This is a genomic window from Croceivirga sp. JEA036 (assembly GCF_011882165.1).
GTDB lineage: Bacteria > Bacteroidota > Bacteroidia > Flavobacteriales > Flavobacteriaceae > Croceivirga.
Window position 1 is genome coordinate 303819 of record NZ_JAATON010000002.1, and the last position, 57671, is coordinate 361489.

Sequence of the window (57671 nt, forward strand, 5' to 3'; positions counted from 1 at the left end):
CATAGCTACGAATAAAGAGACAGAACTAGAATTTCCAGTATTAACTTACCCTGAGAAAGTAAAAAGTCTTAATCTCATAAAAACTCCTACTTACACTGGCAAATTAAAAGGTATTAAAGGGCAGTATCTAATTTTTGAAGACCAAACTGTTTTTAACATAAGAAGTAACGAAGGCCTTTATGTAGGCATAGATATAAATTAGAAATACGATGACAGACCATACCTTAACTTGGGAAGAATTTTCTAAAGTCGATATGCGTGTTGGCACCATTGTTCAGGCCGAAATTTTTAAAGAGGCAAGAAATCCTGCCTACAAAATGATTATAGATTTTGGGGAAGAAATAGGCACACGCAAAACTTCTGCACAAATAACCGATTTGTACCAACCTGAAAATTTAATTGGACAACAAGTAATTGCCGTAATCAATTTTCCTCCAAAACAAATTGCAACTATTATGAGTGAATGTTTAGTAATGGGGGCCGTAGGCAATAACAAAGAAGTTACCTTATTAGCTCCACAGCAACATGTAGCTAATGGAACTAAAATAGGATAGCACTAATTGGTGCTATCCTTTTTCTTTTTACCTAATAAGCCGCCAAGAATACTCTTAGCAGCATCCTTAACTATATCTTCTTTAACTACAGTATCTTTTTTAACAGTTGTAGTATCCGTCTTCTTTTTGTTATTTAAAAGACCACCGAGGGCATCTTTAACGGCATTACCTGTACTTGCTTTAGTAGTATCTACTTGGGCAGAGTCTGCTGTCTGATTTTTATTTAACAAGTCTCCAAGCAAATTCTTTGCTTTGTCTTTACCTTGGTTTAGAAGTTTTTGTTTTTGTATCTCTACTAGTTGCGCTGTAAGTTGTTTTACTCCAGAAGTTAAATCTGTGTTCACAGATGGGCTAGTATAGTTACCACCAATAGTAGCTTTTACAGGTATAGTTAAGCCCTCTAAGCTTTTATCGTCTATTTTGGCAATTAAATTATTTACATCGGACCCTAAATATTTGGCAGGCACATTTAATGTAGCATTGTATGCCAATTGCTTATCAAAAGAATGACTACCAGCAACGTTCACAGCTATTTCATCATTTATCTTAATATCAAAAGGCGTCACATTAACGGTACCATTTTCAAAAGACAATTTTGTTTTAAGCCCTTTTAAATCTAGTTTATCTAAATTAATAAAGCTCAACCTGTTACTAAGTGCTGTTAGCAATGGAGCACGCTCTACATTAATATCTGTAGACAATAACTGCGCCAACATATCGCCAGACAAGGTAGCTAAATTAAGAGTCATATCATCTTTTAAATTACCACTTAATTTAATGTCTGTATTCAACGTTCCCTGTAAAGCATTCGCAACTGGAGCCAACACCTTAAACATATCTAACATTTTAAAGGACTCCCCTATCTGTATCTGGTTCATATCTAGAGCCATTTCAAACGTAGAGATAGCACCTTTTGTAGACACATTTCCGTTTAGCCCCACCTTACCATCAAACAAAGACGACGTTAAGTTTTGCAGCGTAGCAGTTTCGTCTTTAATAAGCAATCTGCCAGACACATCTTTCAATTTAATATCATCATACAACACATTTGCAGCAGTAGCATCTATTGTACAGTCTAAAAACGATGGGATTTTTACACGTTCCGTAGTTTCAGTAGGTATATCCTTAGCGGAATCATCTGTAGTCACCGCTTCCTCTACCATAAAATCATTTACCGCAAAATTGTTAGAACTTAGTTTAAAATTACCCTCTATATTTTCATCATTAAAAAGATAACCTAACAAATTATTTATAGCACCTGTAGCATTAAAATCTGTACTCCCTGTTTTTCCCTTAAACGAATTTAGAGTGACCGTTGTGGGATTAAATGTCATTTCTGCACGCTCTATATTTACCGGATTCTTTAACTCAGGAGAAGCATAATTAAATCCCGTTAGGCTTGCTGTACCATTAGTTTTAGTATTGGCGTATTTTTTTTGCTCTAAAGAAGCCATGTCAAATGCTGTGGTAACGTCCGCATTTAACATACCAGATAATCCGTAATCTACTGGCAACGGATACGCCTTAGAAAGGTTGGCCAAATTCATTTTACCATCCATATGCGCATTTACTCTGGTATTGCCTAGCAAATCTCTAATCTTAGCATTTACATTAAATACATCTTGATCTATTTTAAAACTAAGCCTATCTAAATTAACATAGGTGTCTTCTGTAATACCTGTTTCATTATTAATCTTAGTATCTATAAATACATTAGTTACCGCTTTTGGCAAATCTGGATATTTAAAAGAGGCGTTATCCGACTTTAGGTCGATATTAAATTTTGGAATATGGGTATCATCTACAATACCGTAAAACCTACCAGAAACCTCAAAATTTCCCGTAGTTTTTACATTTTCTATATTCTTAGAATAGGCTTCGGGTATCACTGCTAAAAAATTCTTGAAGTCTGATGATGGCGTTTTAAACGAAATATCTATTTCTTGGTTAGCTTCATTTACTTGCACAAAACCATCAAAAACCAATGGCAATTGGTTTACCAAGGCTTTGTTATCTAAAAAGGTATATCTACTATTTTCCAAGTCCATTGCTAACAAGGCATCTAGAGCCACCTTGTTTTTATTTAAATACTTGGTACTATCCATTTCAAAAGAAACCAAAGCATCTGTATGGGTATCTAACTCGGATTTAGCCAAAGAAAAATCACCCGTTCCTTTATGATTCATTTCATTAATAACCATATGCATTCCAGTCGCAAAATCGTCATAAATTATATCGGAATTAGAAATAGCATATTCTTGCAAGTCAAAGCTGAACTCATTATTAGCACCGGATTCCTCCTCCGCAGTCCCAGGCTCTTCTGGTAGCGCAACATCATAATTTGCATTCCCTTCTTTATCAACTTTAATATGAAGCCTTGCTCCGTCTATCAAGATACTTTTTATGCCTATTGGTTCTCCAGCTCCTTTAAACAATTCTTTTATAGACATGTTTAACGCTAAGCTTTCTGAGGCAAAAAGGGTGTCCCCCTCAAATGGCGCTTTATTAACAAGAGAAATACCTTTAAGGTTAACGTGTGCATTTGGAAAGCTCTTGATTAGGCTTAGATTAGCCTCTTCAAAATCTAAGGTTGCATTCATGTTTTGGTTCACCTTATTCTTGATGATGGTTGCTATTTTCCCCTCAAGAAAAAAAGGCAATGCTATGGCCAAGCCAATAATCACCAATAAAAAAATCCCTACTATTTTAAGCAGTTTTTTCTTCATAATACAAGTTTTTATCAAAATAAGCGCTTAGGCTTTATCCAAAATAATTTCCTCTCCTATTTTTAAGTTAAATCTTTTTCTAAAGAGATAAACAAAGAAATATAACAGAGGTGTATCTAAAACTGCAATGCAAACTTTAAAGAGAAAACCACTAATTACCAGTCCATAAAACTTGGACCAGGGCAAAACTTCAAAAATACAAAGCAATGCCACAACGGTAAAGGTGTCTATAAATTGTGAAGCAAAAGTGGAAAAGTTATTCCGTACCCATAAGTATTTTCCTTTGGTAATTTTTTTCCAAAAGTGGTAAATAGAAATATCTATATACTGCGCAAATAGATAAGCCAGCATAGAGGCTAATACGCCTAAAGGAGAAAGACCAAAAACACTAGTAAATGTAGCATCCCCAATTGGACTAGTTGGGATTGCAGGTACGTAATTGGCCACCAATATAATTAGCATGGAAAATAAAGAAGCAAAAATACCTGCCGTTACAATTTGGTTTGCTTTCTTTTGTCCAAAAATTTCTGAAATTAAATCTGTTATCAAAAAGGTAATAGGATAAGGCAATATACCAACAGAAATCTCAAACAAAGGCGCACCAAAAATGGTAACATCTCCAAAAGGCCTCCAATAAAAAAACTTTTGAAAAATTAGATTACTTACCACCAAAGAGGTGATAAATAACGCCCCTAAATACAAGTATATTTTAAATGCGAGTTTATGGTCTTTTACCGTCAAGTGCTGTTATTTTATATTTAAATCGTAAGGCAACCTAGCTTGTATACCTCTTTTTTCTGTAAAAGCTTTAATTTCTTTTAAACGCATATAATTATCAGCTCCTAATTCTTCTTTAATAATTTGCTCCCCAAGTTTAACCTTTGCGCCGCTTAATCCCTCCATCATTTGTTCAAATTCCGATTTAAACTTTGGGTATTTTTTAATGCCAAATTCTTTTAATTCTGCTAATTCTGCTGCAGCTGCAATAGCATCTTCCAAATTCCCTAATTCGTCTACCAACCCAATTTTTTGAGCATCTATTCCGCTCCAAACTCTACCCTGCGCAATGTCATTTACTTCATCTTTACTCATGCCACGCCCTGTTGCCACACGGTCCAAAAACGTATCATAGGTTTCTTCTATACTTTCTAAAACCTGATTCCTAAATTGCTCCGTCATCGGTTCAAAAACCGAGTAGTCCACAGAATTTGCATTCGTCCCCACTTGTTCAGCGTTTATCCCAATTTCATTGGCGAACTCATGAATATTAGGTATGGTTCCAAACACCCCTATTGAACCCGTTATTGTTGTAGGTTCTGCAAAAATTTTATTAGCACCGGCAGCAATGTAATATCCGCCAGAGGCCGCTACATTGCCAAAAGAAACTACTACTGGTTTTTTAGCTTTAGTTAGTTCTACTTCTCTCCAAATCATATCAGAAACCAGAGAACTACCGCCAGGGGAGTTAACGCGCATTACTACTGCCTTAATAGCGTCATCTTCTCTTACCTTTTTAAGTGCTTCTTGCATATTGCCTTGCCCAATAATGTCCTTAGAGCCATCACCGTACATTATTTCGCCTTGGGCATAGATCACCGCAATTTTATTGCTGCCTTTAGGTTTATTCTTGTTATTAGCACTCTTAATATAATCTCCCAGTTCCACGTAATTAACCTTCTTATCTTTTGCAATACCAAGGGTTTCTTTTATAGTATTTTCATATTCATCCAAATAAAGCACACCATCTAACAAGCCATTAGCTACAGCCATTTTTGCTGTTCTACCACCTAACGTATCTGCAATAGTATTTAATTCTGATACAGACAATTTTCTAGAGTCTGCTATATCTACCAACATAGCATCCCAAACAGAAGTTAATAGTTCTTTGAGTTGCGTTCTATTCTCTGCTGACATTTCATCTGCTAAAAACGGTTCTACAGCACTTTTATATTTGCCATGGCGAATAACTTCCATTTTCAGGCCCGTTTTTTCTTGTAGTTTTTTGTAATACAATACTTCTGATGCTAAACCTTTAAAGTCCATTAAACCCTGGGGATTTACAAACACTTTATCAGCTACACTTGCCAAATAATAATCTTGCTGTCCGTAGTAATCCGCATATGCATATACAAATTTACCTTCAGTTTTAAAGTCTTGCAGGGCATTTCGTATTTCTTGCGTTTGTGCCAAACCAGACATTAAAAAACCTTGGGTAAGGCTTATCCCTTTTATCTTATCATCATTCTTAGCAACAGATATTGCGTGTAGTATTTTATCCAAACCTTGTCCCTGTTCAAATAAAGCAGCAAATGGATCATCTGCATTACCGCCTTGGTAGTCATAAATAGGCTCTGTAAAGCTTATTTGTAATACGGAATTTTCTTTTACCACAACTTCATCACCTGCACTACCTAACAGTGCAGTTAAAAGAAAAAACATAAAGAACAATATACCAAAGGCTATTAGACAACCAATTATAGCCGCCAAAAGGTTTCTTAAAAATTTCATTTAAATTTATTTATGCTCCAAAGATAACCATTGTGCACATCTTTTATTTACTTTGTTCCTTTCTAAGTATGAGCAACGAAAAAACCGCATATATTTCTTTAGGAAGCAATGTTGGCAACCGCTATCTAAATCTGCAAAGAGCAGTATTTGAGCTAGGTAGACGTATTGGCAATGTGCTAAAAACTTCTTCTATTTATGAAAACGAGGCTGTAGGTTTTGATGGCGCTCCATTCTACAATGCTTGTATTTCTGTTAACACAAAATTTAGTGCCAAACAGGTACTAGCCCAGTTATTACAATTAGAGAAAGAGTTAGGTAGAGAAAGAAAACTAAATGAAGGCTATACTGATAGACCTATAGATCTTGATCTTATTTATTATGAAGAAGCTATTATTGTAGAGGACGATTTAGAGGTTCCACATCCCCGTATGCAAGACCGTAGCTTTGTATTGAAACCTTTGGCAGATGTAGCGCCTCAATTTTATCACCCTATACTTAAAAAAGATACGCGCAACCTTTTTATGGAGCTACGCGATAAAAAACCCCTAGATAAAAAGCATTTAAAATTGTTTAGAGATAGAACCCACCTGTTTTCTCAGGTACAATTTATATCTATAGAAGGAAATATTGGTGCAGGAAAAACCACCTTAACCCATATGATTGCAGATGAGTTTAATGCTAAACTTGTTTTAGAACGTTTTGCAGACAACCCTTTTTTGCCCAAATTTTACAAAGACCAAAGAAGGTATGCTTTTGCTTTAGAAATGTCTTTTTTGGCAGACCGCTACCAGCAATTTATGGACGACACAAGTCAGTTTGATTTATTTAAACAATTTATGGTGAGTGATTACGACATTTTTAAATCGCTCATTTTTGCAAAAGTCACCTTACAAAAAGATGAGTTCGAGTTGTACCGCAGGGTCTTTAACGTTATGTATAAAGAAGTACGCAAACCAGATGTTTACGTGTATCTGTACCAAAATACAGAGCGCTTATTGCAGCAAATTAAAAAACGAGGGCGTGCATATGAACAGGATATTAAGCCAGATTATCTAGAAACCATTAACAAAAGTTATATGGATTTTCTAAAAAGTTATCCGGAACAAAATGCATTAATTATAGATATGCAAGATCTTGATTTTGTGGCAAACAGACATGATTATGAATATATTTTAGATGCCATTGAAGCCAAACTACTAGAAAAACAGCTTACGATTATTTAAGAAAACATTTGGATTTAAGAAATGGTTTTACTTTATTAGCGACCTGCTTTGTCAGAAACTAACTAACTCAAACTATATGTTATGCCTCGGTTTCACCGAGGTTTTTTTGTTCTAGCCCATTAGTTTATTCCAAAAATCCCAAACAACAACCCCTGTACTTACCGCAATATTTAAAGAGTGTTTAGTGCCAAATTGAGGTATTTCTAGAACCGTATCACTAGCAGTAACCACCTGTTGAGACACCCCTTTAACTTCATTACCAAACACCAAAGCATATTCTTGGTCAATCACTGGAGTGAATGTGTGGAGCATTGTAGCATTTTCTGCTTGCTCAAGCGCCGCCACATGCACCTTTTCTTTTTGTAAACGCTGTACCAACTCTGACGTATCTTCTACGTATTCCCAAGCCACGCTATCTGTAGCGCCCAAAGCTGTTTTTTGTATGTCTTTATGCGGAGGTTTAGCAGTAATACCGCACAGGTAAATTTTTTTAATTAAGAAAGCATCGGCAGTGCGGAATACAGATCCAATATTATTTAAACTTCTTATGTTGTCCAATATTAGAGAAACGGGTAATTTCTCTGCAGCCTTGAATTCCGCTACATTTTTCCTATCTAATTCGTCGTTGGCTAACTTTCGCATTTAATTATTCACTTTTGAGCTGTAAATATCAACAAAATTGAAAGAAACCTTGGCATCTTTATATTTTCGAAAAAAGAAATAAAGAAGCGCAATTTTGGCAGGAAAGAAGACAAAGAAGGTAACTCCGTTGATGCAGCAGTACAATGCTATTAAAACAAAGCATCCAGATGCTATGTTACTTTTTAGGGTTGGGGATTTTTATGAAACGTTTGGGGAAGATGCCGTTAAAGCTGCGCAAATTCTAGGTATTGTTTTAACCCATAGAAACAATGGTGGGGACCAAACAGAACTTGCAGGCTTTCCTCATCACTCTTTAAACACCTATTTACCCAAATTGGTTAAAGCAGGGGAACGGGTTGCTATTTGTGATCAATTAGAAGACCCTAAGCAAACCAAAACCATTGTTAAACGCGGTGTAACCGAGTTAGTTACTCCTGGTGTAGCTTTAAATGATGATATTTTAAACGCCAAAAGCAACAATTTTTTAGCTGCCGTACATTTTGGGAGAAACAAATTAGGAGTTTCTTTTTTAGATATTTCTACTGGTGAATTTTTAGTTGCCGAAGGAAACAATAGCCAGATTGATAAGCTGTTACAGAATTTTGCGCCGAATGAAGTTCTAATTTCCAAAAAACAAAAGTTAGAGTTTCCGCAGCATTTTGGCCACCAACACCATAGTTTCTTACTAGAAGATTGGGTTTTTCAAGAAGATTTTACGCAAGAAAAGCTTAATAGTCATTTTAAAACCAATTCTCTACAAGGTTTTGGTGTAGCACACTTAAGCTGTGGCACCATTGCTGCCGGAGCTATTTTACATTATCTATCAGAAACACAACACAGACAGCTACAACATATAACTAAATTACAGCGTATTGCGGACGAGGAATTTGTTTGGATGGATCGTTTTACCATTCGTAATTTAGAATTATATGGTAGCCATAATCCCAATGCTACCACGCTACTTTCTGTTATAGATAAAACTATATCTCCTATGGGAGGGCGTCTGCTAAAAAGATGGCTTGCACTACCCTTAAAAGACAAGGACAAGATAGAAGATCGTTTATCCGTTGTAGAATTTTTAAAGGAAAATGCTCCGCATCTAGATAAATCTAGACATTGGATAAAACAGATGGGGGATTTAGAACGATTAATTTCTAAAGTAGCCACGGGAAAAATAAATCCCAAGGAGGTTATCCAACTTAAAAACTCACTCGAGGCTATTGTTCCGCTAAAACAACTTTGTACAGAAGCTGAAACTTTAGCATTACAACAATTAGGTGAGCAATTGCACGATTGTGCCGCGCTGCGAAACAAAATAAAAGAAATGGTGCATGAGGAAGCTCCAGTGCTATTAGCAAAAGGGCAAACGATTGCAACTGGGTATTCTAGCGAATTGGATGAGCTACGGAACATTGCATTTTCTAGCAAAGATTACCTGGACCAAATGCTCCAAAGAGAGAGCGAGGCAACCGGAATTACAAGTTTAAAAATAGCTTCTAACAATGTTTTTGGTTATTATATAGAAGTTAGAAATACGCACAAAAACAAAGTCCCAGAGAATTGGGTTCGCAAGCAAACATTAGTAAATGCAGAGCGCTATATAACCGAAGAATTAAAGGAATACGAAGCTAAAATTCTAGGCGCAGAAGAACGCATCTTAAGTTTAGAACAGCAACTTTTTGAACAACTTTTGGTATGGATGCAAGAATACATTCCCCAAGTACAACAAAATGGCTATTTAATTGGTAAGTTAGACTGTTTGTGTGGTTTTGGGCAGCTTTCTGTAGAAAACAATTACCAGAAACCAACCATAACTACCAACGCCATTCTAGATATTAAAGAAGGGAGACACCCCGTAATAGAAAAACAGTTACCACTAGGCGAAACTTACATTACCAATGATGTTTTCTTAAATAGAGAAGAACAACAAATTATCATGATTACAGGACCAAATATGAGTGGTAAGTCTGCTATTCTAAGACAAACAGCTCTTATAGTTTTGTTAGCACAAATGGGCAGTTTTGTCCCTGCAAGCAGTGCAGAAATTGGTGTAGTAGACAAAATTTTCACACGTGTTGGAGCTAGTGATAATATTTCTATGGGCGAATCTACTTTTATGGTAGAAATGAACGAAACAGCCTCTATTCTTAACAATCTTTCTGAAAACAGCTTAATTCTTTTGGATGAGATAGGTAGAGGAACCAGCACTTATGACGGTATTTCTATTGCATGGGCCATTACAGAATATCTGCATGAGCATCCTGCAAAAGCAAAAACACTATTTGCAACACATTACCATGAGCTCAATGAAATGACCAATACCTTCACCCGAATTAAAAATTACAATGTAGCCGTAAAAGAACTCAAAGACAATGTGCTTTTTTTACGAAAATTAGTCCCTGGAGGTAGTGAACATAGTTTTGGAATACATGTAGCGAAGATGGCTGGCATGCCGCAACAGGTACTGAACAAGGCTAACAAAATCCTTAAAAAACTAGAAAAGTCGCATTCTAGTGAAGAAATTTCTGGAAAGTTGCAACAAGAAGAAGAAAAAATGCAACTAAGCTTTTTTAATTTAGACGACCCACTTTTGGAAGAAATTAAAGAGGAAATACTTCATTTAGACATAGATACACTTACACCCGTAGAAGCTTTGATGAAGTTAAATGAGATAAAAAGATTGTTAAGCAAAAAGAAATCTGCAACTTCTTAAAAAATAGCTTTGTCTTTTAAATAATTGTTTTAAATTTGCATCCGCATCGGGAAAAACGATGACGTTCTTTAAAAACGCGAAAATAGCTCAGTTGGTAGAGCATCACCTTGCCAAGGTGGGGGTCGCGGGTTCGAATCCCGTTTTTCGCTCAAAAATCACTTTAAAAGTGTATTTTAATTAAGTCCTGCTCGAGTGGTGGAATTGGTAGACACGCCGGACTTAAAATCCTGTGGGCATCTTGCCCGTGCGGGTTCAAGTCCCGCCTCGAGTACAGAAACCCTTCTTAATCTTTTGATTTTGAAGGGTTTTTTATTGCGATAAAGTTAAATTTTGCCAGCTATTAAAACAATAAGCATCAAATCCTCATGAAAAAAACACTGCTCGATTTAACCAAAGACGATTGGAACACCCTTTTCCCAATCGCTTTAGAAGAGCATAACCCTTTGTGGAAACAACGGTTTCAAGAAGAAAAAGAATTACTACTGTCAAAAATAGGAAGCTCAAGACTGTTACGCATAGAACATTTTGGCAGCTCATCTATCCCAACCATCAAATCCAAACCTTACATTGATATTATAATTGACATACCAGAAGCACTTTTGTTTGATGAGCATTTAATAGCAGAATTTGCGATGTTAGGCTACACACATTTTGTTGTGCCAGAAAGAGAAGGGATTGCCGCTTACTCTAGTTTTGGAAAAGGCTATCATTTAGATGGAAAAAAATCGCAAATTTTTCATATTCATATGTGTCCAATACATAATGCTATGTGGCAACAATTAAAATTTAGAGATTACTTAATTGCTAATCCTACCAGAGCAAAAGCCTATGAGGCTCTTAAAATAAACCTTGCTTTTCAATTTAAAAACGACCGTGGTGCTTATGTCCTCGGTAAAACAAATTTCATTAAAGAAACTTTAGCTTTACTCCCAAAAGTATAAACCCTGCGCAACTTTATAGTTTACAGGGTTTATAAAATACCTATTACAAGTAGCATTACCACGTAATAACACACATATATAAAGGCATTCCTAGTGTAATATTAAATGGAAAAGTTATGGCTAATGCCATTGGCAAATATAAGCTGGGATTGGCTTTTGGCGCTGCTATGCGCATGGCCGCTGGGACAGCAATATAAGATGCACTTGCAGCCAAAATCGTCAGCAAAAATCGGTCTCCTATTTCGGTTAAAAACAAGCCAGATAATTTAGCTATTAGCACGCCGTTTATAATTGGAACAAGAATGGAGAACGTTAATGCAAACCACCCTTTTTTAACCAAAGCTCCAATCTTTTTACCACTGGTAATACCCATATCTAATAAAAACACCGCTAAGAACCCTTTAAAAATATCTGTGGTAAAGGGTTTTATACCCTCGGCTTGGATGTCACTCGCAATAAAACCAATACACAAACTCCCAAGAATCAACAAAACACTACCATTGGTTAAGGCATGTTTAAAAAGCGAAATAAATTCTGATTTAGATTTTCTGCCATTAGAATACAACCGCATTAATAGCACTCCTATAATAATGGAGGGTGCTTCCATCAGTGCCATAACAGCCACCATATGACCACCAAAGTTTATACCTTCTAGCTCCAGAAAACTTACAGCAGTAACAAAAGTGACTGCACTTACAGAACCGTAGGCTGCTGCAATAGCGCCTGCATTTTCCACTGTAAATCTAAGTCTTAGCACAAAAAAGGTATACAAAGGCACTAGTAAAGCAAGTAATAATCCCGCTACAATAGCATACACAATTTCTACCGTAAAGACACTATGCGCAAGCTCTTGACCTCCTTTAAACCCGATAGCTAATAACAAATAAAGAGAAATAAATTTAGAAGAATTTTTCGGAATTTCTAAGTCACTTTTAAGCTGTGCCGCCGTAATTCCTAAAACAAAAAATAAAAGTGCAGGGTTCGTCAAATTATCAAATAGTAGATGTAAGTCCATTTACCGCGTTGTCTGTTTAAATCTAATCCTCTAAAGAAATGTTTAAGATGCCTTCTATTTTAATTTTTGCAGAAGGGTTGTCTATTTCTTGGTATAATTTCTTTACACGTGTTCGCTCTTGCATCAACTGGTGAATTCGGTTATCATCATAATCCGTGTCACTATCAGGATAACGCTCACCCAACGAAAGCCGATGTAATTTGTGAAAGTTGATTTTCTCTTCTAATAAAGCCACTAGTAAATCTGTAGCTTCTGATACTGTAAACGTTCCGTCTACCAATTGAATTTCGGTTTTTGTTTGTACCATGATTTAGTTATTAAATAGTTTTAAAAATTGAAATCAATAAGAGTAGTAATGCCCCTTTAACTAAGAAAGGTTGCATTGGACTTTGTATAAGGAAAGCTAAAACCAATACTGCTAAAGCATAGGTATTGAGGATAAGGAAAGACCATCCATTTCTACTTTTACTTTTTGAACCTAGGGTATGGCGCATCCCTGCTTCTGGTTTAAATGATTTAACTACTCGCATATTTTTTGTTTGCAAATATGCACGATGCATCTCATTAATTTTTATTTATATTTATTATAATATTCATTAACTATTATAAATGCATTTTACTTTTCATCAGCTTCAAATTTTTGTAGAAGTAGTTAAACAATCTAGTATTACCAAGGCTTCAGAGGTTTTACATCTTACTCAACCTGCCGTATCCATTCAGCTAAAAAAATTGCAAGAACAATTCTCTATTCCATTAACAGAAGTAGTTGGCAGAAAACTATACGTAACCCCATTTGGGCTAGAAATAGCGCAAGAGGCGCAAGAAATTTTAGATAAATACGATAGAATAAATCAAAAAATTGACATGTACCATGGCAAATTGGCGGGCAATTTATCCGTTGCAGTAGTGTCTACAGGAAAGTATGTAATGCCTTACTATTTATCCGGATTTGTAAATGCACATCCAGCAATCGAATTTAGAATGGACGTAACTAACAAATTAAGAGTAGTAGAAGATTTAGAACAAAATAAGGTAGACTTTGCGTTGGTATCTGTATTACCAGAGCATTTAGAATTAGAGACCATACCACTTTTAAAAAACGAACTCTTTCTTGTTGGGGGTACCCAACGATTGCAACAACAGAAAATAGCTAAAAAAAGAATTTTTGAAGATGGTCCTCTCTTATTTAGAGAGTACGGTTCTGCCACCCGTAATGCCATGGAAACATTTATAAAACAACAAGACCTATTAGTAAAAAAGAAAATAGAACTCACTTCTAACGAAGCTCTAAAACAAGCCGTAATTGCTGGTTTGGGTTACAGCATTATGCCCATGATTGGCATTAAAAATGCGGTAGAAACAGGTCAAATATCTGTGATTCCTTTTAAGGGACTACCTATAACCACGGAGTGGAACTTAGTGTGCCTAAAAAAGAAAAAACTATCTCCCGTAGCAGAAGCTTTTATCGCCTACATACACACCGAAAAAGAGGCTATTAACACCACCTATTTTGATTGGGTAAATTAACCCACTGGCTATAGAACTATCTTATTCTAATTCACCATTTAGTTATTAAAAATATATGTGCTAGAAGATGTGGTTACAGTGTTTAAGTCCAAAATTATTGAGAGATTCTTGCTCTAATTAGATAGCCCACCCCTAGCTTTTATCTATTTTTGCTAAGAATCTAAATGATAGTGAAAATGCAAAAGAACGATGCTTATTTTATGAAACGTGCCATAGAAATGGCTGCTAAAGGAATGAACAGTAATGCTGGCGGTCCTTTCGGCGCTGTGGTGGTAAAAAACAATGAAATTATTGCAGAAGGCCATAATAGAGTCACCTCTACCAATGACCCTACGGCCCATGCAGAAATGGTTGTTATACGGGAAGCGTGTGAAAAACTTGGTAGTTTTCAACTCACCGACTGCATAATTTATACTTCTTGCGAACCTTGCCCTATGTGTTTAGGCGCCATCTACTGGGCAAGACCAAAAGCTGTATTTTACGGTTGTACAAAAGCAGATGCAAAAGCTATTGATTTTGATGACCAGTTTATTTATGATGAACTAGATTTAGCCATGGACCAAAGAAGCATCCCTTTTAAGCAATTGTTGCGCAATGATGCGTGGCCTGTTTTTAAAAATTGGGCCGATAAGCAAGATAAAAAGACATACTAAGTATAGCGTTACTTTATACTTCTTGGCTCAATACCCAACACTTCTTCTATGAATTTATTAGTTTCTAGTTGTACGCTTTCTATATCTTTGGACGTGATATGGGAAGTTATAACATGATCACCGGCATTAGGAAAAGCTATTTCTCTTTTTTTATCGGTAGTAGTACCTAGCATTTTAAACATGTTTTGCATGGCGGGTACAGAAACTACATTATCTTGGTGTTCTTCATCCTTATAATAATACCCTAAAAATAAGGGTTGCTCTACTTTAGAAAAGGTCTCTGGAGTCATAGTTTCATCAACCAGAACTTGTAAATGAGTCAAAGCTTCTAAACGATATTTTGTAGTCCAATATTGATTTTTCAATTCAATATCAGTATCAAATTCATGATAATCACCGCCCTTTACAAGCTTTGCCAACTGTAAACCCCAAGGCATAGAAAGCAATTTAGAGGACGAATCATAGATTTCAATATTGGGAGAATATAAGAGTAGAGCAACTATATTTTTATTTTCCGCTGCAAGTTGTAATCCTAATGTACCCCCAGTAGATGTACCCATTACTATTACTTTTTCTCCTAATTGCGCTGCAATAGCGACAGCTTCTTTTGCAGATGCTAAAATTTTATCTGCTGTTAATTCTAACATAGCCTCTTCTTCTTCCAAACCGTGCCCTGCTAAACGAGGCAAAAATAAATTCATGCCATAATTGTATGCCGTTTGCCTATGTATTGGGTCCCCTTCTTCTTGGCTTGCAGACCAACCGTGTAAATACACTAAGCTGTATTTGGTCTTTTTAGGAATACTATCTGCCCAAATAATTCTAGCGTGGTTATCAGGTCTAATGTTCAATACCTTGGCCTCTCTAGCTTTTAAAGATTTTTCTAACTTTATTAAATCTCTACTTACTTTTGGCCACTTCATTTTTAAATTAGGTCGTTGCACTTGTGGTCCTAAAAGGTAACCAATCACCAAAACTCCAATACCAGCTAATAGCCAAATCATTTTTCGTTTTAAAATTTTCATTTTAATTCTATCGTACAAAGACACTAAATATAGTATTTCTTAGCCAAGGGTAAAAAGTGTAATTTAGAGTCACCAACTCAAAATAACCGCACTATTTTTCTGTGAAATCATTTTTAAAAAGTTTAGGACCAGGAATTCTATTTGCCAGTATGGCTATTGGCACGTCTCATCTGGTATTATCTACAAAAGCTGGGGCTCAATACGGCTGGATTATGGTTGTGCCAATCATTCTTGCTAATGTACTTAAGTATCCGTTCTTTGAGTTTGGAGTACGCTACACCAATGCAACAAGAAAAACGCTTATTGAAGGTTATTTACGCTTAGGCAAACCCTATTTATACATCTATGCCTTAATAACCTTAGTAAGTATGCTGACTATTTTAGCGGCATTATATGTGGTTACTGCAGGATTGATGGTAAATCTGTTTGCTTTGGAATGGAGTTTAAATTGGGCTGCGTTAGTACTTTTTATTTTAATAAGTATTTTACTGATTGTTGGCAGATATCGCTTTTTAGAGAACGCTCTTAAAATTGTAGTCTCCATTTTATTTGTAGCACTACTCGCTACAACATTCTTAGTACTTTACAAAGGTCCTACAACTCCTGTTCCCAATTTTTCATCACCCGAATTATTTGATGAAGTTGGAATATTATTTTTAATAGGTTTGGTTGGGTGGATGCCCACTGCCGTGGAAGCTGCAGGTTGGGTAAGCATGTGGAGTGTTGAAAAACTTAATAGCATGGATAATCCACCATCCGTTTCAGAAGCACTTAGGGAATTTAAAGTTGGTTATTGGATAACGGGATTATTGGCGATATTCTTTTTAGTTATTGGTTGGTTGACTCTTTATGGCACAAATACTGAACTTAGTGGTAGCGCCGTAGTATTTTCAGACCAGCTAGTGACCATATTTACAGCCCATATTGGACAGTGGGCTTATTTTTTTATAGCGATTTCTGCCTTTGCTACTATGTTTAGCACTTGCATGACAGCACACGACGCAGTTGCAAGAGTTGGTTTAGATATCGTTCAAAAGTTATATCCTTCTTCTTCCGTGATAAAACTAAAGAACAATTTTACTTGGTTAATATTACTCTTAGCTTTCGCCAACTGGCTAGTCATTTATTTTTATAAAGCGGATATGGGCAAGTTAGTAACAGTAGCTACCTTTGTTTCTTTTGTCTTTGCTCCTATTTTAGGATGGATGAACTTAAAAGCTGTTACATCTATAGACATACCTAAAGCACACAAGCCAAGTTACGGATTACGTTTCTTGAGTTATTTTGGCATGGTGTTTTTAAGTTTTTTTGCTATTTACTATTGTTACACCCTTTGGTTTTAACTAGGATTACCACAGTATTAACAGTTTAAACTTGACTTTCCTTAGCTTGTTTTAAACCTTTGTCAGTCATAAATTCCAATTATGCGATTAGTTTATATTAAGAGAACGACAAAAAACGAAAGACGATACAATCCAAAAATGGGGATGTTTTCTTCTAAGGTAACCTACATTAAAAGGTACGTTTTAGGATTTCCCACTCGTACCCTACACAAATACCGTGAAACGTATTATGGTAAGGTAAAGTCTTGTGAGGATTGCGTTTTAGGGCATTAATCGAACAAGATATTATCATTCAGTACTACAAAGAGTGAACGTTGGTTTTGTTGGTGCAGCATCTCTAAACAGAACTTGCCATTAGTACAGTCGTTCAAGATTTTCTGTTCCCCATAGCCTACTGCGTATAAAATGTTAGACGCCGGAACTCCCTGCTGTATTAAATACTTCTTTAGCGCGTTGGAACGGGCTTGCGTAATTCTAAAATTGGCAGCACTACCCCCTCTACTGTCTGTATGGGTTTCTATGCGCAATTGCATCTGCGGAAAATAACCTACCGCTTCTACTACTTTATCCAATTCTTTTGCTATTGCCGGGGTAATGGTACTACTGCCCTTTTGGAAGTAGAACTTACGCAGTTTTAGTACTTTTTGCCCTTCTGTTTCTTCTACCCACTCATCATATTCCGCAATAATAGGATTAAAGGGAGCCTTTTGCATGGCTTCCAAAGCATTGGCATCGTACTTTTTGTAGAAGGTACTGTAGCGTTTTTTAAACACTTCTACCACTACTTCTTCTTGCCATGGAATTTCTATATGGTAATTCCCATCTTGGTCGGTAGTAGTGGCTTTTAGCACCTCGCCCTTACCATCTAACACCGCTACCGATGCTGCAGACACACCATTGCCTCTATGGTCTTTTTGTACCGTTCCTGAGAGCACTAGGGTTTTTAATCCTGGCTTTTCATCTACCATAAAACCATAGATATCATCTCCCCCACGACCGCCTTCTCTATTGGAAGAAAAGTACCCTAACAATCCATCGCCGTGATTACGAATGATAAATCCAAAATCGTCTTTTTCACTGTTAATCGCAGTGCCTAAATTTACAGGAATGCTAAACTGGTCCTCTTCTCGTAGTTCGGATTTGTACACATCCATACCGCCTAAACCATAAAAAATATCGGAAGAAAAGTAGAGTGTCCCTTCAAAGATGTACGGAGCCACCTCATTACCCAGGGTATTGATACGGGGACCTAAGTTTACTGGTGCAGACATCACTTGCCCATTATTGGTGGTCACATAATACAGGTCTGTACCTCCGTAACCATCCCCAAAATCCGCCGCAAAGTACAGTCTACCATTGCGCTCATCGTAAAACGGATAGTAGAAAGACGTACTTAAATCACGCCACAAATACCTAAATTCTCCATCAATGCGTTGCATTCCAATAGCTAAAGCATTCTTTCCTTGTTCATTGAATTCCAATTCGCCTTCAAAGGTATTAGAGAGCACATAAAAAATACTATTTAGCTTTTCTGAATAAAAGGGTGTTGCCTCATGAAAATCTGTGTTTTGAATTTTACTAAAAAGCTTAGGACTTCTAGCGTTACCATCGTCTACTATACTACTTGAATAAATATTAAGATAACCTTCTTTATTTTTCACAGAATTCCCTATAGATTTAGAAGTTGTATATAATAATTCCTCTATATAAAAACTTGGAGAAAATTCATTTTCATTGGAACTAATTTCAGCTAAAAATACATTGAAATCCAAATTTGATTGTAGAACATTTTTGGCAAGTAATCGATTGTTAAAATCCATGTTCTCTATCAACTGATTAGACAATTTTAAAGAATCATTATATATCAAATCTCTAACCTTTGCGACATCTCCTGTTTCCTCTAAACTTCTAAACAGTCTATTTATCCGTTTACTACCTAAATCTACATCATTATCAAATAATTGCAGATATAACTCATTGGCATTTTTATACCCACCAGTCATAAAATAACAATCTGCCAAATTCAATTTCTGCTCCGAAGATAAAACTAACCCTTTCTTGATATCTTTCTCATACGCCACTATTGCTTCGTCATACGCATAAGCAAAAAAATGCCCATCCCCTTTAGAGACACGTTGCTGACCATGGACCGTAGCTAATACCAGCATCAAAATTAAAACTATACTTCTGCTCAACATATGCTTATTTTCCATTTAAAAAAATCGTGGAGAATCTATTTGTTTGGGCTTACCTTTAAAACGCTTGTTCTTACTGCTACCGCTACGGTCTCTACCTTCTCTACCTAAGTAAAACTTAAGTATTGCCTCATGAGAACCGTTATTGTACTGCCCAAAGCCATTGGTATTGTAATCGTAAGAATATCCAAAAAAGATACTGTTAGAGATTTGTATTCCAGCCAAACCACTCATGGCATTATCTATTCTATATGATGCGCCTAGTGTTACCAACTCTGCAAATTGAAAATTAGCCGATAGATTCAGGTTAATGGGGGCACCCTCTAAGTAATTAAATAACAATGCAGGCTTAAACAACACCTCTTCTGACAACTCAAAAACATACCCCCCTATAAGGTTGTATTGTATCTTGTCTTCTACCACACTTCCTATCTCATCGTTGTAAATTCCATTGGTTAGAAAGTTAGGTACAGAGGCCCCTACATACCAATCTTCATCATACAAAAACAAACCTGCACCTATAGTAGGGTAAAAACCATTGAACTGACCTCCTACGGCAGATGGGTCTGCCGGATTCTCAAAGTTCCCCTTTGTATAATCGATATTTAAAAAAGAACCGCCTACATCTACACCGAATGACAATCGCGCAGCATCATTTAAATTTACCTGATACGAATAGGCGATATCTACATAGGTCTGGTTTAAAGGACCTAGCTCATCGTTAACCACATTGAAACCTAAGCCCATTTTTTTATTCTCAAACGGGTAATTGACTCCAAAACGCCCTGTTGTGGGAGCGCCAGGCACCTCTATCCACTGTGCGCGGTAAAGCAAAGAAAAATCTAGATGCTCCACAGAACCTACATAGGCCGGGTTAAAACTACCCACATTGTACATATATTGGGTGTACTGAGGCTCTTTCTGAGCCCATGAAATACTAATATTGACTATGGCCAATACAAAGGCCAGCATGCGTTGTTTGTGAATCATCTAATGCCCTACGCTTATCTTATGATTTGAATCCATCCTTTGGTAACATCAGAACCGTCGCCCAAATCTAAAACGTAAAAATACGTCCCTTTGGGCAATTCTCCATTATCCCCTGTACCATCCCAGCTATTATCGTAGCCGCGCTTTTCATACACCGACGTACCGTATCTATTAAATATTTGCAAGTAGCTGTTTGGATAGTCTGTTGCATTTACCAATACTAAAACATCATTTACACCATCTCCGTTGGGAGAAAACTGATTACAAATGGTTCCTGAGGCTACACAGTCACTCAATTGCACACTAATGCTCACCGCGGCACTGTCGTTCTCTGAATTGTTATCTCTTGGCGATACACGTCTTAGACTAGCGGTATTGGTAAAGGATACTCGTTCATTTACCAATACCCTACCTGTAATGGTAAGTACTGCCGTGCTTTCTCCTAGTAATTCTGGTATGCGCCATATACCGCTAAGGATATCGTACTCTCCTACAGCCTCCCCTGCAACTTCTGAACGAACACTTTCTACCTCAAAATACGTAGGGTTGCTCAATACATCTACCACCTCTACATTTATGGCTGTAGTTTCTGGTACTATATTGGTAGCCGTGATGGTAAAGGTGATTTCTCGTCCTGATAGTGGGCTAGATACATTCACCGTTTTGGTAATTGCAATATCTACCGGGTCAGCGCCACATGCTTCACTATCTAGGTTTGGATCACATGGGTCATAAGGGTCAGAACCTAGCTCTAACTCCTCGCCATTGCTTAATCCGTCCATATCACAATCGCCATCTGGCAATGGAACTCCTCCTATAGAATCACAATCGTCTAAAGGATTGGTATTATCTGTCAATACTTCTTGGCCATCGTTTATCGTATCGCCATCTGTATCTGCATTGGTAGGGTTAGTGCCTAAATTGGTCTCTTCATCATCGGATAGGCCATCTCCATCGGTGTCTTCAAAACAATTTACTGCCAAAAGTGTGTATTGTATTGCTCTATCAACACAAGGAGGTATGGCACCAGTAGTAGTATAACTAAAAATATAATCCCCTTCTTCTAACCCATCAAAGTCTACAATATCATCTGAAATACTGACAGCTGATGGCCCAGATACAAAACTCCAGTTACCTGTTCCTTCACCCTCTAGTACTTCTTCTAAATTTAATAGCGTAGTATTGTCTGGACCTGCTTCTATACACACACTATTAATTACTTGAGTGCCTGGCATGGGCGCAGGAATTACCTCTACAACAACTTCTACCCTTTCTGAAACACAACCAGAAAGAGCAGCTTCTGCATAAAAGCTCGTAGTTTGGTTTATTGCAGGGACAGAAAAGCTGGTTCCTTGTGCAAGCGGAGAATTGTCATTAAGGTTCTGATACCAATTAATTTGGGCTCCTGTTGTTGCCGTAACTGAAATAGCAACATCACTTTCACCTTCACAAACCGTAACTCCATTTATGCTCTCTATTTCCGGAGCATCTCTAAAATCTAAATTGATTACTATCGCAGCTGTAGCACAGTCATCATCAGTAATTATGGGCGTACCTCCATTATTGTAATAAAAACCATAATATACGGCAGACTCTTCTACTACACTACTTATATGTGCACCTGTATTATATGGATTGCTATCATTACTCCATGTTAAATTGAACCCGCTTGGTGCAGAATTGGAAATAAAATTATCCAAATCGAATGATTCCTCATCGCATATAACAGTAGAAAGGTTATTATCTACCACAGGAGGCTCTATACCTTCAGCACAATCTACATCATTATCATTATTAATTCCATTAACAAGAAAATCATTTAAACTTCTAAACTCTACATCAGAACTTGCATCATCTATAGCAATTCTTATTTGAAAGTTCTGGTTACCATCTATAGCCTCATCATCCTCACCTTTTACTATAATTTCTTGCTCTTCATCCCAATTTAAATCAGTAAAAATTAAACTTCCAGGGGACACTGAGGCTTCATCCTCATCAGACGAGTTCACGGTAAATATAACATCTGTTAAGGGCTGAGCTGTCAGTACAACACTAATAACGGCAGTGGAACCAGTTTCCGAGGTACTAACAGCATTAGGATTAACTACAAAACCAGCAACATCGTTGTCCAAATTTTCACCGATTACAACTGTCTCTGACAAACCTAAAAATTGCGAATCAGTATTTGCGGCATCTATGTCAATACTAACTTCAAAACTTTGATTACCGTCTACAACTGTATCATCTAATCCGGTTACATTTATAGTTCTAGGTTGATTCCAATTTGTGTTATTAAAAACTACACTAGAATCACTTAATGAAATTTCATCTTCATTAGAAGTAACATTCAAAGAAAACGCCACTTCATTCACCGGTCTTGCGTCTAAAACTATCGTAAAACTATCTTGAGTCCCAGATTCTTCTGTACTTAAAAATGTTGGAGTCACAGTGTATCCGGCAAAATCATTATCAATATTTAAACCTTCTACCTGTTGATCTGGTAATGCTAAATAATTGGCATCATTAGTAGTTGACGCTACTCCAACTACAATAGTAAAAATTTGATTACCATCTACAACATCATCATCTACACCAGTAATAGTTATATTTTGAGGTTCATTCCAATTACTTGATTTAAAAACAGGAGCTTCATTAAAAATCTCGATTTCGTCTGATATAGTTGTCAACTCAAAAACCACATCATTATTTATAGGTTCAGTATTTAAAACAATAGTAAACCTAGCTTCAGTACCATCTTCTTCCGTATCATTACTTAAAGGTGACAATGTAAAACCAGCAGTATCATTGTCTATGTTTGTAATTTCCAATTGCGGCACATCAGTCCCCGTAAATGCATTATAGTTTGCATCTAAAGAGGTGACATTATTAGCAATTATAGTAGTTATTACATCCCCATCATCAATATTATCGTCTACTCCTTCTACAGTAAATGGTACTCCGGTTTGCCACTCTAACGGTGTTATTACAATACTATTTTCACCACTAATTTCTCCATCCAAATAATCATCAAATTGGATGATTACATCATCAGTAGGTTCACTGTCTAATGTAACTAAAAAAGTTACGTCCTGACTTCCGTCTTCTGTAGTAGTTCCAAGAACAGGGCCGGCACTAGCATTGATACCGTTCACTAAAATACCTGGAAAATCATCATCTAATATTGCAACGGAAGCACTTTCTTTTCCTGGCACAATATCATATTGAGGCGATTCTAGAATTTCTAAAATTACATTTTCAGTATCTTCATAAAAGAAATCTTCTTTTGGCTCTATGACAATGGTCGCTTCACCCCTTGTCTGCAAAATTGGGACAATGATGTTGACAAAAGTTTGAATTTCTTCATAATCAACGTCATTATCAGCAGTACCTGATATATTTAAATTGACTTGATAAACACTAGGTAAAAGTATTGGTGGCGAAGCATTTTCTAATACAATGGTAAACTCACCATTACCCGATCCATTTTCAAACGCATTAGGAATTGTAGCATCAATAGATACTTGCACTTGCCCTAAAGCAATTCCACTCATCAATAAAAACAAAAAAAGAGATTTAATTTGTTTTGCTACCCCTAAGCTAAAAGACATATAATTGCATACTGCTTTACATGATTTCATTTTCATTCTGAATATCAAGAATATAATAGTGTTTCGTATTTCTTTTGGGGGACCCAATATTACCAAAAAAACATAGACTTAAGTTAAAAGACAGCTAAAATCTATGTTTCTTAGATAAACTGCTTTTTATAGCGGTTTTTATGTAAGTATTACCCCTTCTGCAACTACCTCTCTATTAATCTTTTTCACCAAGCCTTGCAACACCTTTCCAGGGCCTACTTCTGTAAATTTAGTTGCCCCATCTGCTAGCATTTGCTCCACACTTTGCGTCCATTTTACCGGCGCCGTTAATTGTGCTATTAAATTCTCTTTTATTTCTTTAGAATCCGTTACTGCTGTTGTGGTTACATTTTGGTATACCGGACACACTGGCTCGTTAAATTGTGTTTGCTCTATGGCTGCTGCAAGTTCTTCTCTTGCCGGTTCCATTAAAGGAGAATGAAAGGCCCCACCAACAGGTAAAACCAACGCTCTACGTGCGCCTGCTTCTTTCATTTTTTCGCAGGTAGCTTCTATAGCCTTTATTTCTCCAGAGATGACCAATTGCCCAGGGCAGTTGTAGTTGGCTGGCACTACTATACCTTCCATTTGGCTGCAGATATCTTCTACCACCTTATCTTCTAACCCTAAAACAGCGGCCATAGTACTTGGCTGCAATTCGCATGCTTTTTGCATCGCCATTGCGCGTTGAGAAACTAGCTTAAGTGCATCTTCAAAATGCAATGCTCCATTAGCGACAAGAGCAGAAAATTCTCCTAAAGAGTGACCTGCTACCATATCGGGCTTAAAACTCTCTCCCATTACTTTGGAAAGAATTACAGAATGCAAAAAGATAGCCGGTTGTGTAACTTTAGTTTCTTTGAGTTCTTCTGCTGTTCCTTGGAACATAATATCTGTTATAGAAAAACCAAGAATAGAATTGGCTTTCTCGAACATTTCTTGTGCTACAGGATACTTTTCATACAGGTCTAAGCCCATTCCCACAAATTGTGCTCCTTGTCCTGGAAATATATATGCGTTCATTGCTTTACGGTTTTAAGTTCCGCAAAAATAGAAAAACGAATTTTAAAGCCAAGGCTACCTATTTGAACCAGCTACTATAGGTTACATAGTTATTTGCTATCCTATCTATTTCTCCCGCACTTAGTTCTGGACTTACCTCTTTGATTTTTTTTGCAGGCATACCTGCATAAACAGCACCAGAGGCAACATGTGTACCCTTGGTAACCACTGCGCCTGCGGCAATAATGCTGTTACTTTCTATGATGCAATCGTCCATAATAATAGCTCCCATACCTACTAGAACGTTATCCTTTATGGTACAGCCATGTACTATGGCATTATGCCCAATAGACACATTATTACCAATGGTAGTGGGCGATTTTTGATAGGTACAATGCACAACGGCGCCGTCTTGTATATTAACCTTGTTGCCTAGTTTAATAAAATGTACATCGCCACGCAGCACTGCATTAAACCATACGCTACATTGGTTACCCATGGTTACTTGCCCTACAATGGTTGCATTTTCTGCAATAAAGCAATCTGCTCCCCATTCTGGCGTATGTCCGTTTACGGTTTTTATCAACATAAAAGATTATTTAAAGTGTGCTAATAGTTCTGATTTTTTAGAGGCCGAAACAGAAAGTTCTTTACCATTGGTTAAAACAACACTGCCTCCCTTACCCTTCTTATATTTTACAATTTGATTTAAGTGCACCAAAAACGATTTATGAATTCTTACAAACGGAAATTCGCTCAATGCTTCTTCAAAATACTTAAGCGTTTTACTGACCACTATCTTCCGTTCTTCTAGATAAATTTCTGTGTAATTATCGTCTGCCTTGCAAAAATATATATCTGACACCTCTATTACCTGAAAACCATCTTGTTGCGGAATGGTAATTTTACCTTCTGATTTTGCAAAACCGCCTTGCAGTACCTGCCCATCTAAAGCATTTTCTTTAGTTTTTATTGCAACCACATACTCTACAGCTTTAACCAATTCGTCTATATCTATAGGCTTCATTAAATAATATGCAGCATGATTGTTTAAAGCATCTAATGCATAATGATTGTAGGCAGTGACAAAAACTGTTTCAAAACTACAATCTGGCAACTGCTCCAACAAATCGAACGCATTACCAAAGGGCATTTCTACATCTAAGAACACTAAGTCCGGTTGCTTTTCTTTAATAATGGCGACTCCTTCTTTGATGGTAGCCGCCTCTCCTACCAAGGCAACATCTGGACAATATTTTGCTAAATAATTGCTTAATATTTCTCTACTATTGGCTTCGTCTTCTACTAGTATGGCTGTTAATTTCATTAATCCTTTTTTAAACGTAAAATTACCTTTGTACCTGTTTCATCATCATACAAATTGGCCACAGTAACATCCACTTTATTGTTATACATATCATTTAAAATCGCTACACGTTTTTTAATGTTACCCATGCCTTTAGATTTTTGTTTTTTCTGATGCTGCGTCTTGAGCATGGCAGATTGCTTTCTGCCAATACCATTGTCCAAAATGGTTACCTCTAATTCGTGTTGGCTTGGTTGCTGAATTTCAATTCTTAAAAAGCCTTTTTCCTTTTTATATCTTAATCCATGCCAAACCGCATTCTCGACGTAGGGTTGTATTAACATTGGAGGAATTTCGAATTGATTTATCACTACTTCTTCCCCAATTACGATATCATAATCGAACTTATCTGGGAAACGTGCATGCTCCAACTTAACATACAGTTGCAGCAGTTCTAACTCTTTTGCAAATGGAATAAAATCTTCTTCAGAATTTTCTAATACGGTACGCATCAACTTAGAAAAATCGCTCAAATATCTATTAGCACTACGCTCATCACTCTTAGCAATATAATTGTTGACAGAATTTAGGGCATTAAAAATAAAATGAGGGTTCATTTGAGTTCTTAGCGATTTTAAAGCTAATAGGTTGTTGGCTAGTTTTTGTTTTTCGTTACTACGATAGTATAAAAATGCAATTAAGCCCAATAAGGCTAAGCCCGCCACTAAGGAGTAAATGAGCCATTTTTGCCAATTGGTTCTTGTTTGGAATAACTGCTGCTCCGTCAAGGCTAAATTGTATTTACTCTGTGCTAATTCTCGCTCTTGCTCTAAAGAAGAGATTCTATTCTGCTTGTTTACAATATCCCTATTTAATCTGGACAACCTAGACAGTTCTTGTTCTTTTCTTATGTATAGAGTATCTACCAAGGTTACATAAGATTGGTAGGTCTGGTACGCCTTGCTGAAATCGCCCTTATACTCATACACTTCTGATAGTTTACGTGTAGCATCTTTTTGTACAATTAAATCGTCCTCAGAATCCGCCTCAACAATACTTTTCTGCAAATAGGGTATGGCCTCTTCTAGCTTATCTTGAGCTATGTAGGCATTTGCTATTTTGTAATTAATTCGCTGCCTAGTAATGGAATCTGACGCCGCTGCATTTTTTTCTTTAGCTACCCGCTTTTTAGGTAAGGCATTTAGCTGATTTAAGCTTTCTTTTCTAAGCTGAATCTCGTCTGTAAACCTGTTGCTTTTATTGTAAAAATCTGCCACCTTCTCGTTCTCTTGAATTGCTCGTTGTGGCGCTTGTTGTTTGGAAAGTTTTAGCGAATTATTATAATATCCTTCGGCTTCTATTTTTCTATCCTTTGCAGCATAAGCATCCGCAATTTTACTGGTAAGGTCCGTTACTTTAGGGCTTACTTGGTTTTGCTCTGCAACCCGTAAACTCTCTTCATAAAACTCTAAAGCTTTGCGCGTATCTCCCAATCCTTTATGTGCATCTGCCTGCAACTCCAGATACGCTATGTGCTGGTAGGGCACGATTCGCTTAATTTTTTCTAATTTTTTAAGCTCTGCAAGTGCAGCTTTATAATCTGTAGCAAGCACTAAAGCCTCTGACAACAACAGTGCAGATTTAATAGTTTTTTTGGCTTTTAAGGCATCTTGCAGATTGGCCACAGCCAAATCATACTGTTGGTGGTATAAATATACTTCTCCCAACAACGTAAGACTTGTGTTTAATTGTGATTTGGTAGGGCTAATCGTTGGACTAGCAATAGATTTAGCAATAAAATCTAAACTTTTTTCTATATCCTTCTTTTTGTAGTATTGTGCAGAATCCAAATAACGTTGGTATTCCTCTTGACTAGACATTCCACGGCCACTCCTGTCTTCATCATAATCCACTACTTCTAAAATTACTTCTTCTTTAGAGGTAATTCTATGCCTTGCGGTGACAATATCAGCACCACTAAAAATAAGCTCCTCTCCTATTCTAGCGTTGATAACAAAAGTCCCGAAAGCATTTGTGGTCGTATAAGCTCCTGCATCCGTACTCACATTTACACCTGCTATAGGCTTACCTGTATTTCTTGCCCGTACTTCCCCGCTCAGCTTAAACAAACCGGAATCCAATTGTGTACTTTGACTAAAAGAATTAGCAACCACAAAAAGTAAAAACGACACAATGTAATAACGATACTGCATAACATAATTATCCCAGTAAACTTAGGCTATTTAGGATGATATAAAAAATGACTTTTAGCAATAAACGGCCCCATTTACGTAAGTTACACCTACTTTACTCAATTAAAAAGCCTAGACACTCATTCCGCAACACCAGAACCTAATTATCGATTTTTCTAAAATAAAACTCCCTATAGTTTTGGAGCAACTAAAAAAGAAATCATCATGAGAAAAACACGATTTTTATTAAGCACTACCATGGCTAGCTTTTGCTTATTAAATGTTTATAGTTGCAATTTTAATACTCCTACCAATGAAGCATTAGAAACCGCCCGAGCAGGTGTACTTGTACACCCTGAACCTGAAAAGCAGTTTGTAAAAATTGCGTTGCTTTTAGATACAAGTAATAGTATGGACGGGCTCATTAACCAAGCCAAAGCACAGTTATGGGATATTGTAAACGAATTCTCTTATGCTAAGTGTGGCAATGACCAGCGGCCAGAATTACAGATAGCGCTTTACGAGTACGGTAATGACAATCTTTCTTCTAGGGAAGGCTATTTAAGGCAGGTTTTACCTTTTAGTTCTGATTTAGATGATATTTCAGAAAAATTATTCTCTCTAAGCACCAATGGTGGTGAAGAATATTGCGGAACGGTAATCAACACATCTTTACAACAGTTAGATTGGGGTAAAAATCAAGATGATTTAAAACTTATTTTCATTGCAGGTAATGAACCTTTTACCCAAGGCGGCTTAAATTACAAAGATGCGGCAAGCCAAGCCAAAGAAAAAGACGTGGTAGTAAACACCATTTTCTGCGGTAACTATGCACAAGGAATTGCTACACAGTGGAAAGACGGTGCTATACGTACTGGAGGCGACTACATGGCAATTGACCATAACGCAGAACAGATTTATGTACACACGCCCTATGATGACCAAATAATGAGGTTAAATAGTAAGCTTAACCAAACGTATGTAGCATACGGTAGTCTAGGCAATGCCAAACTACAAAAGCAACGAGAACAAGACAGCAATGCCTATGAGGTAGAGGCAGAGGTAGCTGTAAATAGAGCTGTTAGCAAAAGCAGTAAAATGTATAAGAATTCTTCTTGGGACTTAGTGGATGCTGTAGAAAATAATGCTGTGTCGGTATCTGAGCTGGAAGATGACGCCTTACCTGATGAATTAAGAGGTAAAACTGACGAAGAGATTAACACTGTTTTAAAAGAACGAAAGGCAGAACGAGAAAAATTGCAATCCGAAATACAAAAATTGAATGAGAAACGAGAAATTTACATAGCCAAACAGGCCAATAAAGGTGGTGAACTAGAAAATGCCATGCTTAACGCCATTAAAAAACAAGCCGCTAAAAAGCAATTTAGGTGGGAAAAATAAGTGTTCAGCAAAAAGAAAGGCAGCAGTAATGCTGTCTTCTTTTTTAATTAGCCGCAGGGCAATGGCAATCGTATCTGTCTTTACGCTGCTCACCAAAATCGTAGCCTAAGGTAATTTGATGAAATCCACCATTATCAAAACGAATATCTCCGGATTGATAAGAATAATTATACGAAAACATAAAACGATTGAGGTTTACCCCAACAATAGGTGTAAACAACTGCAACCGTTGTTCTCCAAACGTACCATCTTGTTGAAATTGTGCTCCATCAAAACTTCTCCTATAAGAAAGACCGGCCCAAAGTGTCGTGGTCGGATTCAAATCTTTATACACCTTCGCATTAATATCTACAGTTTTTTCCTTGGTAAAATCGGTTAATTGAAATAAGACAGATGGTTCTATTCTAAACTCACCTTTACCAAAAACATAACCCGCAGAGATTAGATATCTTCTAAGATTGTCAAACTCTGCTAACGTATACAAATCCCTACCAGAACCCAAAAGGTTTAGTATTGCTGCATGGGCATAAAATTCTAAATAGTTATAAGAAACACCTAAATCTACATTAAAATAGCTTACTGTATTCTTAACACCACTCACTTCTGGATCTGGAACAACAGATCTAAATTCAGTTTCATCTAAGCTACTTAAAATAGCTCCGGCACTTAAACCAAAAGACAATTGATTTAATGTTCTAAAATCACCTGCTAATTGCAAATGATGCGCATAAGTACCTTTAAATCCTGTTTGAGAGTGATACCCATTGGCATCATTAAAAAGTATAAACCCTACACCACTTCTGTTACCTACTCTAAAATTTGCATTAAGGGTTTGCAAACTTGGTGCTTCATCCACATTAAACCACTGTTTGCGGGCAGTTAACCTTATCTTACCCCCCTCTCCAATCCCGGCCATAGATGGATAAACTAAATAGTAGTTATCTGCTAAATAATCAAAATAAACCGGAATACCCTCTTGGGCTTTACTTGTAGGCACAAGTGCAATCAAAAGAATAAGTAAAAGGAGCTTTTTCATTGGTATGGGGCTATGTGTTGCTCTATGTTAACTAAAAACAACTACTATAACGCATCAAAAGTAGTATTATTATATGCGTTGTTCCCCATAAATACTTTGTATTTTTGTCAAAATTTTAGCCATGAAAGAATATAATATCACGGTGGTAGAGACTAACAATCCTGCCATTTTAAAGTTTGAGGCAAATCATTTTTTAGTAAAGAACAATTACGAATTTAAAAATATAGACGAGGCTAAATCTAGCCCCTTAGCACAACAGCTTTTTCATCTTCCGTTTATTAAAACGGTATATGTTTCTGGTAATTTCATTGCACTAGAACGTTTTGATATTGTACAATGGAATGATGTTAAGGACGAAGTAGCTCAGAACCTAGTAGAATACTTAAACGCGGGCGAGCCAATTGTAATGGAAGAAACAAAAGATACCACTCCTGTTTCTGTGTATGCAGAGGTAACTCCTAATCCGGCTGTGATGAAGTTTGTTCTAAACAAACCTATTGTCCCTTCTATTTTTGAATTCAAAAATATTGATGAAGCCAAAGAATCTGAACTGGCTACACAATTGTTTCATTTTCCGTTTGTAAAAGAGGTGTTTTTGGATCAAAATTATGTTTCGATTACAAAGTTTGATGTAGCTGAATGGAATGATGTTACGATGGAATTGCGTGAGTTTATCCGAACTTATTTTACTGAGGGCAAAGCAGCAGTTTCAGAAAATGCTCTTTCACAAACCAAAGCTTCTAACAAAGTAGAATCGCAACCAGAGGTGGAGTATGATGATACCTCCAAGGCAATAATAGATATCTTGGAAGAATATGTAAAGCCAGCTGTAGCAAGTGACGGCGGTAATATTCTCTTTCAATCTTACGAACCAGACACTAAAAAGGTTAATGTTATTTTACAAGGTGCTTGTAGCGGATGCCCATCTTCTACCTTTACACTTAAAAATGGCATAGAAACCATGCTTAAAAATATGCTTGGTGACCGTGTGGAAGAGGTAGTTGCGCTTAACGGTTAACTTTAAAATTCCCCATATTTTGTAAAGATTTTCTTATATTAAAGAAATTTAAAAACAGTAACTATTATGGCAGTTTTAAAAGTAATTGAAGTATTGGCAAACTCTAACAAAAGTTGGGAGGATGCCACCAAAAATGCCGTGGAGCAGGCTTCTAAATCCGTAAAAAACATACGTTCTGTTTACGTAAATGAACAAAATGCGACGGTAAAAGATGGAAAAATAGATGAATTCCGTGTGAATGTTAAAATCACTTTTGAAGTGAATTAATTAAATTTACTGAATAAATTAGCGCCTATTACGGCGCTTTTTTTGTTTTAAACCGAAACTGAATGAAAAAACTACAGCTTGCACTACTAACCATAATCTTGCTAACAGGGTGCAAAAACAACCAAGAAGCTATGAAACATAAATACACCAATGCTCTAATAGAAGAAACTAGTCCGTATTTATTGCAACACGCTCATAATCCAGTAAATTGGGAAGCTTGGAAACCAGAGGTTTTAGAACGAGCTCAAAAAGAAAATAAACCATTGTTAATTAGTATTGGCTATGCGGCTTGCCATTGGTGTCATGTAATGGAAGATGAAGTTTTTGAAAACGATTCTATTGCAGCCTACATGAACCAGAACTTTGTTAATATAAAAATAGACCGTGAAGAACGCCCAGATGTAGACCAGATATACATGGATGCCCTACAAATGATGACGGGTAATGGTGGGTGGCCATTGAATATCGTTGCGCTGCCAGATGGCCGTCCGTTTTGGGGCGCTACTTACCTACCAAAAGAAAATTGGACCAAGTCCTTGGAAAGCCTAGTAGAATTATACAAAAATGAACCTGCTAAAGTAGAGGAGTTTGCAACCAATTTAGAAAAAGGCATTAAAGCTATTAATCTGGTGGAAAGTAAAAATAGCGAAGTTAGTTTTAAAGACGATGAACTACAATTGGCCGTACAAAAATGGAGCACCTATTTTGACACTTTTTTAGGCGGCTACAAACGCGCTCCTAAATTTATGATGCCCAATAATTTAGATTTTTTATTGCATTATGGTGTGCAACAAAAAAATGACAGCATTTTAGAATATGTAAATACCACATTAACCAGAATGGCCTATGGGGGAATATTTGACCCAATTGATGGTGGTTTTTCTCGCTATGCCGTAGATACTAAGTGGCATGTACCCCACTTTGAGAAAATGCTTTATGATAACGGACAATTAATAAGCCTTTACAGCAAAGCTTACGCAGTCACTAAAAATCCGCTGTACAAAGAAACTGTAGAGAAGTCTATAGCATTTGTTAGGAGTGAATTAAGTGATTCTAATGGTGGTTTCTATTCTTCTTTAGACGCAGACAGCCATAATGAGGACGGAGAATTAGAAGAAGGCGCATTTTATGTGTGGACAGAAACCGAATTAAAGCAATTATTGGGCGATAAATTTGAAACATTCAAACGATACTACAATATCAATTCTTATGGATTGTGGGAAGATGAAAATTATGTGTTGATACGGGATAAAAAAGATGATGAAGTTGCTAAAGAACTGGGTATAACGCAGGCAGATTTACAACAAACTATTTCTGAAAGTATTGTTATTTTAAAACAAGAGCGAGATAAGCGAGAAAAACCAAGATTAGATGATAAAATTCTTACCTCTTGGAACGGCTTAATGCTAAAAGGTCTTACTGATGCCTATCGCTATTTACAAGACGAATCCTATCTTAAATTAGCACTGGCCAATGCGGATTTTATTACCTCAGAAATGATGAATGATGATGGTTCTTTGTATAGAAATCATAAGGCTGAGAAAAGCAACATCAATGCATTTTTAGAAGATTATGCTACCGTAATAGAAGGTTTTATTGGATTGTATGAGGTTACTTTTGACGAAAAATGGCTAAAGCACGCTCAAAAACTGATGGGTTATACTTTACTTCATTTTAAAGATGATGAGAGTGGGTTGTTCTTTTATACATCAGACAAAGACCAAAAATTGATAAGACGCTCAATAGAAATAAATGACAATGTGATATCGTCTTCTAATTCCATCATGGCTAACAACCTCATCAAACTACACAAAATTTATCCAGATAAGCCTTATGGAGAAATTGTAGAACGCATGGTAGCACAAGTACAAGATAATTTTATGACAGATGCTCAAACCTTTGCGAATTGGCTTCATTTGGTGCAGTACAATAATCATAATTTTTATGAAATTGCCTTACTAGGAGAAAATTACAAAAGCATAGGAGCAGAACTAGCCAGCCATTACATCCCAAATAGTATTTTAGTTGGCGCTGCAAATGGAAACAGCAAATTGCCCTTATTAGAAAACAGATATGTTCCAGGAGAAACCATGGCCTATGTTTGTATAGAAGGAAGCTGTAAATTACCTGTAAACACAGCTTCGGCAGTGTTAAAACAACTTTAAAAGGGGACTAAACTTTAACCCAGTTTTAATTGTTAATATTTGAAATGTTAATGGTTATTAGCTAGGTTGTGCTCTAAAATGAAAGCTATGTTAGAACAATTTCAAAATTATGAGGAACACATATCTAAAGCTATAGATTGGGTATGGAAACTCGTTCCGAATATTATACTCGCAATACTACTTTTAGTTGTAGGCTTATGGTTTGTACGGCTTATTAATAAAATGGTGCGCAAATTCTTTGAAAAAAAGGATTACGACCCTACTTTAGAAAGCTTTTTGCAGAGCTTCATAAGCATTGTCTTAAAAGTTCTGCTATTTGTACTTGTAGTAACTCAGTTAGGAGTAAAAACTTCTTCCCTAATTGCTATAATTGGAGCAGCAGGTTTAGCCATTGGTTTGGCATTACAAGGCTCACTTTCCAATTTTGCTGGCGGTGTACTCATCTTGCTTTTTAAACCTTTTAAGATAGGTGATTGGATTTCTGCACAAGGCGTAGATGGTTCCGTGAAAGAAATTTCCATTTTCAATACTAAGCTCAATACCTTTGGTAATCAATTGGCAATTGTACCTAATGGTCAATTGGCCAACGGAAATATTGTAAACTACAGCGCAGAACCTATCCGTAGGGACAATTATACGGTTGGGATTGGCTACGGCTCTAATATTAAAAAAGCAAAGGATATTTTACTAGAACTTTGTGCAAACGACGAACGAATTCTTAAAGAACCTAAACCAGAGGTTTACGTAGCAGAATTAGCAGATAGCTCTGTAAATCTTTCTTTACGCTGGTGGGCTAAGAATGAAAATTTCTGGGGCGCTAAATTTAATCTTATAGAACAATCTAAACTTAAGTTTGATGAGGCTGGTATAGAGATACCTTTTCCGCAACGTGTTATTCACAGTCAGGAAATAGAAGATTAAGCTTTTTTCTTTTTGGTTTGTAACACAAAATCCTTAAGATAATAAGGTTCAAAATACGCAACATCTTCAAACTGTTGTTGTTTGTATTTAGTAAAAGATAAGTGTGCCATTTGTGCTGCAGATGGCACTTTTTCTGTGTGATAGCTAAATTTATCAGTACCGAGCAGCTCCATGCATTTTTCTGCACCATTACCCACCAAATGCACATTTCCTTTAGTTGCATAATCGGCAAACGATTCTTCTGTAATTATTTCTGCATCCGTAGCGCGTACCTCTTTATAATTTACATCAAAAACACAGGAATAAACTTCCATACGCCTAGCGTCTAAAACAGGTACGATGAAATCCCCAATAGGAATTTCTATTTGATGAGCTAAACTTTCTAAGGTAGGCACAGCAATAAGCGGTTTATCCAAGGAAAAGCTTAAACCCTTAGCTGCAGACACTCCAATACGCAAACCAGTATAAGAACCTGGCCCTTTACTCACCGCAATGGCATCTATATCAAAAAATGACAAAGAAGCCTTTTTCAAGGCTTCTTTTATAAAAAGATGCAATTGTTCTGCGTGGGAATAATTAGCTGTGTTTTCTTCTACCAAAGAAACTAATTCTCCGTTTACCCCAATACTTACGGAACAATTGGTTGTTGCTGTCTCTAAATTTAGTATCCTAGCCATAATGGCTACAAAGATACCTAGTTCAATTGTATTGGTAAACCAAAATAGAATTCTAGTATTTTAATTCTAAATATGTAATCATATTTGGTTCTAATTACGTTAGCTTCCGCATCATCTACACGAGACTGTGCTTGGCTAAAGTCAAAACTATTCATTAAGCCTACTTCAAATCTATCTTTAGCATAATCATAAGCTATACGTCTAGCCTCTAATGTTTTTTGTGCGGCTTCATATGCTTTGCCAAATGTTTTAACATCAACATAACTTTGTTGTATAGTTGCTTCTAGAGCTAGCTTATCAGCCTCGTACTGTAACTTAGTTCTATCTAAAGCAATCTTAGCCCTGGTTACGTTATTTTTAGTACTCCAGCCATTAAATATGGGAACGTTTAATTGTGCTCCGTAAGAAATACCATCATTTAACCACAACTGATCAATAAAATTTAAATCCTCTCCTGTGAATGGATTTCTATTTTGATCAGAATATCTTGTATTGTAATTAAAGAAAGCCCCTAGGGTTGGCATATAAGCTCCTTTAGCAATCTCAACATCCTTTGATGCTAAATCCACATTAGCCTGAGAAAGTTTTATGTCATTCCTAAAGGTCAATGCCTTATCAAAAATAGTTTTAGCAGAATTATCTAAAATACTCGTTGGTGGCACCTCAAAAGAATCGTCTGCAATATCAAAACTATCATAATCTGTAATTTGTAAAAATTGCGCTAAATTTATTTTAGATATCAAGACTAATCCTTTGTTATTAACTATTTGTTGTTGTTGGGAGGCAACGGTAGCTTCCAATTCTAACAAATCGCCTTTTGGCACTACGCCAGCATCTACCAACTCTTTAGTCCTATTTAAATCTTGCTCTGTGACCGCTAATTGTGCTTTGGCAACTTTTAAGGCCTCTTTATTAGATAATATTTGCAAATAGGCATTAGCTACATTAAGTCTAATATCATCTACCAAATCATCTAGACGATATTGCCCCGCAATAGCATTTAATTTAGCTCGCTGTAGGTTTTTAAAGTTTCTCAACCCATCAAACAACGTTACTGAAGATGTCAAATTCATACTAGAAGACATAATAGTACCGGAAACTAAATTATTAGTGGTTGGATCCAATATTAAACCCGTATTACCAGAAACAGAAGCTTGCCCGTTTAAGCTTGGTATAAAAGCACCTAACGCATCTGATTTGTCTAATTTTACACTTTCCAAATCTAGATTAAACTGTGCAACACTTATGTTATGCTCTACTGCGTAGGTAACGCATTCTTCTAAGGTCCATTTTTTTACCTGCGCATTGCACAAACTAATAGCGCTGATTAATGTGAATATTGCTATTTTAAATTTCATTCGTTTTTTGATTTTTGGTTGTACTTGGTTATTCCTTCTCATTACCATTTACGTCCTCTTCTTCTCCAATTTTAACTGGTTCTGTTTTATTCCATTGTTTTACCTCATCATCTTCAGATAAACCAGAAACTATTTCCACATTTATCCCGTCTGATATTCCTATTTCAATATCTTTTCTCTCAAATTGCTGCTCACCAGTTGCTATTTCTACATATGGCTTATTAGTATCTCTATCAAACTGCAATAAAGCTTCGGGTATTACCAAAATGCTATCTTTCTTTTCAAGAGTTAATGATGCGTTAGCACTATAACCAGCTCTTATCATAAAATCCTCCTTTATTTCTACATCACCTTCAATCTTAAATTTTACTGCACCCGCTTCTTCAATACCTTTCGGAGCAATAAATTTGAGTTTAGCAGACAATTCTTGGTCTTGAACCGCTCCTAATGTTATTTTTAAAGGCATCCCAACGGCAAGCTTGCCTACTTCACCTTCATCAACCTGGCCCTCAAAAATCATTTTACTTAAATCGGCTATAGAAGCAATGGTTGTTCCATCATTAAAGTTATTACTTTGAATTACTTGATCACCTTCTTCAACTGGTATTTCTAGAATCGTACCATCAACTGTAGCTCTAATATTGGTGTTAGCACTAGATGAGCCTCCAGCAGAACCACGTTGAATTATTTGGTAATCATTTTGAGCATTTTCTAACTCTAGTTTCGCTTGGTCAAAAGCTAATTGTATATTTTGAAAATCTTGAGCAGACACTACACCTCTGTCAAAAAGAGTTTTATTTCTATTGTAATCAATTTCTGAGTTACCGAGTGCAATCTTTGCATTATTTACTCTACCTCTTGCTTGGTAAAGAGCTTGCTCATTAGGCACTACCTTTATGGTTGCAATTAATTCACCTGCTTTTACTTTGGCTCCTTCTTCTAAATATATTTTATCAATTATTCCTGAAATTTGAGGCTTAATTTCAATTTCGTCTTCAGGGATAACTTTACCTGTAGCAACAGTTTTCTTTTCAATACTAGATATAAAAGGCTTATGAGTTTTATAATCTGTAATGGATTTGGTATTACTTTTTATGAAAAAAGATGCTGCCCAAAGCACTCCTAATATCAATAGTCCAATTAGAGTCCATTTAACGTATTTGTTCATTGTTTTGATTATTTAGTTTCGTTATTTGTTTTTGTTACTCTTCTCGTAGGGCATCAATTGGTCTTATACTTACAGCACGTTGAGCTGGTATTAATCCAATTAATATTCCTAATATTATCATTAGCATTAGAGATCCTAACACGTAAGGTATGGGTACCGTTGGGTTGGTATATGGAAAATCACCCCCGCCAGTTAAAGAATCGATTAATTTTAAGGTCGCAGCCCCTAGGATGATTCCAATTATTCCAGCTAACAGTATAAGCACCAAGGCTTCTATTATAATTTGATTTCTCACCTCACTAGGCGTTGCACCTAAAGCTCTTCTTACTCCCAATTCTTTTGTTCGTTCTTTTACTGAGATTAACAAAATATTGCCAATTCCTATTACACCAGCTAAAATGGTGGCAATGCCAACAACGAGTGATAAAAAAATTAAACCATCAGAAAAACCAAAAATCTTATTAAACATTTCTCCTAAATTGAAAGAACCTATTGCCTTTTCATCTTGCGGATGTGTTTGGTGAATTCTTCTTAAAGTTGCTTTAATATCTTTTTCAACTTCAATAACATTAGCATTATCATAAGCAGCAATGGTAAACCAAGATACATTGTCTCCCGTATTATATAATTTTCTAAAAGTTGTAAAGGGAATAAATATATCTGAATCATTATCAAACGGGCCACCACCAGCGAATTTATGCACACCAACCACCTGAAAATTTACGCCATCAATTTCAATATATCCACCAATTGAATTTTCTTCATCATCAAAAAGTTCTTTTTGAGTTCTTTCTCCTATAACACATACTTTTCTTTCTTGCTCAATATCCTCATCATTAATAAACCTTCCTCCATCATAAATACGCTTAGTAGCTATTTTTGTGAACTCGGGAAAATCTCCAAAAACTGAATAATTTCCTGATTTTAAACCTCTAGTGATAACTCCTGGATTAGACCCAAAAATCCCTTGTACGTTACGAGGTGCAATTGCCTCAATTTCTGGAATTTGTTTTTTTAGAGTTTCCGCATCACTAAGTTTTAATTGAATCTGTCTCCCTGTTTTAAAACCACTATAGGGCATACTGGTTTGTTGCGCCCATACAAACATGCTATTTCTTGCGATAGTTTTAAACTCTCTTTCGAACCCATTTTGTAAACCGTTAGCCGCACCAGATAAACCTATGTAAATATATATTCCTATAAAAACCCCAATCATAGTCAAAAAGGTTCTTAACCTATTTTTTCTAATTGATTGAAATATCTCTATCCATGTGTCTCTATCAAATAACTGTTTCATACTATTCGTCTCTTAAGGCCACAATAGGTTTAATTCTTGCTGCTCGTCTTGCAGGTACAAATGCAGCTATTGCTCCACAAATCACTAACAGAATTGTTACAAAAAATGCTAGACTTAAGTTGATACTGGGCTTGGTAATAAAATAATCGTCCTTTAAAGTATCTCCAGTAATGGTATTTAGAACAATAATACCGATTAGCAAGCCAAGAAATCCAAAAACTGCAGTTATGAATATAGATTCTAACATAATCCCACTAGTTATTATTCTAGGTGTTGCGCCCATTGCCTTACGTATACCAATTTCTTTGGTACGCTCTTTTACCACGAACACCATTATATTACTTATACCAATAACCCCAGAAATAATTACCGCGAATGCTATGGCAGATATAATTAATTGTAAGGCTCCGGCAAATTGTTGATTTTGTTTTAATTGATCTGCAATATTCTGTATAAAAATACCTCTAGGGTCTTTAGGACTTATAACTTTTTTTTGACGCATAAAGGCATCTAACTTGTTTTGAAAGTTCATTGCACCTGTGTAACCCAAAGATTCTTTAAACCCAATAATAATTTGGCCTAGCTTATCATTATTACCTTCTATTAATTGGCGTGTGGTAAACGGTATGTATATGTATCTTTCTTCATTATCACCACCATCATCTTGGTAAACACCTACTACCCTAAACACACTTTCTCCCATTGCAATGTATTCTCCAATAGGGTTCTCACCATTAAACAGGTCTTTTTCAACCATTCTACCAATTACTGCAACTTTGGTTCTGTCTCTAATATCTTTATTGTTAATGTATCTACCCTTCATTAAAATATTTTTCTCAGCCCATTGCATTCCTGGTCCAACCCCTCTATTAGAGTAATTATCCGACTCATTTTTATAGGTTACCGTACCTCCATTATTAATTTGTGGCGACATATAATCTATAAAAGGAGCAAATTCTTTTGCAATAGCTTCCAAGTCATCATTTACAAACTCTATTTGTCTTTTAGCTTTGTAACCACCGTAAGGCAGTGTTGTTTGTGAAGGATAAATTCTTAATACATTAACAGCATCTTGTCCAAAAAATTCATTGAACGTGTTCTGCAAACCATTACCCATTCCAAATAGGGTTACAAAAATGAAAATACCCAAAGCAACGGTAAAACCAGTAAGAAAGGTCCTGAGCTTATTTTTGCTCATTGCCTCAAATATTTCTTTCCAAGTATCTCTACTGAACATACTGCGCGGCTCTAACTTGTTCTACTTTTTTATCCTCTACAATAACACCATCTTTTAAGTGTACAATACGTTTACACATATGAGCGATATCTTCTTCGTGTGTAACCACCAAAATGGTATTACCCTCATCATTAATTTTTTGGATTAAATCCATTACTTCATAAGACGTTTTACTATCCAAAGCTCCCGTTGGCTCATCTGCTAATAACACCTTGGGTTCAGCTGCTAACGCTCTGGCAATAGCCACACGCTGTTTTTGCCCTCCAGAAAGTTCACTAGGCAAGTGATGCGCCCAGTTTTTTAATCCCACTTTTTCTAAATAAGAAATAGATTTTTGTTGTCTTTCTTTACGAGCTACTTTTTGATAGTATAAAGGCAGAGCTACATTCTCTGCGGCAGTTTTATAATTGATAAGGTTGAAAGATTGAAAAATGAAGCCCAAGAATTTATTACGGTATTGTGCTGCTTTGGTTTCATTTAAATCTTTAATAGGCACACCATCTAAATGATATTCTCCACTATCTGCACCATCTAGCATCCCAAGAATATTCAATAGTGTGGATTTACCAGAACCCGACGAACCCATTATAGCAACGAGCTCCCCCTCTTCTACATTAAAATTGATTCCTTTTAAAACGTGAAGGGAATTGCTCCCCATACGGTAAGATTTATGAAGGTCCTTGATTTCTATCATGATTGGTTAATTTGCTATTTGGCTCGCTATATGTTATTTGACTACTGATTATATCTTTTGTTACACGGTAAAGGTGAAAATTATGTTAAAGCTTACATTGCTCCCATATCATCTTCTACGTTGTTCCACACCTTTACCTTATCTCCCTTATGGATACCAGATTTTACCTCTACATGTATACCATCACTAATACCTAATTCTACATCTCTACGCTCAAATTGCTGCGCGCCTGTGGCTACCTCTACATAAGGTTTCTTGGTTTTTTGATCAAATTGTACTAACGCTTCTTTTACTGCCAACACACTATCTGCTTTAGCTAAAATAATAGAGGCATTTGCACTTAACCCTGCCCTAATAAATGTGGTGTCTTGTTTGGTTAAGGTTCCTTTAATTTCAAACTGTATCGCTCCATTTTCTTCCACGCCTTTTGGAGCTATATAATCTAAGACGGCATTAAAAACCTGGTCTTCTATGGCACCAACAGTAATTTCTAAAGGTAAGTTCTCCCTAATTTTACCAACTTCTGACTCATCTACCTTCCCTTCAAAAATCATTTTTTCTACATCTGCGATGGCAGCGATGGTTGTCCCTTCATTGAAATTATTACTTTCTATCACTTGGTTTCCTTTCTCTACCGGCACATCTAAGACCATTCCGTTTACGGTAGACCTTATTAAGGTATTCGCTTGGTTGCCATAGCCACTTGCTGTACCTGTTCTTACAATATCATATCTTTTAGTAGCCGCGTTATACGATTGTTTAGCTTGATGGTAGCTTACCTCTGCCCGTTCTAAATCTGTTTTAGAAATAACTCCTTTATCAAATAGGGTCTGTTGGCGTTCCCAATTTCTTTTTTGGTCATCCAAGTCTATTTTTGCTCGGTCTATTGCATCTCTAGCATCATTTACTGCACTTAAATTAGGAACCACTTTTATTTTTGCTAGCAAATCGCCCGTTTTTACATAATCACCTCCTTCTACAAATACTTCTTCTATCACTCCAGAAATATTGGGTTTTATAAGCACTTCTTCTAAGGGCAAAATACTACCCGTTGCCACCGTTTTTTTGACAATAGTTTGCTTGGTAGGCTCCTCTGTTTGATAGACTACTGGGTCTTCCGCGTTTTTAGAATACAAATAATACATAGCCCCAGAAAAGCCTAAAACTATGGCCGCTAGTATGATTATAGTTACTGATTTTTTCATTTTTATTCTTCTTTTTGATTGTGCTTTTGTTGTTTATTCTGTTCTTAGCGCCTCTATAGGTCTTACTTTTATAGCAGCGTTAGCTGGTAAAAACCCTGCCAATAATCCTGCTATAACCAATACCGTTAAAGCACCAATAACCACTTGTAAGCTGACACTTGGATTTAAAAACATATCTACCGGCCCCACGCTGTCTAATAGTGCATTAATGCCGTAAATTGCCAACGCTCCAAAAATGATACCCGTCATCCCAGAAATGAGCGTTAAGAAAATAGATTCCATTAAGATTTGCTTTTTTATAGATATAGGCGATTCTCCTAGTGCACGGCGAATACCGATTTCTTTTGTTCTTTCTTTAACTACAATTAACATAATGTTGCTCACGCCAATTATACCAGAAAGCAAAACGAATGTCCCAACTATTATCGCTATCCAACGGATGCCCGCAAACAGACTTTCTACTCGGTTGTATTGTTGGTATAAATCAAAATACCCAACCGCCCTATTATCTTCTGGATGCACTTTGTGGTTTTGCTTCATTAAGCTGATAATGTCTTCCTTTAATACGGAAATAGAATGACCGTCTTCTGCTGTAATCGCCATCCAGCCAACAGTCTCGCCCATATTAAATGCCTGAGAGAAGGCGGTAAAAGGAACAAATATTTCCTTTTGTGCCTCTTCCCCACCATTGCTAGAGTTTTTCTTGTACGTACCAACGACCATAAAATTCACGCCCTGAATTTTGATGTAGGTTCCTAAAACCTCTTCGTCCTTGCTGTACAAATCATTTTTAACGCCAAGACCAATTACAGCCACCTTTCTATTTTCTTCTAGGTCGTTATAATTAATAAATCTACCTGAAGTTACAGTCATTGGGTCCTGATTTATAATCTCTGGATAATCGCCATAAACATTATAAGCACCGGCTTGTAATCCACGAACCACATTATTTCCACCCCCATTAAAACCACCTAATTGATTACGCGGTGATATAAAACGAAGATGAGGCACATTGTCCCTTATGGCTTGAACATCGCTACGTTTAAACTCAAACCTTCTATCTTTTGGCAAACCTTCAAAAGGCTTGGTGGTTCTTCTGGTCCACATAAACATGGTATTGGTGGCAATATCTCCAAAATCACTCCTAATACCATTCTCTAACCCTTTGCCTGCGGCAAGCAACACTATCAAAATAAAAATACCCCAAAACACTCCAAAAGCGGTAAGCAGTGTTCTAAACCAATTACTGGTTAGAACCTCTAAAATTTCTTTCCAACGGTCTCTGTTCAACATAGCTATTCGTCTCTAAGTGCTTCTATAGTGTGTACTTTGGCCGCTTTCCACGCAGGGAAAAAGCCTGCAATAGTTCCTGCCAATACAAGAACAATTACTGTAGTAAAGGCTACGTTAAAATTTACAGAAGGGTTTAAAACGTAATCTATCTCTATATGTGGGCCAACCATTTCTAATAAAGCCATGCTAAAAATTAATCCTCCAAAACCAGAGATTGCCGTCACAAAAATGGCCTCGTGTAAAATCATACCAACAATAGACCACGGCTTTGCACCAAGTGCTTTACGTATGCCAATTTCTTTGGTTCTTTCTTTAACCACAATAAGCATTATGTTACTCACCCCTACTACACCCGCTATAATCGTGCAAACGCCTACAAACCAGAAAAATATTTTAATGTTATTGGTTAAACCATAATAACGTTTGGCTTCTTCCATCGCGCTCCAAACATCAATACCACTGGTATCGTCTGGAGCTATGGTATGTACTTGTTGTAGATACGTTTTTAAACCTGCTTTAAACCTTATCGCTTCACTAACTGCCGTTTCAAAATCTTCTTGCGGCGGCAAGGTAAACGCCATATTATTTACAATGTCCCCACCATTAAACACTTTCTGAGCAGCAGAAATAGGAATATAAATCCGTTCCTCTTCCCTATCTTCATATTCTTTATAGACGCCAATAATTTTAAAAGGGATGCCTGAAAGCTCAATATATTCTCCTAGAGGAGAAGATACTTCTGTAAATACGTCTGTTCTAATCTTTCTACCGATTACCGCCACCTTAGCGGTTTCCGCTTCGTCTTGCGGATTTATAAACCGGCCTTCTACCATTTTGGCGTTTTCTATGAACTGAAAATTAGCACTTACGCCCTGAATTCCATACACAAGGGATTCTTGGCCATAGTTTACAGCAACGTCATTGACAAAAATTCGAGGGCTATTAAATTCTAAATCGTTTTGAAATAGCGCAACTGAATTGGCGTAATTTTCATTGTTCAAACGAATACGCCTACCGGGATTCATTCCTTTAAACTCTTTGCTGGTGGTTCCTGGCCAAACCCAAATACTGGTAGCAGCATCTTGCTTAAACTCTTGCTCAATGCCATTACGCATGCCTTGACCAAAACCTAATAAAATGACTAAAATGAAAATGCCAGAGGCCACGGATATCCCGGTTAAGAAAGAACGAAGTTTATTCTTTCTTAGGGTATCGAAGATTTCTTGCCACCTTTCGATATCGAACATTTGATTGGTTTTTTGATTGATGAAATACGTTTCCGTACTTCTATAGGACTACTATCCAACCAAATTGTTACAGTTCCGTAGTAATTTATGCAGATTTTCCGCGCATTTTTCTGTAAATAAAGAAAAACAGTCCTCCTACCAAGATGTAGGGAATAGCCATTAAGTAAACAATACCGTTGTTAATACCTTCTGCTTGACTATTATCAGTTTCGCTCTCCAAGGCAGCTCTACACATGGCACATTGTGCTTCTGCTACTTCTGGCACAAAGAGCAATATGAGTCCTAATATGATGATAACTTTCCACTTCATCTACACGTAATAAGGAGCTATCATTATATATACTACTACACCTGTTACTGCCACATACAACCAAATAGGAAATGTAATTTTGGCCCATTTCCTATGCGCTCTAAAGTCTTGTAAGTAAGCCTTACTGTATGTAATTAAAACCAGTGGAATAATTGCTATGGATAAAATTATATGAGTAGCTAGTATGAATAGATAAATGTATTTGATTGCTCCTACTCCGCCAAAAGGGGTTGAATCTGATGTCATATGATATGCTACATACATTACCAAGAACAATAATGAAAATGCAATACAGCTTGTCATTAAATTCTGGTGTAACTTTTGGTTTCCTTTTTTTATAGCTATAACAGCCCACACTAGAAATATTGCTGTAAGACCATTAATACTTGCATAAATAGGCGGCAAAAAGGATAAAGGTGCTACGTTAGGTATACGATACCTAAATAGCACGGCAACTACAACAGGAATCACTATGGATAAAATGGTAATCCACAATTTAATTCTCTTTTCCTTAACTGCTACATCCTCCATTACTCTAATAATAATTTATTAATATCTTCTTTTAGCATTGTTATTTGCTGGGTTTCACCTTCCTTATTAACGCCCTGCTTTTCTGTAATGGTTCCACGATAGTAAATAATAGGATTCCCAAATGCATCTACTCTAGAGCGCAAGTATCCGTTTTTATCTACCAAAGCAAACATGCCACTATGTTCAAAACCACCAGGTGCATCTTCCACTTCATCAGCCATAATATAAAAACCTTCTGATGCTAATTGATGTATCTGCTCTTGTTGCCCCGTCATAAAATTCCAATCCTTATCTGTTATCCCATACTTTTCTGCATACGCCCTTAAACGTTCTGGAGTATCGTATCTGGGATTTATACTAAAGGAAGCAATTCCAAATTTGTCCTTATCCCCAAATTTATCTTGTATTTCTACCAAATTAGAGGTCATTATTGGGCAAATTGTTGGGCAGGTAGTAAAAAAGAAATCCACTACATACACTTTACCCAAATAATCTTTGTTAGTCACTAGAACACTATCTTGATTGTAAAAAGAAAACGATGGTACCTTACGTTTTGTACCGTTGTTTACTATAAAACTCAACGGCTCTTCAATCGCAGTACCCGCCATTCTATCGTTTTCTACAACTGTACCGTCTTTTATTCTTTTTGTAATCTCATACACAGCAAAGATTCCAAACACCAATACAATGGTAGAAACCCAGACATAAGTGTATTTCTTCTTATTACTTGCTCCTTGTGGCATTGTTCTTTTTTAGTGCTAATCTATATTCTGCAAGGATAATCTTTACATCATCCTCCATTTTATTATTCAACTCCGCGACAGAAGTAGCGTTATACCCATATTTAGTTCCTTCATCCTCATCGTCTTTTCTACCTCGTAGATTAGCATCTTTGTCTACTATAAATACGTAATTGGATCCTAAATCCTCATCTAACTTCAAATTGCTATTTAAACTATTAAAGATTGCTATGACTTCTTTAGCATCCGCAAAGACAAAGTTCCATTTATCAATCTCAGAAAGCTTACCAAGCTCTTCTTTTAAAGAATTTACCGCTGCCTCTTGCCCTTTTGGAACTAGCATAACAAATTGAAAATCCTTAAACTCTGAAAACCGTTTGTAAATTTTTTGATTTAAATTGAAAGCATTTGCGCTTTTAGAGGCAACATCAACGCCCAAAAATCCAAGGATAGTTATCTTACTTTTAAATTGAATACTATCAGCGATTACAGCAACATCCTCTACATTCTCTTGTAATACTGGTAAACGCCCAAAATTATTGACTCCAGAAGCAAAGAATAAATACGCCACTAAAGGCAGCACAAATAAAACAATAAGTACAAAAGTCTTTTTCATAACAAGCAGCAAATTACCAATCTTATATCCCTAAAACTGGTTAAAAACTAGAGTACAAAAATAAAAAGAGGCGGTCTTAAAACCGCCCTTATTATATTATTAATATCCTAAAACTAGAAGTTCCAAGACAAGAATCCGTTTTTAAATACATCATAGATATATGTCGCCTCAAACAACAAAATAAACACCAAATAAGAAATTAGGAAAATTGGTGTCCATACAATAGCTCTACGTAAGGCACTTTTTTCATCTCTTAAGTGCATAAAATCCCAAGCAATATAATATGCTTTTACAATAGTTAAGATGATGAAAATCCAATTTAATAATTTCATATCTAGCACATAGGTATCCATTAAAAAGTCTGGCTTGTAAATACCTAAAACTACTTCTACTGCTGTTACAATGGAAAGGAAAATAAGTACGCCCCAAATTTTCTGAACGTTAGACTTAAATTTTAAAGCTCCTCTAAATATTTCTAATTTATGTTCGTGACCCATTATATATGCTTTTATCGCTTTGCTTAAACTCTATTTTAATTATACTAAGTAGAAGAAGGTAAATACAAATACCCAAACTAAATCTACAAAGTGCCAATAAAGACCTACTTTCTCTACCATCTCATAATGTCCTCTTCTCTCGTACGTACCGATAACTACATTTAAGAAAATAATTACATTCAGTACTACACCGGAGAATACGTGGAAACCGTGAAAACCAGTGATAAAAAAGAAAAAGTCTGCAAATAGGCGGCTACCGTATTCGTTACGAATTAGATTAGCACCCTCTACAACACGTACTGCCTGGTTTACCTTTTCTAAGGTCTCTGTTCTATTTAAGATGGTTTTTTCACCTTCTTCATTAATTTGCTCCGTACGGATTAAAACATTAGGATTGGCTTTTAAACCTTCTACAACTTCTGTTAAAGAAAAGGTAGTTAGCTCTGATTCGCCTTCGTACCAAACACCTTTATCATTGGTATGGGTTACACGCTCCCCAGGAATCGCTTTAGCAAAATCACCTATTGCAATTCTCTTATTATCATTGGTAGCGTCAACAAACTGAAGAATTCTACCCCCTTTAGTTTCCAACGCTCCGTAATCTCCTTTAATAAAAGTAGCCCATTCCCACGCCTGTGAACCAACAAAGATTGCACCGCCTATAATGGTTAAGAACATGTAAACGATTACTTTGTTTTGCTTCATTTTATGACCCGCATCTACCGCTAACACCATGGTTACGGAAGACATGATTAAAATAAAGGTCATAAATGCAACATAAATCATGGGATAATTTCCATGAAAGAACGGCACATGCGTAAAAACCTCATCGGCTATAGGCCAGGTTTCAATGAATTTAAATCTAGAGAATCCGTATGCGGCCAAGAATCCAGAGAACGTAAGCGCATCTGAAACAATAAAGAACCACATCATCATTTTACCGTAGCTAGCACCTAGTGGCTTATTACCGCCTCCCCAAACACTATCTTCCGTTCCGGTCGTTACCGTTGTTTCCATATAAAATTTCCGTTTTAATAAAACTTTAGCAAAAATACACCTTTTACACTTTTCTAAAAGTCTCCGATAGGTAAAACTTTAAGTTTTGGCTTTTATTTTACAAAGTACATAAAGAGTACCAAGTAAACCCACAAAAAATCTAAGAAGTGCCAAAACATAGCACCCAACTCTAAACCTAAATGGTCTTCTGGTGTATACTTAGCCCTTAAGTGATTGATTGTAACCACCAAGAGCACTAACAAACCAGCCACCACGTGCACAATGTGCACAGCAGCTATTAAGTATACGTAAGACATTTTAATATTACTAGTAGGCCCCGTAAAACGGTAACCGTACTCCATAATCATTTCATTAAAGCCTAAAAATTGCAAAACAATAAAGGCAATACCCAACCCAAAAGTAACTAACAGCCATGCTGTAACCATTTTTGTTGCCCCCTTCTTCATTGCCATTCTAGCCAATACAAAAGTTAAACTACTCAATACAATTACAGTAGTACTTACCAAAAACAATTGCGGCAGCTCTACAGTTTGTAACCAATCTTTACGCTTACTACTAACTATGTAAGCACTTGTCCAACCTGCAAAACCCATAATAAGACTAACAATACCAAACCAAAGCATCATTTTCTTTGCTCTTGCATTCTTCTCCTTATTGGTTCCTTGTGTTAAATCCATAATTTTCTTTTTATTGCAAAAATTTATCTGCAACATAAACTAGCTGCATCAACGTAATATAACTTACACTTGCTAGCATTAGTTTTCTTGCAGACACATTATCTTTTTTCTCGTATAGCTTAAAGGCAAAAATCAACATAACCATTCCCATTAAGAAAACAACAATCGCAGCTGGCACAGATAACGATAATCTCCCAGTAAAACCAAATACTGGAATTACAGAAATTACAATCATCCAAATGGTATAAAGTATAATTTGCAATGCGGTACTAGCATCTTTTTTACCCGTTGGCAACATTTTAAATCCACCTTTGCTATAATCTTCATCTAGCATCCAACCCAATGCCCAAAAGTGTGGAAATTGCCAAAAGAATTGTATCATAAATAAAGTACCGGGTTCAATTCCAAAATCATTTGTGGCAGCAACCCACCCAAGCATAAAAGGTATTGCCCCAGGTATTGCCCCTACAAACACCGCTAGTGGAGTAATCGTTTTTAATGGAGTGTATACACTAGTATATAAAAAGATAGATATTGCACCAAACAAGGCTGTCTTAGGATTCAGCTGATACAATAAGAAAACACCCAAAATTGTAAGCGTAATGGCGATAGTCATTGCAACATTCACAGACATACGCCCTGCGGGTAACGGCCTGTTTTTAGTACGCTTCATTAGCGCATCTAAATCTCTTTCTATGACCTGATTATAAGCGTTGGAGGCACCCACCATACAATAACCTCCTGTTGCTAGGTATAACAAATGAAAGAAATTAATTGTTTCTGCACCTAAACAGTAGCCTGCAATGGAAGAAAAAACAACACTCACCGCAAGCCTTACCTTGGTAATCTCTTTAAAATCAGCAAAAACCAAGGACCAGTTCATATTTTGCAATGTGCCTACGGCAGACTTCATCTTATTATTCTAATTGGCCTGCAAAGATACGGTGGAGTTGCCTTCTTTGCAATCTTAGTATAAAAATTATGACTGCTAGGAATTTAACTGAAGAAGAAGAGAAACAAAAAACCCTAGCTTATAGGCTAGGGTTTTTGTAAATTATTGTTGGTTTGTTATTGTAACTTAAAAGTAATTGGAATACTAAAAGGTACTTTTACAGGGCGCCCTCTTTGTTTACCTGGTGTCATTTTAGGTAATTTATTGATAATCCTTAACGCCTCTGCTTCTAAATTTTTGTCTGGCCCACGCATTCTAATGTTACCGATGCTACCATCTTTTTGTATAGTAAACATTACCGCAACTCTACCTTGTATCCCCATTTCTTGAGCAATCTCTGGATAACGGAAATTTTTACGGATATGCTTTTGCATTTGCTCTTGAAAACAAGCTTTTTTATCACTAGCACCCTCACAACCTGGAAAAACAGGAACATCTTCAATTACCGCAAAAGGAACAGAAATATCTTCTTCTACCTCTTCTACCTCTACTTCTTCTACTTCCATGATTTCTTCTTCCTGGCTAGTTTCTGTAGATTCTATTACAGTTTCTTCTACCTCTTCTTCATCCTCTACAACCTCTATTACCTCTGGCGCAGCTGGCGGTGGTGGTGGCGGTGGTGTTTTTATCTGCTCCGTCATCGGAACTTCTTCATCCAAATCGTCCTCCACATTCATGGATATATCGTAATCGTTTGTCTCTTCGTATTTCTTCCACTCTAGTCCAGTATACACTAAGGCCATCACTAGGGCAAGACCAATGACAAAGTATAGGCCACTATTCCTACCTACATCTGCTTTTGGGTTCTTTTTCGGTTCCATAATTCTCTTTTGATTTTTCCTACGGGCTAATTTAACCAAATATTTAAAATATTGGCAAATTCATGGCTCATTTTATGCGGTAAATGAGTGAACGGTACTTTTTAATGAGCAAACCGGCCACTATTGCCCCAAAACTATTAGCCAAAAAGTCTAAAATATCTGCCTCTCTATCATAAGGCATTACATATTGCAAAATTTCTATGAAAAGGCCGTATGCAATTGCGAAGATGATTAAATATTTAACTATTCTACTTAAATTCTGAGCTCCCTGTTCTAACAAACTAAGACAACCTAGCAGCACTACTCCAAAATAGAAAGAAAAGTGAACCAACTTATCTAAATGGGGTATATCTATCCCTGTATTTACATCTGTTGAAAACGAAAATAAGCTGAGAGATGTTACCAACACCAACCAGCTTATTCCTAAAATTGTGTATTTGTTATTCTTAAGCACCTACAAGTTCCTTGTAATCTGCATCACTCATTAATTGTGTAACCTCATCTGGGTTGTTAAATTTTACTTTAATCATCCAACCCTCTCCATATGGATCAGAATTTACCTTTTCTGGCTCGTCTTCTAAGCTTTCATTGAACGCAACTATTTCACCAGAAAGTGGCAAAAACAAGTCAGAAACTGTTTTTACAGCTTCTACAGTTCCAAAGACTTCATCTTTATCTAAAGTCTCGTCTAGGGTCTCTACCTCAACATAAACAATATCACCTAATTCGCCTTGCGCAAAATCTGTAATACCTACGGTTGCAGTGTCACCATCAATCTTGACCCACTCGTGGTCTTTTGTGTACTTTAATTCTGAAGGAATATTCATTTTATCCATTTTAGAGTCGACACAAATTTAAAGTTTTCCGTAGCTATACAAAGTAATTTTATAGTTATTCTAAATGCTATTTTTTACATCGTCCTAATTACCAAAGTTATACCTGATGGTAAAGCCTGCATTTATGGTAGTTTGCGGGAATGCGGTAGACACCTTGAACTGTGAGAAAGAATGGTCATAAAAGAATAATGCATTAAGATTTTTACTTAGCGCATAATCTGCAGTAAACTTTATACTCCATAAATCTTGACCTGAGGTAATTTGATTGTTGTCGATATCTAGATTACGTATTATAGTGATGTTATCCCTTACAGAAAGGTCTGCTTTAAGATTTAAATCGCCTTTTAGACGGGTACGCTCGCCCCCAATGTTGGTTACAAATTGAACGTCTTTAAAACGATACCCTAAACCAACGGTGTATTCTTTACCATTAATTTCTGTAAGCAAACTATTATCAAAACTCAAAGATAGTGTTCTATCTGTGCGCACCTCTGCCAGTACACTTAAGGAATTTTTCATTTCAAAATCTACACGCATTAACGGATTAAACTCATCTGTCAAAACCACATTACCAATTAAATTTTCTGGCAATATATTACCTGTTTCGCCATTTACGGTAGGTGCATTATCGGTTAATAATTGTACACGCTCTAAATTAGTTTGAAAATTATTTACACTATATGCTGCTCTATAGCCGTGTTGCAATGAAAACCTTTTGAATTTTTTCTTGAACCACCTGTTTTTCATTAAACCGGTATACTTTAAATTCCAATTCGGAATTGGTATCTCTCTAAAGGCATCTAAATTTACGCGTTCCGCATCTTGACCTGTATAGGCTGCAAAAAATGCAGGCAATAATACATCTTGACTGGTTTTACCATATCCGGTAGGGAAACCATCGTCATCCACCGTGTTGATATTGGCACCGCGGTCACTAACAATACGGTCTGCAATCACCCTTCTGTTAGCCTTAAACTCTTCAAACGTTTCAGAATCAAATTCATCGCTCTTACCAAAAGCAGTTCCTATCATTACTGTAGAAATACTAAAATTTCCAATGTTGTTTACTAGACCGTTAAGACCTTGACTCCACAAATCTGGAACGTAGTTCTCTTGCAAACTATTGGTCATTTTCCTGTCTGCTGTTAAATCTATAGTTAGGTCTGGCATTGGATTAGCGGTAGCTGTAATATTTAAACTCTTGGTACTGTTTTGCATATACTGAGAGTTAAACTCTGTAAAATTAGTTAGCCAACCTTTACGAGCAGCTTCAAATCTAACATTGCTCTGACTACCAAAGACAAACCCTAAACTTGGCCTTGCGGTTCCTACAAAACCAATAGATTGGGTATAACCCGGTAAAACTTTACCATTATTTTCATTGTAACTTACATTAACACGCTTTACCATAGTTACAAAATCTATAAGCGCATTCATACCTTTACCCGTCTTACTTTTAGGCTTTAAGTCCTTAGCCTGTTTTCCTTTTTCTCCTCTGACCGCTATAGCAGTTGGCAATTTTCCATCACGCTTTTTTAATCCTAAGAAGTCATAAAAACGTTGCATAGTTAAATTGGCAGTTAAATTATGGGTGTTGGCATTTTGTACGGTGTTAATTTGAGCATTAGGGTCCCCTAAAGATTCTCTTGCCACTTCTGCCAAGGCATCACCACCACGTTGCCAATCAAAATTACTGGTATAGGTATACGAAGCATTGACAAAATCTAAAAACGGAATTTTATCTAAAGGCAGTTCATAATTAAGCTGCATCTGTTGTGCGTGCCTATTGGGTTCTCCAATATCAAAAAAGCCATCCCATAAATCTAAGAGTTCATTAACTCCAGATTCCGTATCACCGTCTACATTAAAGTAATTACGAACAATATTATTGTTAGATGCGGTTAGGTTTAAACGAAGTGATTTAGATATGCTATAATTTAATGCGTACTGCCAATTAAAAAGATAATTACGTTGTTGTAGCAGCGGTAAATCTAAGGCTTCTACTCCGGGCTCTAACACATCTCTAAATCTTTGCTGATTAAAAGACCTGTTGTAATTAGCATTTAAAGAAACACTGGTAGGCAAGAAATTGAAGTTCATTTCTTTTAACCACTGCCAATACTTACCGTTTAATATGGAATCCTTTTTAGCCAATGGCGCTATGGTAGCTGGTTTGAAGTTATGATTGTAGACAAAACCTGTGGTAACATTTTCATCTTGCAAGTCTGCTATTTCAAAATCTCGATGATTGGTTTTATTGTAAGAATAATTAAAGGTAAAGTTTTCTATATCATAAAAGTTAGCATCCGCTTCTTCGCTTCTATTTTTGCGAACACCAATAAGATTTATACTTCTACGCTTGGTGTAATCTTCTGCCTGCTCTCTGGTTTGCTCCGCCAATTCTGGGCTATCTGCAGCATCTATTAAATCATCTAGTTTTAAATCGTCAAAGACAGGATCAAACTCTGGCGTAATCAAGGTCTCTGAAACGCCGAAGTTTATTGGCAGCTGTAGATTCCATTTTTTAGGAAACAATTGCCCCACATTTACATTGGTTACCACATCATAAGAAATGGCATCTTCTCTAGCACGCTCATTAGGCATTTGGTCTATAGAACCAAACCCTGAAGTACTTGTACTTGCTGTAGCACTTACATTAGCAAAATCTGCCATATTAGCGTCTAACGCAGCAATTGCTGCCCAACCACCATTATTATCTAGACCTGCTAAACGCAGCTCGTTAAACCAAACTTCTCCTCTAGCTGGGATATCATCTATATTTTTAACCCCGACCATCATACTACGGATGCTTCCAAAAGAAGGATTACCACGAATACCTATTCTATTAACGCCGGGTGTTCTAGGCGAAAACTCTGCAACCTCTACCACATTACCATCAACCACTTCGTAAAAACGAAGTTCATTTAACGCCACACCATCTGCACGTTGTGCTATTCTTAGGGATTTAACTTTATTTAAGTCGTCCAAGGCTACATCAATCTCATTTACTTCTGGCCATACACCATCTGCATCTGTAGTACCAAAAGGTGTAAACTGTAACGCTCTTTCTATTTGATAGAAGTTTTCTGAAAAATCTGTTCCTATTCTGATAAAGCCCACCAATGGTGTAGCAGCATCCGAATAATCCGTATTAAATAATTTCTCTGCATGCATGAACATTTTTATGCGCTCATACTGCCTAACATCTATGTTGATATTTTTAAATACCCCACGAGAGTCCTGAGGCTCCAAATTCTCTACCGTGAAGGATAATGACTGCTCATTTTGACGAATAATAGTATTGTTATTATTCAATTGTTCACGAACAACCCCAGGCGGTAAACGATACGGAATTGGGTCTCTTGTTTCGTTTTCCTGAATATTTACGGTGTTCACATCTACTATAGTACCATCATCTGCTGGGATATCATCCACACCTGGTTGTAATGTATTGGTATACGACCTCCAATCGCCTCTTACCAAATCTAAGGTAGCAAAACGAAGCACTACATCGTCCTGAAAACCGGTAAGGTACATACGCATAAAACTGATGGAACGGAAATCTGATATACCGCCTACTGCATCCGTAAACTCGCTCAATGGAATTTTATATTGAATCCAACGGTAATTTCGTGGCGTACCATCTGGCACGCGCGTACCTGTAGCCTGTCCTTCTCTAATATCCGTTACATATTGGTCATCAATAGTGGTATTTGGCTTAATAGGAATACGATATTCAAAATAACTATTAATGGTATTCATAGTTAAGTCTCTATCTACATCTTCTACGTCCGGCAAGGTTGTAGACCCTCTATTCGTGTTAGAAACCGCCACAGGCGAGTTTCCTTGAGGATTGTTAAAATCGATATATCGCTCTAAAATATCACCCTCTTTATTTAGGTAATACGTATAATTATCCAAAGCAGGGTCATTTGCCGGACCGTTATAGATTGCAGCTTCATCAGCATCTGTTAAACCATCGTACCCTAAATCCTGCAATGTTCTATTCGCTTCATCAGCATCAAAAGCATAAACTAAAGCTTGTGTAGAAGGTACTTGCCCCCAAGCGGTTTGCCTTGGTGTTTCTGTATTAGCAGTCCCAGGTAATCCGTTTTCATACTGCTTTCTACCGTCCTTTAAAATATCTTCAGAAATGTTTCCCAAGTTAAATACTAATTCCCCTTGATTTCCATTCACGGTTTCTCCGTCTATATAAGGATCTAACACCCAAAATTGAACAAATTCCACGTTGGATTGCTCAAAATTAGTACTACTTAAAGAACGCATAATACCTGCCCATTTGTCTTCTGCTGCTTCTGCTTCAAAGCCTGAATTTGCGTTATAAGGTCCTTTTTGATTAGGATAGTACACCAAATCTAAAGTTCCTTGGACGGTTGTCTGCCCTTGCGCGATATCTGACTCCGGAAAAACCTCTGTAATAAATACCCGTCTAGTAGCATTAGAAGATATATCGCTATCAGAAATACCCGCAGGGCGCTGATTGGTATAAAAAATAGGGTCAATAGTGTACCAAGACATTTTAGCACGCTGAAAACCCGTTTCTAAATCTTGAACGCCTTGTGTAAATTGTACTGGCGGACTGGCTAAGCTCCACCCTAAAGAAGAACGTATATCTATCAGGGCTTGTGCTCCTTCAAAATCATCTAAATACGTAGTTGTTTCTCCTTGAAAGTCTGCATTTTTAGGAGAATTAGGCTTTAAGAAAGCAACTTCACCTCGCAACGAGACATTAGAAGGCACATCGGTATCAATATTCGGTAATTTATTAGCCAAGCGTGTAAGGAACGGAACCTCTGTACTAAAATTACCGTTAAATCCGTATATAGTGTTATTTACAGGTTCTACTCCGTAATTAGATTTTTGAGTTAGAGGACGCTCATTTAGGTTAAGTAATGTACCACCTAAAACAAAATTCTCATTGAATTTATGTTCCACATTTACCCCTGTGAATCTTCTTGTCTGCTGCCCAAATACGGCATTATTTTCTACTGAAATATTAATTGGCGTATTAGAGGCCTCTAAACTTGGGTCCAAAATTTGTACTGTCCCAGCTGCATAATTCACGGTATAATCTATACCTTCTTGCAATTGTCTGCCCCCGGCTGTAACTCTAACGGAACCTCGAGGCACATTAAAAGCACCTATTGGAATACCATTATTACCTTGAGACTTATACCTACCTTTTAATTGAAATCTATTTTTCTCTGCCTCTTGCAAGGACGCCGCTTTTGTCTGGGCGTACATATTACGGAATACGTACTTCTGTTGATTGGCATTATAGGTATTGGTATTAGCATAATCTTCTACACCTGATTCTAAAAGATTAAATAGGTACTCCCCAAACGGTTCTACTTTAGTAAAAATGATACGGCCCGTTTGCGTATCTACAGTGATACCTGGAATATAGTCAAAGAAACCATCACCACCGGGCTGCACGTCATTATAAACATTTAAGCGATCTAGATTAAAGACATTA

General features: G+C 36.6%; 50 protein-coding genes and 2 tRNA genes (2 of these 52 cut by a window edge). 15 read left to right on the forward strand and 37 right to left on the reverse strand.

Annotation, left to right across the window (positions count from 1 at the left end):
* A protein-coding gene (locus HCO57_RS06210) for a DUF2797 domain-containing protein (RefSeq protein WP_136949527.1) crosses the window boundary here: on the forward strand, positions 1–202 show its end. 593 nt of this gene lie to the left of the window's left edge; the window shows 202 of its 795 coding nt (coding positions 594–795); the start codon falls outside the window, past its left edge; the stop codon is at positions 200–202.
* 7 nt (positions 203–209) lie between these two features.
* The gene (locus HCO57_RS06215; RefSeq protein WP_136949526.1) at positions 210–554 is read left to right on the forward strand and encodes a tRNA-binding protein; all 345 of its coding nucleotides are present in this window, start codon (positions 210–212) and stop codon (positions 552–554) included.
* 2 nt (positions 555–556) lie between these two features.
* On the opposite strand, the gene HCO57_RS06220 is transcribed toward HCO57_RS06215, so the two are convergent.
* The 3 genes from HCO57_RS06220 to sppA are packed head-to-tail and all read right to left on the reverse strand — an operon-like array spanning position 557 to position 5788.
* Complete coding sequence (locus HCO57_RS06220) at positions 557–3280, reverse strand: AsmA-like C-terminal region-containing protein (protein ID WP_167988308.1); 2724 nt, start codon at positions 3278–3280, stop codon at positions 557–559.
* Between the two features lie 27 nt (positions 3281–3307).
* The gene (locus HCO57_RS06225) at positions 3308–4021 is read right to left on the reverse strand and encodes a queuosine precursor transporter (RefSeq protein ID WP_167988309.1); all 714 of its coding nucleotides are present in this window, start codon (positions 4019–4021) and stop codon (positions 3308–3310) included.
* Positions 4022–4027: 6 nt separating this feature from the next.
* Positions 4028–5788, reverse strand: coding sequence for a signal peptide peptidase SppA (gene sppA / locus HCO57_RS06230; protein ID WP_167988310.1), 1761 nt, complete (start codon positions 5786–5788; stop codon positions 4028–4030).
* Between the two features lie 68 nt (positions 5789–5856).
* Here sppA and folK point away from each other — a divergent pair, with 68 nt between their 5' ends.
* Entirely contained in the window at positions 5857–7011 is a 1155-nt protein-coding gene (gene folK, locus HCO57_RS06235; protein ID WP_167988311.1) for a 2-amino-4-hydroxy-6-hydroxymethyldihydropteridine diphosphokinase, read from the forward strand.
* A gap of 111 nt (positions 7012–7122) precedes the next feature.
* Here the strand turns inward: folK and HCO57_RS06240 are convergent, their stop codons facing one another.
* Complete coding sequence (locus HCO57_RS06240) at positions 7123–7653, reverse strand: RNA methyltransferase (protein WP_136949521.1); 531 nt, start codon at positions 7651–7653, stop codon at positions 7123–7125.
* A gap of 130 nt (positions 7654–7783) precedes the next feature.
* Between HCO57_RS06240 and mutS the strand changes: the two genes are divergently transcribed.
* The 4 genes from mutS (at position 7784) to HCO57_RS06260 (ending at position 11307) form a co-directional block, all read left to right on the forward strand.
* Positions 7784–10366, forward strand: a complete 2583-nt coding sequence (mutS, locus tag HCO57_RS06245) for a DNA mismatch repair protein MutS (RefSeq protein WP_167988672.1) — start codon at positions 7784–7786, stop codon at positions 10364–10366.
* A 76-nt stretch (positions 10367–10442) separates the two neighbouring features.
* Positions 10443–10515: transfer RNA gene (locus tag HCO57_RS06250), tRNA-Gly, on the forward strand.
* Positions 10516–10552: 37 nt separating this feature from the next.
* A tRNA-Leu gene (locus tag HCO57_RS06255) sits at positions 10553–10637 on the forward strand.
* A 94-nt stretch (positions 10638–10731) separates the two neighbouring features.
* Positions 10732–11307, forward strand: a complete 576-nt coding sequence (locus HCO57_RS06260) for a GrpB family protein (RefSeq protein WP_167988312.1) — start codon at positions 10732–10734, stop codon at positions 11305–11307.
* Between the two features lie 55 nt (positions 11308–11362).
* On the opposite strand, the gene HCO57_RS06265 is transcribed toward HCO57_RS06260, so the two are convergent.
* Genes HCO57_RS06265 through HCO57_RS06275 form a run of 3 tightly spaced genes read right to left on the reverse strand, consistent with a single transcriptional unit; the run spans position 11363 to position 12852 of the window.
* Positions 11363–12322 carry a sodium-dependent bicarbonate transport family permease gene (locus HCO57_RS06265; RefSeq protein WP_167988313.1) on the reverse strand — a complete coding sequence of 320 codons (960 nt, stop codon included), beginning with the start codon at positions 12320–12322 and terminating at the stop codon, positions 11363–11365.
* Between the two features lie 22 nt (positions 12323–12344).
* Positions 12345–12629 carry a hypothetical protein gene (locus tag HCO57_RS06270; protein WP_136949518.1) on the reverse strand — a complete coding sequence of 95 codons (285 nt, stop codon included), beginning with the start codon at positions 12627–12629 and terminating at the stop codon, positions 12345–12347.
* A gap of 10 nt (positions 12630–12639) precedes the next feature.
* Complete coding sequence (locus HCO57_RS06275; protein WP_167988314.1) at positions 12640–12852, reverse strand: hypothetical protein; 213 nt, start codon at positions 12850–12852, stop codon at positions 12640–12642.
* A gap of 79 nt (positions 12853–12931) precedes the next feature.
* Between HCO57_RS06275 and HCO57_RS06280 the strand changes: the two genes are divergently transcribed.
* Positions 12932–13849: a LysR family transcriptional regulator gene (locus HCO57_RS06280; protein WP_167988315.1), complete on the forward strand. Its 918-nt coding sequence runs from the start codon at positions 12932–12934 to the stop codon at positions 13847–13849.
* A 176-nt stretch (positions 13850–14025) separates the two neighbouring features.
* Positions 14026–14502, forward strand: coding sequence for a nucleoside deaminase (locus HCO57_RS06285; RefSeq protein ID WP_136949515.1), 477 nt, complete (start codon positions 14026–14028; stop codon positions 14500–14502).
* A gap of 8 nt (positions 14503–14510) precedes the next feature.
* Here HCO57_RS06285 and HCO57_RS06290 read toward each other — a convergent pair whose 3' ends face one another.
* Complete coding sequence (locus HCO57_RS06290; RefSeq protein ID WP_245167548.1) at positions 14511–15506, reverse strand: alpha/beta hydrolase; 996 nt, start codon at positions 15504–15506, stop codon at positions 14511–14513.
* Between the two features lie 122 nt (positions 15507–15628).
* On the opposite strand from HCO57_RS06290, the gene HCO57_RS06295 reads away from it, so the two are divergent.
* Positions 15629–16870: a divalent metal cation transporter gene (locus HCO57_RS06295; RefSeq protein ID WP_317171121.1), complete on the forward strand. Its 1242-nt coding sequence runs from the start codon at positions 15629–15631 to the stop codon at positions 16868–16870.
* Between the two features lie 269 nt (positions 16871–17139).
* Here the strand turns inward: HCO57_RS06295 and HCO57_RS06300 are convergent, their stop codons facing one another.
* The 7 genes from HCO57_RS06300 to HCO57_RS06330 form a co-directional block, all read right to left on the reverse strand.
* Complete coding sequence (locus HCO57_RS06300; RefSeq protein ID WP_245167550.1) at positions 17140–19083, reverse strand: OmpA family protein; 1944 nt, start codon at positions 19081–19083, stop codon at positions 17140–17142.
* The gene (locus tag HCO57_RS06305) at positions 19084–20055 is read right to left on the reverse strand and encodes a type IX secretion system membrane protein PorP/SprF (RefSeq protein WP_136949511.1); all 972 of its coding nucleotides are present in this window, start codon (positions 20053–20055) and stop codon (positions 19084–19086) included.
* Between the two features lie 14 nt (positions 20056–20069).
* Positions 20070–23606: a gliding motility-associated C-terminal domain-containing protein gene (locus tag HCO57_RS06310; RefSeq protein ID WP_209066057.1), complete on the reverse strand. Its 3537-nt coding sequence runs from the start codon at positions 23604–23606 to the stop codon at positions 20070–20072.
* Between the two features lie 225 nt (positions 23607–23831).
* Entirely contained in the window at positions 23832–24716 is an 885-nt protein-coding gene (gene fabD, locus HCO57_RS06315) for an ACP S-malonyltransferase (protein ID WP_167988318.1), read from the reverse strand.
* Positions 24717–24774: 58 nt separating this feature from the next.
* Positions 24775–25284: a gamma carbonic anhydrase family protein gene (locus tag HCO57_RS06320; protein WP_167988319.1), complete on the reverse strand. Its 510-nt coding sequence runs from the start codon at positions 25282–25284 to the stop codon at positions 24775–24777.
* A 6-nt stretch (positions 25285–25290) separates the two neighbouring features.
* Positions 25291–26022 (reverse strand): LytR/AlgR family response regulator transcription factor, encoded by a 732-nt coding sequence (locus HCO57_RS06325; protein WP_167988320.1) that lies wholly within the window; start codon positions 26020–26022, stop codon positions 25291–25293.
* The gene (locus HCO57_RS06330; protein ID WP_317171122.1) at positions 26022–28193 is read right to left on the reverse strand and encodes a histidine kinase; all 2172 of its coding nucleotides are present in this window, start codon (positions 28191–28193) and stop codon (positions 26022–26024) included. Before HCO57_RS06330 ends, HCO57_RS06325 begins: the two co-directional genes overlap by 1 nt.
* 225 nt (positions 28194–28418) lie before the next feature.
* Between HCO57_RS06330 and HCO57_RS06335 the strand changes: the two genes are divergently transcribed.
* A complete protein-coding gene (locus HCO57_RS06335; RefSeq protein ID WP_167988322.1) occupies positions 28419–29594 on the forward strand; it encodes a vWA domain-containing protein in 1176 nt (391 codons plus the stop codon).
* Between the two features lie 43 nt (positions 29595–29637).
* Here HCO57_RS06335 and HCO57_RS06340 read toward each other — a convergent pair whose 3' ends face one another.
* The gene (locus HCO57_RS06340; RefSeq protein ID WP_167988323.1) at positions 29638–30630 is read right to left on the reverse strand and encodes a type IX secretion system membrane protein PorP/SprF; all 993 of its coding nucleotides are present in this window, start codon (positions 30628–30630) and stop codon (positions 29638–29640) included.
* Between the two features lie 121 nt (positions 30631–30751).
* Here HCO57_RS06340 and HCO57_RS06345 point away from each other — a divergent pair, with 121 nt between their 5' ends.
* The 4 genes from HCO57_RS06345 to HCO57_RS06360 all read left to right on the forward strand — a co-directional run bounded on the left by HCO57_RS06345 (position 30752) and on the right by HCO57_RS06360 (position 35001).
* A complete protein-coding gene (locus HCO57_RS06345) occupies positions 30752–31648 on the forward strand; it encodes a NifU family protein (protein ID WP_136949503.1) in 897 nt (298 codons plus the stop codon).
* A 66-nt stretch (positions 31649–31714) separates the two neighbouring features.
* Positions 31715–31915 carry a dodecin family protein gene (locus tag HCO57_RS06350; protein ID WP_136949502.1) on the forward strand — a complete coding sequence of 67 codons (201 nt, stop codon included), beginning with the start codon at positions 31715–31717 and terminating at the stop codon, positions 31913–31915.
* A gap of 62 nt (positions 31916–31977) precedes the next feature.
* The gene (locus HCO57_RS06355; protein WP_245167551.1) at positions 31978–34080 is read left to right on the forward strand and encodes a thioredoxin domain-containing protein; all 2103 of its coding nucleotides are present in this window, start codon (positions 31978–31980) and stop codon (positions 34078–34080) included.
* Positions 34081–34167: 87 nt separating this feature from the next.
* On the forward strand, positions 34168–35001 hold the full coding sequence (locus HCO57_RS06360) for a mechanosensitive ion channel family protein (protein ID WP_167988324.1): 834 nt from the start codon (positions 34168–34170) through the stop codon (positions 34999–35001).
* Here HCO57_RS06360 and tsaB read toward each other — a convergent pair.
* The 21 genes from tsaB to sprA form a co-directional block, all read right to left on the reverse strand.
* Complete coding sequence (tsaB, locus tag HCO57_RS06365) at positions 34998–35678, reverse strand: tRNA (adenosine(37)-N6)-threonylcarbamoyltransferase complex dimerization subunit type 1 TsaB (protein ID WP_167988325.1); 681 nt, start codon at positions 35676–35678, stop codon at positions 34998–35000. The two genes, HCO57_RS06360 and tsaB, sit on opposite strands and share 4 nt — an antisense overlap.
* A 17-nt stretch (positions 35679–35695) precedes the next feature.
* Positions 35696–37036, reverse strand: a complete 1341-nt coding sequence (locus HCO57_RS06370; RefSeq protein WP_167988326.1) for a TolC family protein — start codon at positions 37034–37036, stop codon at positions 35696–35698.
* Between the two features lie 28 nt (positions 37037–37064).
* The gene (locus HCO57_RS06375; RefSeq protein WP_167988327.1) at positions 37065–38204 is read right to left on the reverse strand and encodes an efflux RND transporter periplasmic adaptor subunit; all 1140 of its coding nucleotides are present in this window, start codon (positions 38202–38204) and stop codon (positions 37065–37067) included.
* 34 nt (positions 38205–38238) lie between these two features.
* Positions 38239–39501 (reverse strand): ABC transporter permease, encoded by a 1263-nt coding sequence (locus tag HCO57_RS06380; RefSeq protein ID WP_167988328.1) that lies wholly within the window; start codon positions 39499–39501, stop codon positions 38239–38241.
* A gap of 1 nt (position 39502) precedes the next feature.
* A complete protein-coding gene (locus tag HCO57_RS06385) occupies positions 39503–40738 on the reverse strand; it encodes an ABC transporter permease (RefSeq protein WP_167988329.1) in 1236 nt (411 codons plus the stop codon).
* A complete protein-coding gene (locus HCO57_RS06390; protein WP_167988330.1) occupies positions 40728–41432 on the reverse strand; it encodes an ABC transporter ATP-binding protein in 705 nt (234 codons plus the stop codon). Before HCO57_RS06390 ends, HCO57_RS06385 begins: the two co-directional genes overlap by 11 nt.
* Positions 41433–41524: 92 nt before the next feature.
* Entirely contained in the window at positions 41525–42637 is a 1113-nt protein-coding gene (locus HCO57_RS06395) for an efflux RND transporter periplasmic adaptor subunit (protein ID WP_167988331.1), read from the reverse strand.
* Between the two features lie 33 nt (positions 42638–42670).
* Positions 42671–43930 (reverse strand): ABC transporter permease, encoded by a 1260-nt coding sequence (locus tag HCO57_RS06400; protein WP_167988332.1) that lies wholly within the window; start codon positions 43928–43930, stop codon positions 42671–42673.
* A 2-nt stretch (positions 43931–43932) separates the two neighbouring features.
* Positions 43933–45177 carry an ABC transporter permease gene (locus HCO57_RS06405; protein WP_167988333.1) on the reverse strand — a complete coding sequence of 415 codons (1245 nt, stop codon included), beginning with the start codon at positions 45175–45177 and terminating at the stop codon, positions 43933–43935.
* Positions 45178–45262: 85 nt separating this feature from the next.
* Positions 45263–45487 (reverse strand): hypothetical protein, encoded by a 225-nt coding sequence (locus HCO57_RS06410; protein WP_167988334.1) that lies wholly within the window; start codon positions 45485–45487, stop codon positions 45263–45265.
* Positions 45488–46018, reverse strand: a complete 531-nt coding sequence (locus HCO57_RS06415; RefSeq protein ID WP_167988335.1) for a DUF420 domain-containing protein — start codon at positions 46016–46018, stop codon at positions 45488–45490. It lies immediately after the preceding gene.
* Positions 46018–46761 (reverse strand): SCO family protein, encoded by a 744-nt coding sequence (locus HCO57_RS06420; RefSeq protein ID WP_167988336.1) that lies wholly within the window; start codon positions 46759–46761, stop codon positions 46018–46020. The genes HCO57_RS06415 and HCO57_RS06420 overlap by 1 nt, the downstream gene beginning before the upstream one ends.
* The gene (locus HCO57_RS06425) at positions 46742–47374 is read right to left on the reverse strand and encodes a hypothetical protein (protein WP_167988337.1); all 633 of its coding nucleotides are present in this window, start codon (positions 47372–47374) and stop codon (positions 46742–46744) included. The genes HCO57_RS06420 and HCO57_RS06425 overlap by 20 nt, the downstream gene beginning before the upstream one ends.
* 113 nt (positions 47375–47487) lie before the next feature.
* A complete protein-coding gene (locus HCO57_RS06430; protein WP_136949486.1) occupies positions 47488–47871 on the reverse strand; it encodes a cytochrome C oxidase subunit IV family protein in 384 nt (127 codons plus the stop codon).
* A gap of 39 nt (positions 47872–47910) precedes the next feature.
* Positions 47911–48888, reverse strand: coding sequence for a cytochrome c oxidase subunit 3 (locus HCO57_RS06435; protein WP_136949485.1), 978 nt, complete (start codon positions 48886–48888; stop codon positions 47911–47913).
* Positions 48889–48980: 92 nt separating this feature from the next.
* Positions 48981–49565, reverse strand: coding sequence for a heme-copper oxidase subunit III (locus HCO57_RS06440; RefSeq protein WP_167988338.1), 585 nt, complete (start codon positions 49563–49565; stop codon positions 48981–48983).
* A 10-nt stretch (positions 49566–49575) separates the two neighbouring features.
* Positions 49576–50478, reverse strand: coding sequence for a heme o synthase (gene cyoE / locus HCO57_RS06445; protein ID WP_167988339.1), 903 nt, complete (start codon positions 50476–50478; stop codon positions 49576–49578).
* Between the two features lie 155 nt (positions 50479–50633).
* Positions 50634–51338: an energy transducer TonB gene (locus HCO57_RS06450; RefSeq protein ID WP_136949482.1), complete on the reverse strand. Its 705-nt coding sequence runs from the start codon at positions 51336–51338 to the stop codon at positions 50634–50636.
* Positions 51339–51405: 67 nt separating this feature from the next.
* On the reverse strand, positions 51406–51792 hold the full coding sequence (locus tag HCO57_RS06455; protein WP_167988340.1) for a VanZ family protein: 387 nt from the start codon (positions 51790–51792) through the stop codon (positions 51406–51408).
* Positions 51785–52165, reverse strand: a complete 381-nt coding sequence (gene gcvH / locus HCO57_RS06460; protein WP_136949480.1) for a glycine cleavage system protein GcvH — start codon at positions 52163–52165, stop codon at positions 51785–51787. Before gcvH ends, HCO57_RS06455 begins: the two co-directional genes overlap by 8 nt.
* Before the next feature lie 93 nt (positions 52166–52258).
* Positions 52259–57671 carry the 3' portion of a cell surface protein SprA gene (gene sprA / locus HCO57_RS06465; protein WP_410492684.1) on the reverse strand. 1763 nt of this gene lie beyond the right edge of the window, so 5413 of the gene's 7176 nt are visible here — the last part of the coding sequence; the start codon falls outside the window, past its right edge; it ends in the stop codon at positions 52259–52261.

What these genes read in the sequence shown, in the direction of transcription:
- HCO57_RS06405 (WP_167988333.1), bottom strand. Translation starts at nt 45,177, where the DNA reads ATGTTCGATATCGAAAGGTGGCAAGAAATCTTCGATACCCTAAGAAAG.
- HCO57_RS06215 (WP_136949526.1), top strand. Translation starts at nt 210, where the DNA reads ATGACAGACCATACCTTAACTTGGGAAGAATTTTCTAAAGTCGATATG.
- sppA (WP_167988310.1), bottom strand. Translation starts at nt 5,788, where the DNA reads ATGAAATTTTTAAGAAACCTTTTGGCGGCTATAATTGGTTGTCTAATA.
- gcvH (WP_136949480.1), bottom strand. Translation starts at nt 52,165, where the DNA reads ATGAATATTCCTTCAGAATTAAAGTACACAAAAGACCACGAGTGGGTC.
- HCO57_RS06275 (WP_167988314.1), bottom strand. Translation starts at nt 12,852, where the DNA reads ATGCGAGTAGTTAAATCATTTAAACCAGAAGCAGGGATGCGCCATACC.
- HCO57_RS06375 (WP_167988327.1), bottom strand. Translation starts at nt 38,204, where the DNA reads ATGAACAAATACGTTAAATGGACTCTAATTGGACTATTGATATTAGGA.
- HCO57_RS06345 (WP_136949503.1), top strand. Translation starts at nt 30,752, where the DNA reads ATGAAAGAATATAATATCACGGTGGTAGAGACTAACAATCCTGCCATT.
- HCO57_RS06280 (WP_167988315.1), top strand. Translation starts at nt 12,932, where the DNA reads ATGCATTTTACTTTTCATCAGCTTCAAATTTTTGTAGAAGTAGTTAAA.
- HCO57_RS06425 (WP_167988337.1), bottom strand. Translation starts at nt 47,374, where the DNA reads ATGAAAAAGACTTTTGTACTTATTGTTTTATTTGTGCTGCCTTTAGTG.
- folK (WP_167988311.1), top strand. Translation starts at nt 5,857, where the DNA reads ATGAGCAACGAAAAAACCGCATATATTTCTTTAGGAAGCAATGTTGGC.
- HCO57_RS06400 (WP_167988332.1), bottom strand. Translation starts at nt 43,930, where the DNA reads ATGTTGAACAGAGACCGTTGGAAAGAAATTTTAGAGGTTCTAACCAGT.
- HCO57_RS06340 (WP_167988323.1), bottom strand. Translation starts at nt 30,630, where the DNA reads ATGAAAAAGCTCCTTTTACTTATTCTTTTGATTGCACTTGTGCCTACA.
- HCO57_RS06355 (WP_245167551.1), top strand. Translation starts at nt 31,978, where the DNA reads ATGAAAAAACTACAGCTTGCACTACTAACCATAATCTTGCTAACAGGG.
- HCO57_RS06440 (WP_167988338.1), bottom strand. Translation starts at nt 49,565, where the DNA reads ATGGATTTAACACAAGGAACCAATAAGGAGAAGAATGCAAGAGCAAAG.
- HCO57_RS06270 (WP_136949518.1), bottom strand. Translation starts at nt 12,629, where the DNA reads ATGGTACAAACAAAAACCGAAATTCAATTGGTAGACGGAACGTTTACA.
- HCO57_RS06410 (WP_167988334.1), bottom strand. Translation starts at nt 45,487, where the DNA reads ATGAAGTGGAAAGTTATCATCATATTAGGACTCATATTGCTCTTTGTG.
- HCO57_RS06300 (WP_245167550.1), bottom strand. Translation starts at nt 19,083, where the DNA reads ATGGAAAATAAGCATATGTTGAGCAGAAGTATAGTTTTAATTTTGATG.
- HCO57_RS06380 (WP_167988328.1), bottom strand. Translation starts at nt 39,501, where the DNA reads ATGAAACAGTTATTTGATAGAGACACATGGATAGAGATATTTCAATCA.
- HCO57_RS06370 (WP_167988326.1), bottom strand. Translation starts at nt 37,036, where the DNA reads ATGAAATTTAAAATAGCAATATTCACATTAATCAGCGCTATTAGTTTG.
- HCO57_RS06350 (WP_136949502.1), top strand. Translation starts at nt 31,715, where the DNA reads ATGGCAGTTTTAAAAGTAATTGAAGTATTGGCAAACTCTAACAAAAGT.
- HCO57_RS06395 (WP_167988331.1), bottom strand. Translation starts at nt 42,637, where the DNA reads ATGAAAAAATCAGTAACTATAATCATACTAGCGGCCATAGTTTTAGGC.
- HCO57_RS06290 (WP_245167548.1), bottom strand. Translation starts at nt 15,506, where the DNA reads ATGATTTGGCTATTAGCTGGTATTGGAGTTTTGGTGATTGGTTACCTT.
- HCO57_RS06420 (WP_167988336.1), bottom strand. Translation starts at nt 46,761, where the DNA reads ATGCCACAAGGAGCAAGTAATAAGAAGAAATACACTTATGTCTGGGTT.
- HCO57_RS06430 (WP_136949486.1), bottom strand. Translation starts at nt 47,871, where the DNA reads ATGGGTCACGAACATAAATTAGAAATATTTAGAGGAGCTTTAAAATTT.
- HCO57_RS06265 (WP_167988313.1), bottom strand. Translation starts at nt 12,322, where the DNA reads ATGGACTTACATCTACTATTTGATAATTTGACGAACCCTGCACTTTTA.
- HCO57_RS06385 (WP_167988329.1), bottom strand. Translation starts at nt 40,738, where the DNA reads ATGTTCAGTAGAGATACTTGGAAAGAAATATTTGAGGCAATGAGCAAA.
- HCO57_RS06360 (WP_167988324.1), top strand. Translation starts at nt 34,168, where the DNA reads ATGTTAGAACAATTTCAAAATTATGAGGAACACATATCTAAAGCTATA.
- HCO57_RS06435 (WP_136949485.1), bottom strand. Translation starts at nt 48,888, where the DNA reads ATGGAAACAACGGTAACGACCGGAACGGAAGATAGTGTTTGGGGAGGC.
- tsaB (WP_167988325.1), bottom strand. Translation starts at nt 35,678, where the DNA reads ATGGCTAGGATACTAAATTTAGAGACAGCAACAACCAATTGTTCCGTA.
- fabD (WP_167988318.1), bottom strand. Translation starts at nt 24,716, where the DNA reads ATGAACGCATATATATTTCCAGGACAAGGAGCACAATTTGTGGGAATG.
- HCO57_RS06450 (WP_136949482.1), bottom strand. Translation starts at nt 51,338, where the DNA reads ATGGAACCGAAAAAGAACCCAAAAGCAGATGTAGGTAGGAATAGTGGC.
- HCO57_RS06310 (WP_209066057.1), bottom strand. Translation starts at nt 23,606, where the DNA reads ATGAGTGGAATTGCTTTAGGGCAAGTGCAAGTATCTATTGATGCTACA.
- HCO57_RS06260 (WP_167988312.1), top strand. Translation starts at nt 10,732, where the DNA reads ATGAAAAAAACACTGCTCGATTTAACCAAAGACGATTGGAACACCCTT.
- HCO57_RS06335 (WP_167988322.1), top strand. Translation starts at nt 28,419, where the DNA reads ATGAGAAAAACACGATTTTTATTAAGCACTACCATGGCTAGCTTTTGC.
- HCO57_RS06390 (WP_167988330.1), bottom strand. Translation starts at nt 41,432, where the DNA reads ATGATAGAAATCAAGGACCTTCATAAATCTTACCGTATGGGGAGCAAT.
- HCO57_RS06325 (WP_167988320.1), bottom strand. Translation starts at nt 26,022, where the DNA reads ATGAAATTAACAGCCATACTAGTAGAAGACGAAGCCAATAGTAGAGAA.
- HCO57_RS06320 (WP_167988319.1), bottom strand. Translation starts at nt 25,284, where the DNA reads ATGTTGATAAAAACCGTAAACGGACATACGCCAGAATGGGGAGCAGAT.
- mutS (WP_167988672.1), top strand. Translation starts at nt 7,784, where the DNA reads ATGCAGCAGTACAATGCTATTAAAACAAAGCATCCAGATGCTATGTTA.
- HCO57_RS06220 (WP_167988308.1), bottom strand. Translation starts at nt 3,280, where the DNA reads ATGAAGAAAAAACTGCTTAAAATAGTAGGGATTTTTTTATTGGTGATT.
- cyoE (WP_167988339.1), bottom strand. Translation starts at nt 50,478, where the DNA reads ATGAAGTCTGCCGTAGGCACATTGCAAAATATGAACTGGTCCTTGGTT.
- HCO57_RS06415 (WP_167988335.1), bottom strand. Translation starts at nt 46,018, where the DNA reads ATGGAGGATGTAGCAGTTAAGGAAAAGAGAATTAAATTGTGGATTACC.
- HCO57_RS06305 (WP_136949511.1), bottom strand. Translation starts at nt 20,055, where the DNA reads ATGATTCACAAACAACGCATGCTGGCCTTTGTATTGGCCATAGTCAAT.
- HCO57_RS06240 (WP_136949521.1), bottom strand. Translation starts at nt 7,653, where the DNA reads ATGCGAAAGTTAGCCAACGACGAATTAGATAGGAAAAATGTAGCGGAA.
- HCO57_RS06285 (WP_136949515.1), top strand. Translation starts at nt 14,026, where the DNA reads ATGCAAAAGAACGATGCTTATTTTATGAAACGTGCCATAGAAATGGCT.